This window comes from Bacteroides caecigallinarum, assembly GCF_021531075.1.
Classification (GTDB): Bacteria; Bacteroidota; Bacteroidia; order Bacteroidales; family Bacteroidaceae; genus Phocaeicola; species Phocaeicola caecigallinarum_B.
Map to the genome: position 1 here is coordinate 1 of NZ_JADYTJ010000013.1, position 57671 is coordinate 57671.

47 protein-coding genes, 3 tRNA genes and 2 pseudogenes (1 of these 52 running past the window's edge) are annotated in these 57671 nt (G+C 39.9%); 32 read left to right on the top strand and 20 right to left on the bottom strand.

From position 1 onward, the window contains the following. Positions 1-132: 132 nt before the first annotated feature. The 11 genes and pseudogenes from I6E11_RS05355 (at position 133) to I6E11_RS05405 (ending at position 7605) form a co-directional block, all read left to right on the top strand. Positions 133-699, top strand: a complete 567-nt coding sequence (locus I6E11_RS05355) for a Crp/Fnr family transcriptional regulator (RefSeq protein ID WP_235336835.1) — start codon at positions 133-135, stop codon at positions 697-699. Between the two features lie 9 nt (positions 700-708). Then, a complete protein-coding gene (locus tag I6E11_RS05360) occupies positions 709-1272 on the top strand; it encodes a Crp/Fnr family transcriptional regulator (protein WP_235336836.1) in 564 nt (187 codons plus the stop codon). Between the two features lie 384 nt (positions 1273-1656). Then, complete coding sequence (locus tag I6E11_RS05365; RefSeq protein WP_235336901.1) at positions 1657-2094, top strand: DUF2867 domain-containing protein; 438 nt, start codon at positions 1657-1659, stop codon at positions 2092-2094. A gap of 40 nt (positions 2095-2134) precedes the next feature. Further along, a complete protein-coding gene (locus tag I6E11_RS05370; protein ID WP_235336837.1) occupies positions 2135-2896 on the top strand; it encodes a class I SAM-dependent methyltransferase in 762 nt (253 codons plus the stop codon). A 79-nt stretch (positions 2897-2975) separates the two neighbouring features. Then, the gene (locus tag I6E11_RS05375) at positions 2976-3389 is read left to right on the top strand and encodes a hypothetical protein (protein WP_235336838.1); all 414 of its coding nucleotides are present in this window, start codon (positions 2976-2978) and stop codon (positions 3387-3389) included. After that, entirely contained in the window at positions 3371-3805 is a 435-nt protein-coding gene (locus I6E11_RS05380) for a GNAT family N-acetyltransferase (protein WP_235336840.1), read from the top strand. Before I6E11_RS05375 ends, I6E11_RS05380 begins: the two co-directional genes overlap by 19 nt. A gap of 181 nt (positions 3806-3986) precedes the next feature. Further along, positions 3987-4388, top strand: a pseudogene (locus tag I6E11_RS05385) (outer membrane beta-barrel protein); the annotation flags it as partial. 311 nt (positions 4389-4699) lie between these two features. Then, positions 4700-5629, top strand: a complete 930-nt coding sequence (locus tag I6E11_RS05390) for a tRNA modification radical SAM protein MnmL/YtqA (RefSeq protein WP_235336841.1) — start codon at positions 4700-4702, stop codon at positions 5627-5629. Between the two features lie 20 nt (positions 5630-5649). After that, on the top strand, positions 5650-6840 hold the full coding sequence (locus I6E11_RS05395; protein WP_235336842.1) for an FprA family A-type flavoprotein: 1191 nt from the start codon (positions 5650-5652) through the stop codon (positions 6838-6840). A 121-nt stretch (positions 6841-6961) separates the two neighbouring features. Beyond that, positions 6962-7318, top strand: a pseudogene (locus tag I6E11_RS05400) (type II toxin-antitoxin system RelE/ParE family toxin). Then, positions 7315-7605: a helix-turn-helix domain-containing protein gene (locus I6E11_RS05405; protein WP_235336845.1), complete on the top strand. Its 291-nt coding sequence runs from the start codon at positions 7315-7317 to the stop codon at positions 7603-7605. The pseudogene I6E11_RS05400 and the gene I6E11_RS05405 overlap by 4 nt, the downstream one beginning before the upstream one ends. 72 nt (positions 7606-7677) lie before the next feature. Here the strand turns inward: I6E11_RS05405 and I6E11_RS05410 are convergent, their stop codons facing one another. From I6E11_RS05410 to I6E11_RS05425, 4 genes are read right to left on the bottom strand one after another with little or no spacing between them, the layout of a single operon-like run. Next, positions 7678-8451 carry a prephenate dehydrogenase gene (locus I6E11_RS05410; RefSeq protein WP_235336846.1) on the bottom strand — a complete coding sequence of 258 codons (774 nt, stop codon included), beginning with the start codon at positions 8449-8451 and terminating at the stop codon, positions 7678-7680. A 13-nt stretch (positions 8452-8464) separates the two neighbouring features. Further along, positions 8465-9532 (bottom strand): bifunctional 3-deoxy-7-phosphoheptulonate synthase/chorismate mutase type II, encoded by a 1068-nt coding sequence (locus I6E11_RS05415; RefSeq protein WP_235336848.1) that lies wholly within the window; start codon positions 9530-9532, stop codon positions 8465-8467. A 37-nt stretch (positions 9533-9569) separates the two neighbouring features. Further along, positions 9570-10754, bottom strand: a complete 1185-nt coding sequence (locus I6E11_RS05420) for a pyridoxal phosphate-dependent aminotransferase (RefSeq protein ID WP_235336851.1) — start codon at positions 10752-10754, stop codon at positions 9570-9572. Then, positions 10729-11571: a prephenate dehydratase gene (locus I6E11_RS05425; protein ID WP_235336853.1), complete on the bottom strand. Its 843-nt coding sequence runs from the start codon at positions 11569-11571 to the stop codon at positions 10729-10731. Before I6E11_RS05425 ends, I6E11_RS05420 begins: the two co-directional genes overlap by 26 nt. A 325-nt stretch (positions 11572-11896) precedes the next feature. Between I6E11_RS05425 and I6E11_RS05430 the strand changes: the two genes are divergently transcribed. Beyond that, positions 11897-13066, top strand: a complete 1170-nt coding sequence (locus I6E11_RS05430; protein WP_235336855.1) for a MalY/PatB family protein — start codon at positions 11897-11899, stop codon at positions 13064-13066. Positions 13067-13199: 133 nt separating this feature from the next. Here the strand turns inward: I6E11_RS05430 and I6E11_RS05435 are convergent, their stop codons facing one another. The 6 genes from I6E11_RS05435 to feoB all read right to left on the bottom strand — a co-directional run bounded on the left by I6E11_RS05435 (position 13200) and on the right by feoB (position 17454). Beyond that, complete coding sequence (locus tag I6E11_RS05435; RefSeq protein ID WP_235336856.1) at positions 13200-14153, bottom strand: tetratricopeptide repeat protein; 954 nt, start codon at positions 14151-14153, stop codon at positions 13200-13202. Positions 14154-14251: 98 nt separating this feature from the next. After that, positions 14252-14324 (bottom strand) — tRNA-Lys (locus tag I6E11_RS05440). Between the two features lie 15 nt (positions 14325-14339). Further along, a tRNA-Cys gene (locus tag I6E11_RS05445) sits at positions 14340-14411 on the bottom strand. Between the two features lie 26 nt (positions 14412-14437). After that, positions 14438-14512: transfer RNA gene (locus tag I6E11_RS05450), tRNA-Cys, on the bottom strand. 308 nt (positions 14513-14820) lie between these two features. Beyond that, positions 14821-14973 carry a FeoB-associated Cys-rich membrane protein gene (locus I6E11_RS15320; protein WP_394800106.1) on the bottom strand — a complete coding sequence of 51 codons (153 nt, stop codon included), beginning with the start codon at positions 14971-14973 and terminating at the stop codon, positions 14821-14823. Then, positions 14974-17454, bottom strand: a complete 2481-nt coding sequence (gene feoB / locus I6E11_RS05455; RefSeq protein ID WP_235336858.1) for a ferrous iron transport protein B — start codon at positions 17452-17454, stop codon at positions 14974-14976. A 175-nt stretch (positions 17455-17629) separates the two neighbouring features. Here feoB and tilS point away from each other — a divergent pair, with 175 nt between their 5' ends. The 6 genes from tilS (at position 17630) to I6E11_RS05485 (ending at position 26474) form a co-directional block, all read left to right on the top strand. Continuing rightward, positions 17630-18913: a tRNA lysidine(34) synthetase TilS gene (tilS, locus tag I6E11_RS05460; RefSeq protein ID WP_235336860.1), complete on the top strand. Its 1284-nt coding sequence runs from the start codon at positions 17630-17632 to the stop codon at positions 18911-18913. Between the two features lie 204 nt (positions 18914-19117). Then, on the top strand, positions 19118-19294 hold the full coding sequence (locus I6E11_RS05465; protein ID WP_235336862.1) for a BF3379 family histone-like protein: 177 nt from the start codon (positions 19118-19120) through the stop codon (positions 19292-19294). A gap of 96 nt (positions 19295-19390) precedes the next feature. Then, complete coding sequence (locus I6E11_RS05470) at positions 19391-23830, top strand: DUF5112 domain-containing protein (RefSeq protein WP_235336864.1); 4440 nt, start codon at positions 19391-19393, stop codon at positions 23828-23830. 35 nt (positions 23831-23865) lie between these two features. Next, on the top strand, positions 23866-24594 hold the full coding sequence (locus tag I6E11_RS05475) for a DUF5932 domain-containing protein (protein WP_235336867.1): 729 nt from the start codon (positions 23866-23868) through the stop codon (positions 24592-24594). Next, positions 24584-25288, top strand: a complete 705-nt coding sequence (locus tag I6E11_RS05480) for an AbgT family transporter (protein WP_235336869.1) — start codon at positions 24584-24586, stop codon at positions 25286-25288. Before I6E11_RS05475 ends, I6E11_RS05480 begins: the two co-directional genes overlap by 11 nt. A 91-nt stretch (positions 25289-25379) precedes the next feature. Beyond that, positions 25380-26474, top strand: a complete 1095-nt coding sequence (locus I6E11_RS05485; RefSeq protein ID WP_235336870.1) for a TlpA disulfide reductase family protein — start codon at positions 25380-25382, stop codon at positions 26472-26474. A gap of 62 nt (positions 26475-26536) precedes the next feature. Here the strand turns inward: I6E11_RS05485 and I6E11_RS05490 are convergent, their stop codons facing one another. Both I6E11_RS05490 and I6E11_RS05495 read right to left on the bottom strand, forming a co-directional pair. Next, positions 26537-26938 (bottom strand): DUF1573 domain-containing protein, encoded by a 402-nt coding sequence (locus I6E11_RS05490; RefSeq protein WP_235336871.1) that lies wholly within the window; start codon positions 26936-26938, stop codon positions 26537-26539. Positions 26939-27041: 103 nt separating this feature from the next. Then, the gene (locus I6E11_RS05495) at positions 27042-29258 is read right to left on the bottom strand and encodes a RelA/SpoT family protein (RefSeq protein WP_235336905.1); all 2217 of its coding nucleotides are present in this window, start codon (positions 29256-29258) and stop codon (positions 27042-27044) included. A gap of 129 nt (positions 29259-29387) precedes the next feature. Here I6E11_RS05495 and I6E11_RS05500 point away from each other — a divergent pair, with 129 nt between their 5' ends. After that, positions 29388-30908 (top strand): DUF4301 family protein, encoded by a 1521-nt coding sequence (locus I6E11_RS05500; RefSeq protein ID WP_235336872.1) that lies wholly within the window; start codon positions 29388-29390, stop codon positions 30906-30908. Positions 30909-30978: 70 nt separating this feature from the next. On the opposite strand, the gene I6E11_RS05505 is transcribed toward I6E11_RS05500, so the two are convergent. After that, complete coding sequence (locus I6E11_RS05505) at positions 30979-31479, bottom strand: GNAT family N-acetyltransferase (RefSeq protein WP_235336873.1); 501 nt, start codon at positions 31477-31479, stop codon at positions 30979-30981. Between the two features lie 170 nt (positions 31480-31649). Between I6E11_RS05505 and I6E11_RS05510 the strand changes: the two genes are divergently transcribed. From I6E11_RS05510 to purT, 3 genes are all read left to right on the top strand, one after another. Next, entirely contained in the window at positions 31650-31997 is a 348-nt protein-coding gene (locus I6E11_RS05510; protein WP_235336907.1) for a PadR family transcriptional regulator, read from the top strand. Next, a complete protein-coding gene (locus tag I6E11_RS05515; RefSeq protein WP_235336874.1) occupies positions 31994-33067 on the top strand; it encodes a PspC domain-containing protein in 1074 nt (357 codons plus the stop codon). Before I6E11_RS05510 ends, I6E11_RS05515 begins: the two co-directional genes overlap by 4 nt. Positions 33068-33133: 66 nt before the next feature. After that, positions 33134-34303, top strand: a complete 1170-nt coding sequence (gene purT / locus I6E11_RS05520) for a formate-dependent phosphoribosylglycinamide formyltransferase (protein WP_235336875.1) — start codon at positions 33134-33136, stop codon at positions 34301-34303. Between the two features lie 172 nt (positions 34304-34475). On the opposite strand, the gene ccsA is transcribed toward purT, so the two are convergent. The 4 genes from ccsA to I6E11_RS05540 all read right to left on the bottom strand — a co-directional run bounded on the left by ccsA (position 34476) and on the right by I6E11_RS05540 (position 41087). Beyond that, a complete protein-coding gene (ccsA, locus tag I6E11_RS05525) occupies positions 34476-36665 on the bottom strand; it encodes a cytochrome c biogenesis protein CcsA (protein WP_235336876.1) in 2190 nt (729 codons plus the stop codon). A gap of 104 nt (positions 36666-36769) precedes the next feature. Then, positions 36770-38446 carry a di-heme oxidoredictase family protein gene (locus tag I6E11_RS05530; protein ID WP_235336877.1) on the bottom strand — a complete coding sequence of 559 codons (1677 nt, stop codon included), beginning with the start codon at positions 38444-38446 and terminating at the stop codon, positions 36770-36772. Positions 38447-38561: 115 nt separating this feature from the next. Beyond that, on the bottom strand, positions 38562-39752 hold the full coding sequence (locus I6E11_RS05535) for an imelysin family protein (RefSeq protein ID WP_235336880.1): 1191 nt from the start codon (positions 39750-39752) through the stop codon (positions 38562-38564). Positions 39753-39794: 42 nt separating this feature from the next. Continuing rightward, positions 39795-41087, bottom strand: coding sequence for a hypothetical protein (locus I6E11_RS05540; protein WP_235336881.1), 1293 nt, complete (start codon positions 41085-41087; stop codon positions 39795-39797). A gap of 200 nt (positions 41088-41287) precedes the next feature. Between I6E11_RS05540 and I6E11_RS05545 the strand changes: the two genes are divergently transcribed. Next, complete coding sequence (locus tag I6E11_RS05545) at positions 41288-41872, top strand: HdeD family acid-resistance protein (RefSeq protein ID WP_235336882.1); 585 nt, start codon at positions 41288-41290, stop codon at positions 41870-41872. A gap of 42 nt (positions 41873-41914) precedes the next feature. On the opposite strand, the gene I6E11_RS05550 is transcribed toward I6E11_RS05545, so the two are convergent. The 3 genes from I6E11_RS05550 to zupT all read right to left on the bottom strand — a co-directional run bounded on the left by I6E11_RS05550 (position 41915) and on the right by zupT (position 44553). After that, positions 41915-42766, bottom strand: a complete 852-nt coding sequence (locus tag I6E11_RS05550; RefSeq protein WP_235336883.1) for a helix-turn-helix domain-containing protein — start codon at positions 42764-42766, stop codon at positions 41915-41917. 207 nt (positions 42767-42973) lie between these two features. Next, complete coding sequence (locus I6E11_RS05555; protein ID WP_235336884.1) at positions 42974-43657, bottom strand: MIP family channel protein; 684 nt, start codon at positions 43655-43657, stop codon at positions 42974-42976. 107 nt (positions 43658-43764) lie between these two features. Further along, positions 43765-44553: a zinc transporter ZupT gene (gene zupT, locus I6E11_RS05560; RefSeq protein WP_235336885.1), complete on the bottom strand. Its 789-nt coding sequence runs from the start codon at positions 44551-44553 to the stop codon at positions 43765-43767. A 197-nt stretch (positions 44554-44750) separates the two neighbouring features. Here zupT and I6E11_RS05565 point away from each other — a divergent pair, with 197 nt between their 5' ends. The 9 genes from I6E11_RS05565 to I6E11_RS05605 form a co-directional block, all read left to right on the top strand. Continuing rightward, on the top strand, positions 44751-45473 hold the full coding sequence (locus I6E11_RS05565; protein WP_235336886.1) for a DNA alkylation repair protein: 723 nt from the start codon (positions 44751-44753) through the stop codon (positions 45471-45473). A gap of 31 nt (positions 45474-45504) precedes the next feature. Continuing rightward, positions 45505-46143, top strand: coding sequence for a nitroreductase (locus I6E11_RS05570; protein WP_235336887.1), 639 nt, complete (start codon positions 45505-45507; stop codon positions 46141-46143). 172 nt (positions 46144-46315) lie between these two features. Beyond that, complete coding sequence (locus I6E11_RS05575) at positions 46316-49357, top strand: chondroitinase family polysaccharide lyase (protein WP_262911674.1); 3042 nt, start codon at positions 46316-46318, stop codon at positions 49355-49357. A gap of 256 nt (positions 49358-49613) precedes the next feature. Next, positions 49614-50846, top strand: a complete 1233-nt coding sequence (locus I6E11_RS05580) for a DUF3575 domain-containing protein (RefSeq protein ID WP_235336890.1) — start codon at positions 49614-49616, stop codon at positions 50844-50846. A 6-nt stretch (positions 50847-50852) separates the two neighbouring features. Next, positions 50853-51965, top strand: coding sequence for a DUF5119 domain-containing protein (locus I6E11_RS05585; protein WP_235336892.1), 1113 nt, complete (start codon positions 50853-50855; stop codon positions 51963-51965). A 35-nt stretch (positions 51966-52000) separates the two neighbouring features. Beyond that, positions 52001-53113, top strand: coding sequence for a fimbrillin family protein (locus I6E11_RS05590; protein WP_235336893.1), 1113 nt, complete (start codon positions 52001-52003; stop codon positions 53111-53113). Between the two features lie 84 nt (positions 53114-53197). After that, entirely contained in the window at positions 53198-54205 is a 1008-nt protein-coding gene (locus I6E11_RS05595) for a fimbrillin family protein (RefSeq protein ID WP_235336894.1), read from the top strand. Further along, positions 54205-55233, top strand: coding sequence for a fimbrillin family protein (locus I6E11_RS05600; RefSeq protein ID WP_235336895.1), 1029 nt, complete (start codon positions 54205-54207; stop codon positions 55231-55233). Before I6E11_RS05595 ends, I6E11_RS05600 begins: the two co-directional genes overlap by 1 nt. Positions 55234-55237: 4 nt before the next feature. Continuing rightward, positions 55238-57671, top strand: the 5' portion of a protein-coding gene (locus I6E11_RS05605) for a fimbrillin family protein (protein WP_235336896.1). It continues 1124 nt past the right edge of the window; 2434 of the gene's 3558 nt are visible here — the first part of the coding sequence; its start codon is at positions 55238-55240; the stop codon falls past the right edge of the window.

Consider the following 57671-nt stretch of genomic DNA (forward strand, 5'->3'; position numbering starts at 1 on the left):
GTATAGATAATCTTAGTAATAGAACAAATATATCTCAACATCTCATATCTCCCATTAATTGTCTGCTATGTTTATTGAATTATAATATCTAACTTTGCGCATAATTGTTATATTGATAATTACATTGTAGAAATGGGCAATTTTAATTCTTTTATAGACAAATTAGACATGGACTTCTGGCATGAGATTTGTGCTAAGAACGGTAAACTGTGTCATTATAAAAAAGGAGAATTCTTTGTGCAACAGGGGGATGTTATACGATATATGGGAATCGTGAAAGAAGGATATTTTAAATATGTCGTAACAGATTCAAAGGGTAACGAACATATAACCGGTTTGGCGTTGCCAGGGGAATTTGCCGGTGACTATTTAAGTACCATTTACAAAACACCTTGTATGACCAGTCTTGTCGCTGCAACAAATGTGGAGGTTCTGGCATGTAATTGTGAAGTACTCAATATAGTATTCAATGAGAACAGAGAGCTTCATCAGCAACTCTCAGATTTACTGTTCCATGACGTTTATAAACGATATTTAGATATGCACCGTTTATCACCCAAGGAACGCTATATCGCTTTATTGAAAAGATGTCCTGATATTCTTCAAAGCATATCAATTAAAGAAATTGCCTCTTTTCTGAATGTTACACCAACCTATCTCAGCCGTATCCGCAAGGAAATTACTTTTGAGAACAAATGATTTTATCAGATGAACGAGTTCAATACATACCTCAATAACTTAGACTATTCTTTAATTAAAGATTTATGTGAAAGGAAAGGAAAAGTGTGTACTTATCGTAAAGGAGATTTTTTTATCCGTCAGCATGAAAAAAAGCGTTTTGCGGGATGGGTGGAAGATGGTACCTTTCAATATACTCATATTGACGAAGAGGGAGAAGAACATATCGTAGGGTATTCGTTTACAAATGAATATGTATGTGACTATTCCTCATTCATGAAAGGTAGCTTGTCCTTGGTAAGCATTCAAGCAATAACTGATTGCTCCGTTTATGAAATATCACACCATGATATGATTGAATATTGGGAGACAAACATGGAAACCCAACGATTCGGAAGATGCGTAGCTGAAAACCTGTATGAAATGGTATATGAACGACTGCTCGATTCGTATTGCAGTCCTGAAATACGATACAAAAGACTGATGGAGCGTTGTCCTAATCTAAAAGAAGCAGTACCTTTGAAAAACATTGCTTCATTCTTGGGGGTGACTCCTGAAACAGTCAGTCATATACGCCGAAAATTGAGGAAGTAACCGTATTTTTTAACATTTAGAGAAAAAGGTCTTGAAATATTTCAAGGCCTTTTTTATTTATTATCACGTACTTTGCATTTAAAATCAAAGTTTCAATAGGAATATAATCAGGAATCTTCTATTATGGCCATACTTGTAAAAGTGAAAATATGTCGCTTCCTACATTATCATTGACAGAGTTTATGAGAAAAAGCAATGTCAATTTTATGCAATTGGAATATGATTCTGCTTACAACTCTCAAAGTAGTTTGAGAATTGTGTCGCTCAGGACATGTATATTTGCAAAATAGCTATCATGTAATGGTCTTAGATAAAAGCATAAAGTGTGAAATAAGCAGAAGTGATATAGAAAGTATAGAGAATAATCTGTTGAAATATGGATTTATGAGAGACGATAAGAGTTACAATTATACGGATAAGTTTAGTGATACAATCCATACTGCAAAATTTATAAATGCTGCAGAGTTATCTGAATTGTTCTTTTCCGTTCCCAGGTGGATAACTGTATTAATGATAATACGTAATATCATTATGAAACCTTTCGGTCTGAAAAAAGGAAGATGTTTATCGGATTTAGTGCATATAGAGTCCGAGAACCTGGCAACAGTAAGTAAAAATGACAAGCATCTTGATTTGGAAATAGCCTTTATAACCGAGCGTATGGAATGTGATAGTCAACGTATATCTGTAAGTACAAAAGTCAGATTACATAATCGTTTTGGAAAATGTTATTTTGCCATAATTAAACCGTTCCATAATTTAATTTGCAAGACGCTCTTGCAACGAGCAAAAAACAACATTGAAAAATCTGTTTGCAGATAAGCATTATAATGCACTTGCAATCAATAAAGAAATAAAGGATATGAATATAGATTATAAAGTCGGAGATTTTATCTATGATGCAGATATTTATGATGGGTTTAATAAATTTCTTTCCGATTTAGAGTTTTACAAAAAATGGTTACCAAAAAATAAAGAGGCCAAAATACTTGAACTTTGCTGTGGAACGGGAAGACTTACGATTCCAATAGCAAAGGATGGCTATGACATTAAGGGCGTTGATTATACTTCATCCATGCTTGAACGGGCAAAGGAAAAAGCACTTCAAGCCAGATTAAAAATAGATTTCATTGAAGCGGATATAAGAGAATTAAACTTGGGAGAGAAATTCGATCTTATTTTTATTCCGTTCAATTCTATTCATCATCTGTATAAAAATGAAGATTTGTTTGAGGCATTGAACACTGTTAAAAAACACCTGAAAGATAACGGTTTGTTTTTATTGGACTGTTTCAATCCCAATATCCAATATATTGTTGAAAACGAACGGAAACAACATGTTATGGCTGAATATACGACTAATGATGGAAGACGCGTATTGATAAAACAAAGTATGCATTATGAAAGTGCATCTCAAATCAATCGTATAAAATGGCAGTATTTTATTGACGGTACATTTCATTCAGTACAGAACATGGACATGAGGCTATTCTTTCCACAAGAGTTAAATTCATATCTTCATCAAGCGGGATTTAGTGTTGTCCATAAATTCGGTGATTTTGCAGAGTGTGAATTTAATGATAATTCTGATAAGCAAATATACATTTTAAAACTCACTAGCTAATTTATGTAATCAGCTTTTAAGCCTGATTATTGTAAGTTTTTTTTAAGTAGTTATGTTACAAATAATTAGAATTTAGATTATGAAACGATTAATGATTTTATGTATCGGACTTTTGTTTTTCATCCCTATTCAATTGAATGCAAGAAAATATTTTTGTGAGATTAAAGGTACTAACAAGACTTTATCGGCAGGTCTGAAGATTGTTTTTGATTTTGGTGAAAGTTCTGTATATTCTATATGGAACGGTTTGAAAAGTCAGCAGAAAATGGTAGATGAGGATGGTAAGGAAATAGATTTTAATAGTATGGTGGATGCTGCGAACTATATGTCTGAAAAAGGATGGAATTTTCAGCAGGCATATACTTCATTCTATAAAGGGAATGTAATACATCATTGGATTTTCTATAAAGAAGCGGATTCTCAGGAAGAGGCAGGAAAAGGAATTATAACAAAAGAAACTTATAAACAGAAGCAATGGAGTGGAAGAAATTAAAGAAGTTGGCAACAACAGAATATAACAACGCTGCAAATCTCTCATTTCAGGTTTGCATGGAGTGTAATGATTTTACCCAAGAAGGATTTGAAACTTTCAAAAGTTTTGTATACGATATTTCGCTAATGGCTGAACTTGATATATATGGAGCTTTTGACAATGATAGACTAATAGGTATTATTGGAATCAAGAGAGAAAAGCAACATATATCACTTTTTTTTGTACATAGGCAATACCATCGGAAAGGGATAGGAAGCTCTCTTTTTAACTATATGATGGAAGACTGCAAATTTACCAGAATATCAGTCAATTCTTCAACGTATGCTGTCCCATTCTATCAATCATTAGGATTTAAGGTTGTTGGTGATAAAGAATGTAATAGAGGGATATTAAGTATTCCAATGGTTAAATATTGATGACTTGATAATCATTGCATGCATTGTCTGGCAAATGATATGTAACAGGTCTTTAAATCAGCCATAATATATAATTCAAGAATATTCTGACTGTTTCGTAAGTTTTTTATTATTCGGTGATTTAATAATAGGTATTATTAGAATTAACAGGAAGGAGCAATATATATAGTTTCTTGTATCCAAGAAATGTGACAGTTTCTTTGATGTACCTTTTGACCGTAAGAAATGGATGTTTGTCGGCACACTTGACAATACTTTCAAAATAGGCAAAAAACTTTCGTTTGAGTTGACAGGTAACATACAGACACCTTTCATATAGGGAACATTGGATCTTGCAAGTGCATTCAATCTTACAGTCGGAATGAAATGGAATTTTGCCAAAGACAAATATTCGCTTACTGCACGTTGCAGTGATATTTTTAATTGCAGTATGCCAGATATGAAAGTCCGTTTCAAAGGGAAGTATTTGGATATGAACACAGGATTCTATACGCGTACAGTATCTTTGAACTTTACATACCGTTTCGGTGGATATAAAAAACAGGAAGTGAAAGTGGTAGATACATCACGATTTAGAAGATAACACACTTAAAAATAGGTTGTATAATGAGATTATCATTAATAGTATCTAATTATATTAATCATTAGGATTCAAGGCTGTATATAATATAAAGTATAATAAGTGTTTCTATGAGTGAAGACTACTGTTGCTGTTTTTCTGTATAGGTTATATGGCTGTAAAATGCGAGTTATGAATTCTATCTTTAGTGAAATATAAATTGATGATTACTTTTTTGTATGTTATAACCCTTTTAATGACTTATAAAAATCTGTTTTTTCATTTATTGTCGTTTCGGCAGAAAAATATTATCTTTGTATCGTATTTTTAGTCAGATGGATAATAAAATAAGATATAATGATTTTGGATGTTTTCTGGCGAAACACTTTCCGTTTAAAGTTCAGAAAATTTCAGTCAACGCAGGCTTTACATGTCCTAACCGTGATGGCAGCAAGGGATATGGAGGATGTACTTATTGTAACAACCAGACATTCAATCCGGAGTATTGCCGGACAGAAAAGTCTGTGAGACAGCAACTTGAAGAGGGAAAGGAGTTTTTCTCAAGAAAGTATCCCGAAATGAAATATCTTGCATATTTCCAGGCTTATACAAATACTTATGCAGAACTGGAGAGTCTGAAGGCCATGTATGAGGAGGCGCTTTCTGTTGATGGAGTAGTGGGGCTGGTTATAGGTACTCGTCCGGACTGTATGCCCGATTCTCTTCTTGATTATTTGAAGGAACTGAATGAAAGGACTTTCCTCTTGGTGGAGTATGGTATTGAGAGTACAAACGACGCTACACTGAAACGCATAAACCGCGGACATGATTTTGCATGTACTGCTGATGCTGTGAGGCGTACCGTTTCAAGAGGTATAATGACAGGAGGACACGTTATATTGGGACTACCCGGCGAGGATAATGACATGATTATACGTCAGGCTGAAGATATATCGTCGTTGCCGCTCACTACGCTGAAGATGCATCAGTTGCAGTTGATAAAGGGAACAAGAATGGCGCACGAGTACGATGAATGCCCTAAGGATTTTCATTTGTATACGGCCGACGAGTATATCGATCTTGTATTAGACTATATAGAGCACTTGCGTCCCGACCTGGTATTGGAAAGGTTTATTTCGCAGTCGCCTCGCGATTTGCTTATTGCCCCCGATTGGGGACTGAAGAATCATGAATTCACTGCGAAGCTGAAGAAGAGGATGGTAGAGAGGGATTCATATCAAGGAAAAAAAATAATCAATATATAAATAACAAATTCATAATAAAGATGGAAATTAAAGGTAAAGTACATTACGTAGGTGTGAACGACCGCACCAAAGCATTGTTCGAAAATCTTTGGCCGTTGCCATACGGCGTGTCATACAACTCTTATCTGATAGCGGATGATGAGATGGTGGCATTGGTGGATACAGTGGATGTTGCATTCTTCGAAGTATATCTGAAGAAAATCCGTAGCATTATAGGCGACCGTAAAATCAATTATCTTATTATAAACCACATGGAACCTGACCACTCAGGCTCTATCGCTCTAATCAAACAGTATTATCCTGAAATCGTTCTTGTAGGAAACAAGAAGACTTTCGAAATGGTGGAAGGATATTATGGTGTAACTGGCGACCGTTATGTAGTTAATGATGGTGACTTCCTGAAACTTGGTTATCACAATCTCCGTTTCTATCTGGTTCCTATGGTTCACTGGCCAGAAACAATGGTTACATACGATGAGACTGACGGAATCCTGTTTGCTGGAGATGCTTTCGGATGCTTCGGAGCTTTGAACGGTGGATGCATTGACAAGAATATCAATACAGATATTTATTGGAACGAAATGCGCCGTTACTATGCTAACATCGTAGGTAAGTTTGGTAACCCTGTACAGAAAGCTTTACAGAAACTTGGCGGATTGAAAATCAATACTATCTGTTCTACCCACGGACCTGTTTGGGAAGAAAAGATTCCTCAGGTTGTAGATATGTACGATAAGATGAGTCGCTACGAAGCTGAAGAAGGTGTTGTGATAGCATACGGAACTATGTACGGCAATACAGAGGAACTGGCAGAGGTTATAGCTGAAGAGTTGAGCCGTCAGGGTATCAAGAACATTATCATGCACAATGTTTCTCACACTCATCATTCATATATCCTGGCTGACGTATTCAAGTACAAAGGTCTTATCGTGGGATGTACTACATACAACATGAACCTTTATCCTGAAATGGAATCACTGTTGAGCAAAATCGCTGCCCGCGAAGTGAAAAACCGTGTGATGGGTTACTTCGGTTCATATACTTGGGCAAGTGCTGCAGTGAAGAAGATTGGCGAATACACAGAAAAGCTGAAGTTTGAAGTCGTAGGCAACCCTGTAGAAATGAAACAGGCAATGAAGCAAGACAACTATGCTCAGGCAAAAGAACTTGCAAAGGCTATGGCTGACCGTTTGAAAGCTGACAGAAAGTAATCAGACTTTATAGATATAATAAGAAACAGATTGTTCCGTATACGGAATAGTCTGTTTTTTTATGCTATAATTATTTTGCCATTTTCTTGCATAAATGTCATTTATAAGTTACCTTTGTGCTATGGACAAGATAAGGCAAGTCATCACGTATAAATCGTATTTTGAAGATTTCTTTAAGGAATAACCTTTAAAGGTCAGGACAAAGATAATCAAGATACTTGATATCATTGAACAGATAGAAAGAATACCTTCTACTTATCTTAAATATATTGAAGGTACTGACGGGCTGTTCGAAATACGTGTGCAGTTAGGTAACAATATCTTTAGGATATTTTGTTTCTTTGATGGTTCTAAGCTGGTAGTATTATTAAGTGGCTTCCAGAAAAAAACTCAAAAGACTCCTAAGGGAGAAATAGAAAAGGCTGTACGTCTTATGTCCGAATATTATATTGAAAAAGAAAAGGAGGCAGGAAAATGAATACAACATCACTTGATCAGATTAAAGAGCGTTATTATGGAGAAAAAGGAACTCCTGAACGTGATAATCTGGAAAGAGAACTTGAAGCTTTGCGTATAGGGATAAAAATTCGGGAAGCAAGAGAGAAAATGAAATTAACCCAGTCTGAATTGGCGGATCGTATTGATAGAAAACGGTCTTTTATATCAAAAGTTGAGAATGACGGTGGAAATATCACTCTTAAAACTCTTTATGATATAGTAGAGAAAGGGTTGGGCGGTAAATTGAAAATAGAAGTCCAGATATAACATTAGTGTTATTATAAAATGAAATACAGGCTATTACGAGAGTGTAAACTAACGTAACAGCCTGTGTCTTTATTATTTTATATTGTTTCGAATCTTGCTAAGATAGGCATGCATGCCTTCAGCATCTTTACGGCTTATGATGTCTAGAAGCTCGTTCAGTTCTGTTCGTATTCCTTCCACCTGTTTAGGAGTTCGTGGATTGAAAAGAATTTCCTGAAGCAGATAATCATCTTCGTTTAATACACCTTTTGCTATTGCCATATGACGTTTGAATGTTGTTCCGGGTGCATCCTGGTGTTTCATTACTGCCGCAAACACGAATGTCGAAACAAATGGTATTGACAGCGAATAGGCTACTGTGTCATCGTGCTCGTCGAAAGTGTATTCAAAGATGTTTAGTCCGAGTCTCTGATAGAGATCCTTGAAAAATACTTTACCTAGGCAGTCGCCTTCCTTTATTATTATGGCATTCTCGGAACTCAGCTGGTCTAGGTTGGCGAATGTGGGACCGAACATAGGGTGGGTTGATACATATCTGAATCCACAGTTTACGTAGAAATCCTGAAGCCCTGTCTTTACTGATGCGATATCACTGATTATACAGTCTTGCGGTATTACAGGTAGCACTTGGCGGAATGCCTCGAGTGTATATTTCACTGTAGCTGCATTTATTACAAGTTCTGGTCTGAACTCTTTTATTTCATCCAATGATGTAAAACGCTGGCAGTTGTACACGAAACGTAGGTTTTGTGGTTTCACATCGTAAACTGCAACTTCGTGGTCAAAACTTAATACATCTGTAAAGAAGGAGCCCATTTTTCCTGCTCCCAATATCAATATACGCATTTTTTTGAGTTTTTTACTTGTTTATTATTTCCATCTGCTGACGTACGCTTTCTTCGTGTATAGCCTCGAATACGTGTTTAACAAATTCAGAATCCATACCGCATAATGAGCCTTGTGCTCCTCGTTTGTCCAGGATTTCATTGTAACGTCCTGTCTGGAGGATAGTCATATTATGTTCTTTCTTGAATGTTCCTATTTCGCGGCACACACGCATACGTTTTGCCATAATCTCCATAAGTTCGTTGTCGCAGTCGTCAATCTGGCGTCTCAACTCATTCAGGTTTTCTGTTGTCTGGTGTTCTTTACGGATAACCAGCAGATTCAGTATGTAGTCAAGTACGTCTGGAGTAACCTGCTGCGATGCATCGCTCCATGCACAGTCCGGATTGCAGTGTGACTCTACTATAAGTCCGTCGAAACCAAGGTCCATAGCCTGCTGACAAAGAGATGCGATGAGTTCACGCTTACCACCGATATGGCTTGGATCGCACAGGATAGGAAGATTAGGGATACGTCTTCTCAGTTCGATAGGAATATGCCATTGTGGAAGATTGCGGTAGATTTTCTTGTCGTATGATGAGAAACCGCGATGAATAGCTCCGAGTCTTTTTATTCCGGCGTTGTTTATTCTTTCCATTGCACCAATCCATAACTCTAGATCAGGGTTTACCGGATTCTTTACATATACAGGAACGTCAACTCCCTTAAGGGCATCTGCAATTTCCTGTACTGCAAAAGGATTGGCTGTGGTACGAGCTCCAATCCAAAGTATGTCGATGCCAGCTTTAAGACATTCGTAAACATGTTTTGCTGTTGCAACTTCGGTTGAAACATACATACCTGTTTCCTTCTTAACTTCCTTGAGCCAAGCCAAACCTTCTACTCCTATACCTTCGAAACCTCCCGGTTTAGTACGTGGTTTCCATATTCCGGCGCGGAAAATCTTTATGCCATTGCCAGCCAGTTGTTTGGCCGTGCTCATTACTTGTTCTTCTGTCTCTGCACTGCAAGGTCCTGCAATTATCATAGGTCGTTCTTCTGATACGCCTTCCAGTCTGATAGGTTCTAATTCGAGTGCCATAGTTGTAATCTTTTAGTAGTTATTTGTATTTTTCCAGTTATTTCATATTCTTTATTCTCTCAAGTGCTTCTGCCAGTTTCTCTTCTTTGGCACAAAGCGAAATACGGATATATCTCTTTCCGTTGCTTCCGAAGATGAATCCCGGAGTGATGAAAACCCTTGCCTGATGGAGAACTTTTTCTGTCAGTTCCTCTACATCAGTGTATGTTTCAGGTATCTTACCCCAGAGGAACATACCTACTTGATTCTTGTCGAAAGTACATCCCAACTCGTTCATTATGGCTTCTGCCAGTTTACGGCGACGACTGTAAACATTGAAGTTGGCTTCTTCGTGCCATTCTGCACTGTTGTTGTATGCCTGTGCTGCTGCCAGCTGTAATGGGCGGAAAGTTCCTGAGTCGATATTGCTCTTTATTTTCAGAATCCACTGTACGAAAGTGGCGTTTGTTGCCAGCATTCCTACACGCCAGCCCGGCATATTGTGGCTCTTACTCATAGAGTTGAACTCTATACAGCATTCTTTTGCTCCCGGAACATTGAGTATGCTTATCGGTTTCTTGTTGAGGATGAAGCTGTATGGATTGTCGTTCACTACCACGATGTTGTGACGGCGTGCGAAATCAACTATTTTTTCGTACAGCTCCATTGTAGCGTTGGCTCCGGTCGGCATGTTGGGATAGTTGGTCCACATGATTTTCACACCGGTGAGGTCCATCTTTTCAAGTTCTTCAAAATCAGGCTGCCAGTTGTTGTCCTCACGAAGGTTGTAGTTGATAATTTCACTTCCCAGAATCTTGTTAAGTGAAGTGTAAGTAGGGTAGCCGGGGTTTGGAACCAGAACCTTGTCGCCCGGATTAACCAAAGCAAGTGTTACGTGAAGGATACCTTCCTTTGAGCCGATAAGGGGCTGTATTTCTGTGGCAGGGTCAAGGTCTACATTGTACCATCTTTTATACCAGTCTGCCATAGCCTTTCTTAGTTCAGGTATTCCCACAGTGGGTTGGTAGCCGTGAGCATCAGGCTTTTTTGCATTCTCACAAAGAACATTGATTGTTTCTTCTGACGGTGGCATGTCCGGACTGCCTATACCTAGGCTTATCACGTTTTTACCTTCGGCATTCATCTTTGCCACTTCCTTCAGCTTTCTGCTGAAGTAGTATTCGCTTACGTTTGCCAGTCTGTCGGCCGGCTGTATATTATATTGTAGATTCTCCTTCTGCATATTCTCCTAAAATTTTAAGTGCTTTTGTAAGTGGTGTAACAGCATCTATAGATTGTTTGTATTTCAGATAGTCATTAAACATTACGTCTACGTAGAACATATATTCCCATTCGCGTCCGATAATAGGAAGTGACTGTATTTTTGTGAGGTTTATCTTATAGAATGAGAAAATTGACAATACTTGTGAAAGGCTTCCTTCGCTGTGGGGAAGTGAGAATACTATGTTTGCCTTGTTCACTTTTGAGCGGTCTTTCAGTTCGTCTGCCAACCAAGGGTTGCTGATAACGAGGAATCGTGTAAAGTTGTGTTTGTTTGTTTCTATTCCTTCTTCCAGGATTTTCATGTCGTAAAGTCCTGCTGCATATTTGGAACAGATAGCTGCATGTCCTCTCAGATTGTTTTTTCTGATGTTTTCGGCACTTCCTGCTGTATCTTCAGTTTCTACTACTTTCATTTCAGGATGATTGTGCAGAAAGTCGCGACATTGTGCCAAAGCTACCGGGTGTGAGTTCACTTCTGTCAGGTCCTCCCAGTTGTCTTCCGGCAGACACATGATGCTGTGGCTTATTCTGAGTTTGTGTTCGCCTATGATTGTTGCTCCGCTTTCACGAAGTAACTCGTAGTTGTGTAGCAAACTTCCTGCTATTGTGTTTTCTATTGCAAGCACGCCTATCACGTCGCTGTCTTTTTTCATTTGTGCAAAAACTTCTTCGAATGTGTTGCAACAAATAAGCTCTATCTCTTCATCCTTGAAAAACTTGTGGGCAGCTATGTCGTGATAAGAGCCCTTTACTCCTTGAATTGCTATCTTTCTCATTTTTTTATGTAATGTTAAAAAAAATCCCGCCTCATGTTGAAGCGGGATTTCGTTATTTTATTTTGTATTGATTTCTTTTCGTATTATGCACATACGACTTCCCGCTTCACTTCATTGCTAAAGTAAAAGTAAAAAAAGAAAAAGAAGAAGTATGTAGCAAATGTCTTCATAAATACTTTTTGTTATTGTTTACGGTGCAAATGTAATACTTTTCTTGAAAAAACAAGAATAGGATTAAAAAAATCTTCAAAATTTTTAATTTTCAAGCATTATTATCTTATTTTGCGATGCTGGTTTAATATTAGTAATACATATAAAAATCATTATGAAGTATAATTTTGATGAATTAATTGACAGGAAAGATACAAATGCTGTCAAGATAGACGAAATGAAAGATATATGGGGGAGAGATGATCTGATCCCGATGTGGGTGGCTGATATGGATTTTGCTACCCCGGATTTTGTGGTTGATGCTGTGAAGAAACGTTGCGAACATCCTGTGTTTGGCTATACCGTAAAATCAGACAGCTATTATAATTCTATAGTAAATTGGGTGAAAGCACGTTACGGAATGGAGATTGAGAAAAAACATATTAATTACGTTCCAGGGATAGTGGCAGGACTGGGTATGGCATTGAACTGTTTTACATCTCCGGGTGATAAGGTTGTTATCATGCCTCCGGTGTATCATCCGTTTGCATGGCTTACTACCAGAAATAACAGACAACTTGTGGAATGTCCTATGATATTCGAGAATGGAGAATACAGAATGAATCTTGAACTCCTTAGAAACATAAAGAAAGGTGTACGCGTGCTTATTCTCTGTAATCCTCACAATCCGGGTGGGGTAGTATGGAAGAGGGAAGAACTGGAAGAGCTGGCAGAAATCTGTGCAGAGGATAATATATTGGTATTCTCTGATGAGATACATGCTGACCTTACACTCGCACCGTATAGACATCTGCCTTTTGCTATGGTATCCGAAAAAGCGAAAAACAATTCCGTCACCTTCATGGCACCAAGCAAGGCTTTCAATATGCCTGGTGTGGCAGCATCGCACACTATTATATATAATGATGCATTGCGTGGAAAGTTTGAAACTTATCTTGAAGCTGGCGAGTTGAATGCGGGACATGTGTTTGCTTTCCCGGCTGTAGAAGCTGCGTATTCAAATGGAACGGAATGGCTGGACCAGTGTCTGGAATATATTCAGGGAAATATTGATTATGTAGATTCTTTCCTTAAGAACAATACTCCAAAGATAAAGGTTATACGTCCTATGGCATCGTATCTGATATGGCTGGATTGCCGTGAATTGGGATTGAATCATGACGAACTAAACTCTTTCTTTGCAGATAAAGCCGGACTGGCTTTGAATGATGGGGAAATGTTTGGTCGCGAAGGTGCCGGATTTATGAGGATGAATGTTGGAACTCAGCGCTTTGTAGTTGAACGTGCTATGAAACAGCTGGCTGAAGCATATAAAACATCATAATGCAACATCATAGTATATAAAATCCGGAAATGAAAGACTAAATTTTCTTCCATTTCCGGATTTTCTTGTTATTATATTTTATTGTTTATTATCTGTTTAGTGAACGTTCAGTAAACAGTCTATAAACAGATTTTTAATATATACCTACTTTGTTTTCCTGACCGAAGTTGTTGTAATTTCCGCTTATCATATTTTCACTTTCAGGATTCAGCTCTATGGCTTTCTTCAGGTCTTCTACTGAACCATCTTTATCTCCTTTCAGCAATTTGGCACGTCCTCTTTCCTGATATAGTTTTGCATTTTCTGGAGATAGCTCAAGTGCTTCGTCGTATACGGCAATAGCCTGGTCGAATTCTTTGTTTTCCAGCAAAGCAGTACCTTTTACTAGATACGCCTTTTCATTGAAAGGATTAAGCGAGAGCACCTTGTCAAGGTATGATATACCTTCCTCTATATTTCCTGTTGCTGCACAGATTTCACCTTTCAGAACCAGTGCATCTTCATCGTCGCTGTCTTTTGATAAGATAGTGTCAAGGTCTTCTGTAGCTTCCTTTGCCTGTCGCATATCCCACAGAACCTCAGCTCTTAGCTGATAGGCTTCTTTGAATTCTTCGTCTATGGCAATAGCTTTTGTAAGCATTACTATAGCCTGAATGTAATTCTTTGTTCCTTTTTCTGCCTTTGCTGCCAGATAGAATGCTGCCTTGTTCTTTTCATCCAGCGCTATTGCCTTTTCGCAGGCTTCTTTCATAGCCGGGTAATCTTCCTGCATGAAACAGACACCTGCCAGTGAAAGAAGAATTTTGGCGTTGTCAGGTGCTATTTCAGTAAGTCTGTGATACACTTTTCTTGCTTCGTCGGTTTTACCTGTCTGAAGGTAAGATGCGGCAAGGAGTTCCATTGTTTCCACATCTTCTTTTAGTGCTGTTGCTTCTTCAAAGCATTTGATGGCATATGGCAATTGTCGGATATTGCGTGCTCTGATGCCATCGTATTTTAGAATTTCAAAGTTTTTCTTTTCCTGTTTCTCCTGTTCGCTACCTTCGTTTTTCTTGTTTCCGCCGAACAGGGATGATAATAGACCCATAATTAATAAATTTATTTTGTTAGCGACTGCAAAAGTACAAAAATCAATTGATGAATACAAAAAAAGAGAATGCCATGTTTGACATTCTCTTTCCGATGTACACCCTCAGGGATTCGAACCCTGGACCCACTGATTAAGAGTCAGTTGCTCTACCAACTGAGCTAAGAGTGCATTACCTGTTGTTTGAGGTTCCTGGCGGATTCGAACCGCCGTACACGGTTTTGCAGACCGCTGACTAAGCCACTCATCCAAGGAACCGTAGCAATCAATTTTTTTCAGTAAAGTGGAGGTTCCTGGCGGATTCGAACCGCCGTACACGGTTTTGCAGACCGCTGACTAAGCCACTCATCCAAGGAACCGGAAGGCATTTTGATATTGTTCTTCTCAAATGCGATGCAAAGGTACGTCTTTTTTTTAAATATGCAATACTTTGGATGAAAAAAATCTTTTTTTATTCACACCTCTAAATTGTAATATATTGCTTATTGTTGTTGATAGTCTAATTTTAATCTTGTATATCAATACTTTGCATGATTAGTTTTTGAAAAAAGACTGCTCTTTCATTTTGAGAATATATTTGAATCGTGTTTTTAGTGTCTTTATTCGTCTGTAAAATAACTTCTTAAACGGCATTACATATTCTTTATTTATATAAATACAATGCCGGTTATTTCTTTTCACAGTTCTTTTTTAGTGCACATCCGGCACACGAGTCGCATGCCGACTTGCCTTTGCCGGATAATAATCTATATATGCGTAGCCCTACGAAGACTACGCACAAGATTATTATTATTCCTATTATTACTGTCTGTATGTCCATTTATAAGAAAAGTTTTCCGATTTGATATACCAGGAAAGATACTATCCATGCCAGTACGGTGGTATAAGTGGCGGCAAAAATGGCCCATTTCCAGCTTCCTGACTCCTGTTTTATGGCCACTATAGTTGCCACACAAGGGAAGTATATCAGTGTGAACAACATGTATCCGAAGGCTACCAGTGGAGTAATGTTCAGGCGTTCTGCAAGGTTTGCGCTGTCCACTTCCTCATCGCCTGCATACAGCACTCCTAGTGTGCTAACTACCAGCTCTTTGGCACCTACTCCTGATAGGATTCCTATACCCATCTTCCAGTCAAACCCCAGGGGTTCTATTGCAGGTTCTATGGCTTTACCTATTTGGCCGATATATGAATTTTCCTGTTGTTCGGCTTGTGTGGAATATTGCTCATGATTCGGATAGTATCCCAGGAACCATATAATTATGGATGCCACCATTATTATACCTCCCATTTTTTTCAGATACTGTACACCTTTCTCCCATGTGTGTCTTAATACCGATTTTGCAGTAGGCATTCTGTAAGGAGGAAGTTCCATTACGAATGGTGTGTCATCGCCTTTTACAATGAACTTACTCAGCACTCTTGCCATTATAATAGCCAATATGATGCCTATACTATATATACCAAGTAATACAAGGCTGGCATGGCTAGGGAAGAACGCTCCTATCAGAATAAGGTAGATTGGCAGACGTGCACTGCACGACATGAGTGGAGTGATGAGCATTGTTACGAGCCTTGACTTGCGGCTTTCGATTATGCGTGAACCCATTATGGCTGGTACGTTACATCCGAATCCCATTATAAGCGGGATGAATGATTTTCCGTGTAGTCCCATCTTATGCATTATCTTGTCCATGATGAATGCTGCGCGTGCCATATATCCGGAGTCTTCCATGATTGATATGAAGGTGTATAGAATAAGAATATTAGGCAGGAACACTATCACGCCTCCCACGCCTCCTATAATACCGTCTATCACCAGGTCCTTCAGCGGTCCGGCTGGGATGAACGACTCGGCACCCTGTGCTATCATGCCTACCAGCCATTCTATGGCTTGCATAGGGTAGTCTCCTATAACGAATGTTCCTTCGAACATTATGTATAGGAATATAAAGAAAATAGGAAAGCCCCATATTCTGTGAGTAACTATACTGTCCACAATACGGGTAAACATCTCAGTGTTCTGATTGTTGTCAGTATATGTTTCTTTCAGTGCGCCGGAAATGAAACCGTATTTGGCATCAGTGATGGCCTGTTCGCTGTCCTCATTCAATACTGTTTTCAATCTTTCAGCTTCTTTATTTCTTATGTCGATTATGGTGTCGGCATTAGGCATATCGGATATAATGCGGCGCTCTATATCCTTGTCGTTTTCCAGCATTTTGATGGCAAGGAAACGTGTAGAGTATTTATGCCGTATGTTTTCTATCTTGCCTATTTCCTTTTTCACGGCTTCTATACTTCTTTCCAGTTCAGGACCGTGGTTAATATGGATATGGCGTATGAAATTCTTTGGTGTAAAGTCGTTTTCCTCTTCCTTGTGGCTTCCATATTTGTGGTCAGGCACATAAGCATCATGCCATTTACGGTATTCCTGTAGAGCTTCGTTCTGTATCTCTTCTTTCTGTCCCATAAAATCGGCACCTTCGTACAGCCCGATGATAACGTGGAACAGTTCGTCTATGCCTTCACCCGTACGGCTTATTGTAGGCACGGCAGGAACACCAAGCAGTTGGCTCAGTTTCTTGATATCGAGTTTGTTTCCGCTGTTTTGAAGGGCATCGTACATATTCAGTGCGATAACCATTCTTACGTTCATGTCTATCAGTTGTGTTGTAAGGTAAAGATTACGTTCTATATTTCCCGAATCTACAACATTGATTATCACATCAGGCGTTTCTTCTATGATATGTTTCCTTACGTACAGTTCTTCGGGACTGTAGGCAGACAGTGAGTATGTACCCGGAAGGTCTATTAGTCTGAAATGATACCCCTGGAAGTCGAAGAAGCCTTCCTTAGCATCTACTGTAACACCACTATAATTTCCCACATGCTCGTGCGAACCTGATGCGATATTGAAAAGTGATGTTTTTCCACAGTTTGGATTTCCTACCAAAGCAACGTTTATAGTGCGTCTTTTTCCCTGTGCTAGCTCTCTCATCTGTTCTTCTGTTACAGGGATGTTTTCCGATATAGGGTCATATAATGATGTGGCAGAACTAGTCTTTCTTGCTTCTTCCTCACTGATTATCTCTATCATTTCCGCTTCCTGACGGCGTAATGATATTTCATATCCCATTATCTTATATTTGATAGGGTCCTTGAGAGGAGCGTTTAGTATCACTTCTACGGTTTTCCCTTTTATAAATCCCATTTCGATTATTCTGCGGCGGAAACCTCCGTGTCCCAATACTTTTACTATTACTCCTTTTTCTCCTGTTTTGAGTTCCGATAGTTTCATGATTTCATATTTTTCGGCAAAGATAGATGATAGTGGCTTTTTATGCAAGCTATTTAGATTGTTTTTAAATAATAAATTGAATTATCTGTTTCTGATATACAGAAATTATTTTCTTATTATGATAAAATATATTTCTTTTTATACGTTGTCCATCCAAAAAGACTACATTTGCATTATGATAAAACAAAGGATAGAAAGATTTATAAACGATAAGGAGCTGTTTGATATTAACGATAAGTTGGTTGTGGCTCTTAGTGGCGGTGCCGATTCGGTGGCATTGCTTAGAATTTTACTTTCTCTGGGATACGATTGTGTGGCGGCGCATTGTAATTTTCATTTGCGTGGTGATGAATCGGATAGGGATGAGGCGTTTGTAAGGGATTTGTGTACCAGAGTTTCCGTCCCTCTCGAGGTTGTTCATTTCCAGACTGTCGACTATGCAAAAAGTAATGGACTGTCAATAGAGATGGCAGCACGTGAGTTAAGATACAGTTGGTTTGATAATATCAGGCAAAAGCATGGGGCAGCGTATATAGCAGTGGCTCACCATAAGGATGACAGTGTGGAGACATTTCTGCTGAACCTTTCGCGTGGAACCGGAATAAACGGTCTGAAGGGTATAATGCCTAAGAATGGATTTATAGTTCGACCTTTATTGGAAATAGACAGGGATGATATTCTAGACTATTTGAGTGGTATAGGTCAGAGTTATGTTACAGACAGTACCAATCTGGAAAATGTATATACAAGAAATAAAATAAGGCTTGATATCATACCATTATTCAAACAAATAAACCCTTCATTTTGTGATTCGGTGTCTGAAACAGCTTCCCGTCTGGCTGATGTCGCTGCCATATATAAGTCGGCTATTTTGTCATCTATGGAACGTGTAATGATATCCTCGCATTCTTTATCTATAGAGAAATTATTGAATGAAGTGGCCCCCCAAGCTATACTGTTTGAATGGCTTTCACCCTTTGGCTTCAATGCTTCGCAAATAAAAGATATAGAGAGAAGTCTTAAATCTACATCCGGTAAAATGTTTTATTCAAATAATTGGACATTACTACGCGACAGAGACTGCTTGTTTCTGAAGGAAAAAGTTGCGGATGAAAGTACCTACAAGCTAAATGTAAGGACTTTTAATGTCGATCCGGATTTCATAGTTCCAAAATGTAGAGAGAAAGCTTATCTGGATGCCGGCAAGCTGCGTGGAGAACTGAATTTGCGTAAATGGCAATCGGGCGATAAGTTTGTTCCCTATGGTATGAAAGGTTTCAAAAAAGTGAGAGACTATTTGCGTGACAGGAAGTTCTCTCTGTTTGAAAAAGAAAATGTTATGGTAGTAACCTCTGGTTCTGAAATAGTGTGGTTGGTCAATGAAAGGACTGATAATAGATTTTGTGTAGATGCTGAAACTAAGATTGTTATAGAAGTTTCAGTTCTGTCGGAATCATGAAGGAAATAGGGGTATTCCTATCGTTTTCCCAAAACGGAAACATATTAATAGATAATAAGATATAAGAATATAAGGATTTGGTTAAAAGATGTAAAATAGAATAACATCATTGATGTAATTCCAAGTTTTTATATTTACTTTGGGAATACTAAGCGGTTTTTAATAAACGGTTTTGGTAATTGAAAAATTAAAAAATTATAATTTATGAACGAATTAATTGAAAAGATTAAGGAATTAAGTGAGACTTTAATTTCTGAGGCTACTCAGCAGGCCGAAAAAGGAAACAAAGCTGCCGGAACAAGAGCACGTAAAGTTTCTTTGGAATTGGAAAAAGCGTTGAAAGAATTTAGAAAAGTTTCTTTGGAAGAATCTAAGAAATAATGTTGAAGCAACGTTTTGTTTAGTGGGGTTGTATTACTTCGGTTTATTATGGAGTGATACAACCTTTTTATTTAATTTTAGATGGAGGCTAGTTTGATGAAGATAATCTTTGGCATATTCCTTTCGTTTTTCGTTTTTCTTTCTTTTTCTGCATGTCATAGGCAGAACGCTCAGGATACACTTGTGTCTAAGATTGATTCGTTGAACACCTTGTCATATAATTTTCGTTATAAGAATCTGGCACTTTCTTCCAGATTGGCTGAAGAAGCATATTCCTTGTTGGATGGTAGTAATGCTGACAATGCACGGACTTTGAATAATATGGGTTTCTGTGCTTTTATGGAGATGAACTTTGATGAATCTATGAGACTGTTCAACAGAGTGATCAATACATCGGACAATGAGATAGAATGTCTGATTGCAGATGTTGGACTTATGAAAATTTGTCAGCGTATATCATCAAACAAAGAATTTTATGATTATCGGAACAGAGCGCAGAGGCGCATAAAACGTATAAAACAGGATAGAATAGTGGAAACTGATTCTGTTTTTTCTGCAAGATTTAATTATGCCTTGTCTGAATTCCATATTACATCAGGAATATATTTCTATTACTTACAGCAAGAGAAAGAATCGCTGGCCGAGATAGATGCAATAGATGTAGATAAGATCGAATCTGATACATCTCAAATGCTATATTATATGTATATGAGAGGCTCAGGAGGAATGTATTCTGCACCTACTCCTGAAGATGCGGTGATAGGAGAATTTGGCTATCTGATAGAATGTTTCAGACTGTCGAATGAACGTGGATATCTTTATTTCGAAGCTAATGCTTTACAGGCAATGGCTGAGATATTGAATTTTAAATCGAATAGGGAATTGATATTTGGCAGACGCAAAGGATGGATTGATTTCATAAATGAAGATGGTTGTCCTATGGACAGTTTGCCCCTGAATATAGCAAAAAGAGCATTAACCTTGTTTAAGGAGTATGGAGACTGGTATCAAATTTCCGGAGCATACAGAACAATGGCTACATACTATAATTACATAGGTGTTCCGGAACGTGCTTTGCCTTTGCTTGATACAGCATTGCAATATGTAAATAAGCATCATGAAAAGTATTATGCTTGCAATGATACTGTAGACAGACTGAAGACATATAGGGATGATTTTCCGTATTCGCTTGAACTGAAATGGATAAACAATGATGGGATAAAGACTGTACCTGAATGGATTGCAAGATTAAGGGAACAGCTCAGCCGGACCTATTCGGCTATGGGGATGAAATTGCAATCGGATTATAATAGAAATATATATCTTGATATTCTTGACTACACTCGTCAGGATAAGGAATTGGAGAGCAGATATGCTGCATTGGACAGAGAATCGTATCTGCTGAATATTCTTCTTATGATGGTTGTACTCGGCTTTTTTGTTCTTGCCGTAGTTCTTATTTTGCTTAACAAATTCTGGCGTGTACGTAATAATCTATATATAGACAAGCTGAATAGGGTTCTTCTGGTTTGTAGGAATATCACGGCTGCTGTACCTGTAGAAGCTTCCGGACCGGACGAAGTGGTAGAACAGGTAGAGAAAGCCGTACGTCTTGACGTCCTTAGTCTGACAGCTGCCGATGATTTATGGATTGAATTAAAGTCTTCGTGTAATGAATGTGATAAACCTGAATGGACTCGTGAGGATAAAACGCCTGTATTAGACTTGATTGCTCCTGGTAAGGGGGAGTCAATAGGGCAATTGTGGCTTAAAAAAGATGGAAAGTTGCGACGTGATGAAATGTCGATGATGCGACTCATTACTCCGTATATGGCATGGACTCTTGAGAATGGACTTAATCTTATGATGCTTGCTGATGCCAGAATCCGTTTGGAACAGGAAGAATACATACATCGCATACATATAGCAGAGAATAAACGTCAGAATGAAATAAAGAAAGCTTGTGTAGCTATAGTGAATGGTATAGTGCCATACATAGACAGAGTGATAAATGAAGTTGCCAAGCTGAGGAATGCATCATTTGCACAGAATGTTGATGTGAGAAATGCAAAGTTGCAGTATATCGATGAATTATTGTCGAAAATTAATGATTACAATGATATATTGGCCGTATGGATAAAGATGAAACAAGGGGATATAAATTTGAATATAGAGAATTTTTCCCTTGATAGTCTGTTCGAAGTAATATCAAAGGGGAAACATTCGTTTGAAGTAAAAAGACAACAACTGAATATTGAATACAGTGACTTGTTAGTGAAGGCAGATAAAGCTCTTACTTTATTTATGATAAACACGCTGGCCGATAACGCACGTAAATATACCCCAGATGGTGGAACTATAACACTTTCTGCCGTAGAAAACGAAAGATATGTGGAGATCTCAGTAGAAGATAATGGTCCGGGGTTGTCAGATGTCGATGTAGAGCACATCTTGAATGAAAAGGTGTATGATTCAGGCAAAATAGGTACGGATGCAGCTGTTGATAAGAATGAGCTTAGCAGGCAGAAAGGACATGGTTTCGGGCTCATGAACTGTAAAGGTATAATAGAAAAATACAGAAAGACAAGTCCTTTGTTTGATGTATGCAAGTTTGGTATTGAAAGTACACCAGGCAGAGGTAGTCGTTTCTATTTCCGTCTTCCTAAAGGAGTTAGGAGAATATTGTCGGTAATTGCTTTGGTTATATCTTTCTCTCAGATGTCCGTAATTAATTCTCATGCGCAAGATATTGCTACCGACACATCCATAGTGACGAATGACGGATATGTAGTGACCGGGTATGATAGTCTTCTTGCTATTGCCAATATGTATGCTAATATGGTGTACGATTGTAATGTCAGAGCAGATTATGATAATGCATTGGTTTTGGCAGACAGTGCATTTCTATATTTGAACCGCCATTATATTAAATATTCCGGTAAGAAGATTCCTCTGCTTGATACTGACAGTAAAGACGAGGCTCCTGAACTGGTGTGGCTTAATGATAAGTTTGATACAGACTATTATATAATACTTGATATAAGGAATGAAGTGGCTGTGGCAAGTCTTGCAGTGAAGAATTTTTCAAAATATTATTATAATAATAAAGCTTATACTACATTGTACAAACAGATAAGCGAAGATAAATCCTTGGAACAGTATTGCCACAATATGCAGAAATCGGCCAACAATAAAATGGTGGCTATAATGCTTTTTATGGTTATGATAATAGTGGGACTGGTGGCATATTATATGATATATCTAAGACGAATGCTTCATTACAGGTATAATATGGAGCAGGTTCTAACAATAAATCAGACTGTATTTTCTGCATCTGTATCGAATGATACTCCTGAAAAAACATCAGAAATCTGTTCAAGGACAGTGAACTCTATTTTCCGTGATATTAATGAACTTATTACTATTGATAATCTTGTGATAGGTATTTATGATGAAGTGGAAAAGAAACTGGTTTTGTCGTGGTTTGCTGAATGTGATGATGATGTCTTGTTGGAAAATCTTAATAAATCATATAATCGTAGGTGTATTATGTACGATGAAGAAAAAAAATGGATAATTTTACCATTACGTGTATATGCACCAAACGAAGTTAAATATATCGGAGTAATAGGGTTATGTTCAGATGAAAAATCTGTGCGTGATGAAGATAAAATATTGCTTGAACTTGTAAGCGAATATCTTGGAGTTGCTTTGTATCATACAATAGTACAAGTAGAGAGACGCTTTCAGGATATTGAACTTGCCAAGGACGATGCTTCGAGGGCTGAGCACGAGGAAAATACGCTGCATGTACAGAATCTGGTTCTTGACAATTGTCTTTCCACTATCAAGCATGAAACAATATATTATCCCGGACGTTTAAGGAAACTGGTTGAACAAATAAGAAATAGTTATTCCTCAGGTATAAATGAAACAGGAATGGAAAAGAGTCTTCGCGATATGGATGAACTTGTGAACTATTACAAGGAAGTCTTTACAATTCTGTCGTCCAATGCATCGCGTATGCTCGAAGGAGTTACATTCAGACGATCGCTGCTAAATGTCTCCGATTTAGTTTCCTATACGGATAAATATTATAAAAAAGCGATAAAACGAATGCAAGTGTTTCCGGATTTCGCTGTTGATGTCAAGGAAGAATATGTAGTGATTGGTGATGAAATTCTACTTCGTTTTTTATTGGAGAATCTTATCGATGAGGCTCTGAGATATAATGTAGCCGGTGATATAATATTATCAGTAAGCTGTTATGACGGGTTTGCAAGATTCGATTTTACGGACAGACGTCGTAATTTTACGCAAGGAGAATTGAATCTTCTGTTTTACCCTGATAATGCTAAGGTAAATATGTCAGATAGTGGAGATATATTGTCGGGTGCTGAGTATCTTATATGCAAGCAGATAATAAGAGATCATGATGAATTCGGCGGGCGTAGAGGATGCCGTATAAATGCAACTCCTGCCAGCGATGGGTGTGGCTTTAGTGTATGGTTTACCGTTCCGCTGAAAAACAAATGAAAATAAATTGTTGATAAACATAACGTAAAGAGATATTGAACATGGAGAAGTTTAAAGTAATAATAGTAGAGGACGTAAAACTGGAATTGAAAGGTACGGAAGAAATATTCCGTCATGAAATACCTAACGCAGAGGTTATAGGTACAGCCATGACTGAAGCTGAATTTTGGACATTGATGGAGACAAAATCTCCGGATATGGTACTTCTTGATTTAGGACTTGGAGGCTCTACTACTATTGGTATTGAAATATGTTCCCGTCTGCATAAAGAGAGACCAGAGATAAAGGTTCTAATTTTCACGGGAGAGGTTCTGAATGAGAAATTATGGGTAGATGCTTTAAATGCCGGTGCGGATGGAATAATACTAAAAACAGGAGAATTGCTTACAGCCATTGATGTTCAAGCCGTAATGGAAGGAAAAAAACTGGTATTCAATTATCCTATATTGGAGAAGATTGTGGCACGTTTCAAACAGAGTGTAGCAGTTGAACAAAAACGTCAGGAGGCAATAATAGATTATGATATTGACGAATACGACGAACGTCTGTTGCGTCATCTTGCACTAGGATATACCAAAGAGATGATAACCAATCTAAAGGCAATACCTTTTGGAGTGAAGTCTATAGAGAAGAGACAAAATGAGTTGATTAACAGATTGTTCCGTTCTGATGAAAGGACTGGGGTAAATGCTTGTAGACTTGTGACTCGTGCATTCGAACTGCGAATACTGGATATAGATAATCTTGAACCTGATGAGGAATAGAAATGTAATACATCCGGCTACGTTGTTTTTCTGTCTGTGGTGGCTTGTGGCAGTGCTGTCATGGATAGGTAACGTATACGCATGGGAAGGTATAAAGAATATAATAAGCACAGAGGCTCTGAGGTGGTTTTTAAGATATACAGAAGAAAACCTTATGTCATCGCCTGCGCTTTACTTTTTTATAATCTCTTTTATGTCTGCCGGTTTGTTTATGCATTCAGGATTGGGCAATGTGTTATGGCGTATCGTGAAACGGGAAAGAAAACTTTCCGGAAAGGAAAAGAAATCTTTGGTGGGGGCATCTATCGTTTCTATTTTATGTTTTACGGTATATGCATTATTGGCTTGGGGACCTTGGAACATAGTTCGTGGAGTGACGGGCAGATATGTAGATTCACCTTTGCATGATGGTGCGTTCTGTATATTGTCAATAGCTATAAGTCTTACATCAGTGGTTTATGGATATTCTGCTGACCGTTACCGAAGTGATGTTGATATTGTTAATGGTATGTCGTATCTGTTTTATCGTTTCCCATCATATATCGTATCATTGTTTTTTGTCATTCAATTTGTTGCTGCCTTCAAGTATAGTGGCTTGCCTGTTTGTATGGGAATAACTCATGAAGTATTGGATTGGATTTATTGGACTTGCTGTATAATACCTTTTATTTGGGAATTATATAATCGGAAGTGATTTAAATATAATTAAAATGCTTCCCTTATAACTGTCTGTTAGATTTAAATGATATAATTTTGCAATCAATAATTTAAAGTTAAAAACAATAATGAAAAAAGGATTACTATTTGCCGCAGCTGGTGTTATGGCATTGGCTGCATGTCAGGAGAAAGGTGGTTTTACCATCGATGGTACTATTGCCGGAGCAAAAGACGGTGACTATGTTTACATGCGTTATTATGATGGGAGAGAAGCTTTCACTTTGGATTCAGCCATTGTGAAGAACGGTAAGTTTGAGTTCAAGGGAATGCCGGATTCGATTTTTGCTCCAAAATATTTAACATATGGAGACGGAACGAATAATCTGATGGCTATGGTATTTATAGAAGAAGGTAATATAAATGCTGATTTGGGTAATAATAAAATAACAGGTACACCTGCAAATGATATATTTACAGTCTATAATGATAAGTATACTTCATTTGATAGGCAATTGGGAAATATTCAGAAAATATATAGTACAGATTCAACACTTACAGACATTCAGAGAGATTCATTGGTAGAGGCTTATGACAAGATTATGTCTGAATGCATGGATTTTGTATATGCCCAGACAGAAGCAAATATCAATAATGCTGTAGGTGCTTATCTGTTACAGTCTAACGGATTTTCGTTCGATGTTGAACAGACTGGTGCTTTGCTAGAAAAACTCCCTCAGAAATATCTTGCATCTTCTTCAATGACTCGTCTGAAAGAATACATTGACAATGCTATGAAGACTGTTGTAGGAAAGAAATATATTGATTTTTCGATGAATACACCAGAAGGAAAGACTGTAAAACTTTCAGATTTCGTTAGCAAGAACAAGTATACTCTTATTGACTTCTGGGCTAGTTGGTGCGGACCATGCCGTCAGGAAATGCCTAATGTAGTAGCTGCATACAAGCAGTTTAAGAATAAAGGTTTCGGTATAGTTGGTGTTTCTCTTGATAAGGATGCTGACAAGTGGAAACAGGCTATCAAGGATTTGAACATTACATGGCCTCAGATGTCAGACCTTAAGGCTTGGCAGTGCGAGGGTGCTGCTTTGTATGGAGTACGTGCTATTCCAGCCACTGTACTTGTCGATCAGGAAGGAAATATCATAGCAAGAGATTTACGTGGTGATGAGATTGCTGCAAAACTTGGAGAACTTTTAAAATAATTCTTGTAAGACATATAAACAAAAAACGAAGAGGCTTTTTCAACCTCTTCGTTTTTTTTATATTATTGTGCATCTGCTGCAGCCGGCATCATATCGCCCTTAACAATAAGACGTGTTATTTCGGATTTACCGTTTGTTCTTAGTGTGATTGTTTTCTGAAATCTTCCCGGAAATTTGCCTGCTCCGTTGTAAGTAACAATTATTTCGCCGCTTTCTCCCGGTTTTATTGGTTCTTTCGGATACTGTGGTACTGTACATCCACATGTAGCTATTGCCTGATGAATAACCAAAGGACCATCGCCTACATTAGTGAATTTGAATGTACATGTCACTTTAGGACTGTTTTCAGAGAAACTTCCGAAATCGTGCGTAGTTTTCTCAAACTTTATTTCTGCTGTACCGGCGGCCATTACCATTATTATACCCATAAAGAGCATTAATGTGGTAAGAATAAACTTCTTCATATACTTCTATTTTATATTAATCGTTGCGAATATAGTTTATAATCTAATTTGTGAATGTTTTTAATCACTTTAATTAACAGAACCAGGTTCCTGAATGTTCAATTTAACCTCGGTTTACCTGTTTTACTCCCTTTACTGTTCTTAGTTTCTTTATCAGAGCCTCCAGTTTGGATATATCGTCCACCATTACTGTAAGCATTCCGGAAAATAGCCCATCGTGCGAGTCTACACTTATTGATCTCAGAAGTATATTGTTTTCCTTGTTGATGATGGAGGTGATGTTTGTCACAATTCCTATATCATCATGACCTACTATACGCAGCGTGATAGGATACTGTTTGCCTTGGCTCTTTCCGGCCCATTTTGCGCGTACTATACGGTAAGGGAAACGTGCCTTCATTTCCGGAGCATTAGGACAGTCGCAGCGGTGAATCTTGATACCACCGGATATCGTAACAAAACCGAATACATCATCACCATATATAGGATTACAGCATTTTGCAAGATTAAAGTCTATTCCTTTCAGATTCTGGTCTATCACTAGCACATCGTCTTTAAAATAGTCCTTGGTGTCTGCTGTCTGCTGCAGGTTATATCCTTCAGCACTTCTGTAGATAACTTCTTCCCGCTGTTCCGTTTCGCGTTTTTGCATTTCCTGATACTTATCAATAATAGTGTTTATATCACTACTTTCGTCGGAAATGCTCTTGTAGAAATCTGTTACACTCTTGAATCCCATCTTCTTGATGAGTCTCATCAATATTGATTCGTCGTATTCAATCTTTTTGTTCTTGAATTTGCGTTCCAGAGTTTCCTTGGCGAATTGAGTCTGTCGTGCGGCAATCTCTTTCAGTGCCTGACGTATTTTTGTCTTGGCTTTTGATGTTGTGACAAAATTCAGCCAGTCCTGTTTCGGAACCTGAGTGTTGGATGTCATAATCTCAACCTGATCCCCACTATTCAGAATCTGTTTCAGTTGGACATTCTTTCCGTTCACTTTAGCACCGATACATTTGCTACCTAGGTTCGTATGGATAGTGAATGCAAAATCTAGTACAGTTGCCCCTTGTGGAAGTTTGTATAAATCTCCTTTCGGAGTAAATACGAATACCTCATCCTTGTACAGGTCAAGCTTGAACTGATCCATTGCTTCTATATCGCTGTCTGCATTCTCCAGAGTCTCGCGTATAGAGTTAAGCCATTCGTCAAGTCCTGTCTCACCTTTTATACCTTTATATCTCCAGTGTGCAGCCAGACCTTTTTCGGCTATCTCGTCCATTCTTTCAGTACGTATCTGTACTTCTACCCATTTACCTTCGGGCCCCATGACCGTGATATGGAGTGATTCATATCCGTTACTTTTAGGTACAGACAGCCAGTCGCGCAGACGTTTTGGGTTAGGCAGATACATATCCGTTACTATCGAATAAGCCTGCCAGCACTCCTGTTTCTCTTTTTCCAGTTCGGAATCCAGTATTATTCTAATGGCAAATAGGTCGTAAACACCTTCAAAAGGACAACCTTGTTTTTTCATTTTCTGATAAATGGAGTGTATGGACTTGGTTCTGCCTTTCATATGGAATTTCAGTCCGGCATCCTCCAGTTTCTTTTTGATAGGCTCGATAAAGGCATCGATATATCTGTCGCGTGCCTGTTTTGTGGCGTTCAGCTTATCTTTGATATGATAATAGATGTCATGCTGTGTATATTTCAGCGAAAGGTCCTCAAGTTCAGACTTAAGTTTATATAAACCTAATTTGTGTGCCAGTGGAGCATAAAGGTATGCAGCCTCATTTGATACCATGATTCTGGCTTCTTCATTCTCCGAGTCCTTTATCTGTCGCATCAGATTTACTCTGTCTGCAATGATAATGAGAATAACTCTCATATCTTCTGCAAACGAGAGCAGAAGATTTCTGAAGTTTTCCGATTCAATGGTTGGGCTCTTGGCATAAAGCTCATTGATTTTTACAAGCCCTTTGATTATTCCTGCAACGTCTTCTCCGTATTCATTTTTTACTTCATCTAGTGTGCAAAGATTATATTTCACAGATTCATGCAGCATTATACCTAGAATGGAGGCACGTCGCATACCTATTTCTTCGGCTACAATGACGGCTGTTTGCATATCTTTTATTATTGGGTTCATTCCAAATGCGTTTCTTGGAATTCCTCCGTTCTTCATCACCTTGATAAGATGCGATTTTATCTTTCTGCAGTCGTCTTTTTGTAATGTATCTTTTGATAGCCTTAATAGTTTTTTATATAATGCAAAGAGCAATTCTTTTTCATCACTGTTAAAAAAAGCTGTTTCTTCCATGACTTTATCCTTTTTCTTGAGTGTAAAGGTAGTTTTTTTCTTCATTATATTCGTTATATTTCGTCCTTTTTTATAATTTTGAGCAGATTTCTATACTATTGAACGAATTCATTACTTAATTTATACATTATGTTAACACAACAAGACAAAGAATTATTGGCTAAGAAAGGTATCTCTGAACAACAGATTGCCGAACAGTTAGCTTGTTTCGAAAAAGGTTTCCCTTTTCTAAAATTATTTGCTGCTGCATCAGTAGAAAACCGCGGTATTATGCTTGCTGACGAAAATGCCCAGAAAACTTATCTGGCAGCCTGGGATGCATATAAGGAAAGTGACAAGAAAATAGTCAAGTTTGTACCTGCATCTGGAGCTGCAAGCCGTATGTTCAAGAATATGTTCGAATTCCTTGGCGCGGATTATGATGTTCCTACAACTGATTTCGAAAAGAAATTCTTTAACAATATCAAGAACTTTGCTTTTTATGCCGACCTTGATACTGCGTGCGTAAAGAATAATTCTAAAGGTATTGATGCTCTGATTTCAGAGGGAAATTACAAGGCTGTAGTAGCTAACCTTCTTGAATCTGCAGGTTTGAACTATGGAGCACTACCTAAAGGTCTCCTTAAATTCCATAAATATGAGGATGGTGTACGTACTCCATTGGAAGAACACTTGGTTGAAGGAGCGTTATATGCTGCCGGAAAGAGTGGGGAAGTGAATGTTCATTTCACTGTATCTACAGAACATCGCGAACTTTTTGCGAAACTTGTAGACGAGAAAGTTGCCCAGTATGCTGCTAAATACGGAATAAAATATAATATCAGTTTTTCGGAACAGAAACCTAGCACAGATACAGTTGCAGCCGATATGGAAAACAAGCCTTTCCGCGACAATGGTAAATTGTTGTTCCGTCCGGGTGGTCATGGTGCTTTGATAGAAAACCTCAATGATCTTGATGCTGATATAGTATTTATCAAGAACATTGACAATGTTGTTCCAGACAGACTTAAGGGTGATACTGTTACTTATAAGAAGTTGCTTGCCGGAGTTCTGGTTACACTTCAGAAACAGGCTTTCGAATATCTTCAGCTCCTTGATAGTGGTCATTACCGCCATGATGAATTGGAAAATATCATCCGTTTTGTTCAGCAGCAGCTTCACTGCCGCAAGGATGATATAAAGGATATGGAGGATGCCGATTTGGTTATTTATCTGCGTAAGAAACTTAACCGTCCTATGCGTGTTTGCGGTATGGTGAAGAATGTTGGCGAACCTGGTGGTGGTCCTTTCCTTGCTTATAATCCTGATGGAACTATTTCATTGCAGATTCTTGAAAGCTCACAGATTGATATGAACGACCCTGAAAAGAAAGCTATGTTCGAAAAGGGTACGCACTTTAATCCTGTTGACTTGGTTTGTGCAGTCCGCGATTATAAGGGAAATAAGTTTAACCTTGTGAACTATGTTGATAAGGCTACAGGATTTATATCATATAAATCAAAAGGTGGCAAGGAACTTAAGGCACTTGAGCTTCCTGGATTGTGGAATGGTTCTATGAGCGACTGGAGCACTATCTTCGTTGAAGTACCTTTGAGTACTTTCAATCCGGTCAAGACTGTCAACGACTTGTTGAGAGAACAGCATCAGTAATCTTTTTTACTGACTCTATGATATAAAAATGCATGCAGAGTGGTTTTCCCCACAGTCTGCATGCATTTTTTTATTCAATATCTATCGCCATTATATAATCATTCATATAATATCCGCCGCCTATATCGAAATCGCCTTCAGAAACCTTTTTCATTCCCATATGCTGATAGAATCCCAAAGCCGGATTATTACGGTTTACGTTCAACTCCATCCTGCACGGTTTGCCGTTTATTTCTTTTACAGCTTCCTTGGCTTTGCAGAACAGCTGTTTTCCGATATGTTCCTTTTGGAATTCAGGCAGGACATATATTTTCTGCAGATGAAACAGGTCTTCGCCTTCCTTCTGTATTGACACATATCCGGCAGGCTTGTTGCCCGAGTATGCCAGATAGTAAATATGTCCTTCTTCCGTCATCTGTTTCAGAAGATTGTCAGGCGAATACATCCACTCCATCATGTAGTCTATCTGTTCTTTGGTCAGGATATCCTTGTAAGTAGCAGGAAATGCTATCCATGCCAACTCGTTTATCAGTTTAATATCCTCAGTTGTAGCTTTTCTAATATTAGTCATATACTCTTGTTTTTAGTTGTACTCTTGCAAAAATACGTTTTTATCGGGCTGGTTGTAACCCGACTTTAGTTAATTGTATTAAAAATACTAAAATATCAGGTACTTTGCAATACAAGGTAATCTGATTATACATATATTTGTGCCATACAAACAAAGTAATAAGAATAATCATGAATGTTGATAATGTAAAGTCTCAAATGCGAAAGGGGATGCTTGAGTATTGCATACTCTTGTTGCTGCACAGAGAGCCGTCCTATGCTTCGGATATAATTCAGAAGTTGAAAGGCGCAAAACTGATAGTTGTTGAGGGGACCCTTTATCCATTACTTACCAGATTGAAGAATGATGGACTTTTGGCTTACGAATGGGTAGAGTCAACTCAAGGGCCTCCACGTAAATATTATAAACTGACTTCTGATGGAGAAGGGGTGTTGTCCGAACTGGAAGCAGCATGGGACGAACTCTCCAATACGGTAAATCATTTAAGGAACGAACTTTTAACAATTGAATCAAAATGAAAAAGACATTGACAGTTAATTTGGGTGGTACTGTTTATCACATAGATGAAGATGCATACGTTTTATTGGATAATTATCTGAACAATCTGAAATACCACTTCCGTAGTGAGGCTGATGCCGATGAGATAGTAAAGGACATGGAAAACCGTATAGCTGAGTTGTTTTCCGAATATATCTCTCGTGGTCAGCAAGTAATTACCATAGAGAATGTGGAAGAAGTGATAGCGCGTATGGGTAAACCGGAGGAAATAAATGCAGAAGAAGAGTTAAACAACAATGCGGATAATTCTGGCAGTGCTACTAACGGTGATGAAATTCCGAAACGCCGTTTGTTCAGAAATCCGAACGACAAGATTCTTGGTGGTGTACTGTCAGGTCTTGCTGCATATTTCGGATGGGATGTAGCATGGACACGCATCGCAGTTTTGATATGTGGTATATTCCTTCATGGATTTATATTGGCATATATCATAGCGTGGATTATAATACCAGTGGCCCGTACTGCTACAGAAAAACTTCAGATGAAAGGGGAGCCTGTGAATATGGAGAATATAGGTAAGACTGTGACAGACGGTTTTGAGAAGATGAATGACTATGTCCACTCCGACAAACCACGTTCGTTTGTAGAAAAATTGGGAAATATCTTTTTTTCGGTACTTGGCTTCATTGTAAAGCTGGCATTTGTCATATTGGCTATATGCTGTGCTCCTGTCGTGATGGTAGGTCTGATTGTACTTTTTGCTTTGCTGATGGCTGCCACCGGAGTATTGGTTAGTGTTCCGGCATTCTTCTATGAGGCATTGCCTTACATCAACTGGGATATGGTTGGAACATCTGCTGGACTTGCTGTCACAATGGTCGTTTGCGGATTATTGCTGATAGGAATACCTGTGGTTGGCCTTATCCATTTTGTACTTCATATTACTGGAAAAAAGGAACCTATGTCCACCTCAATGAAAATACTTATGATTTTGCTGTGGATAGTTGCGGCTTCTGTAAGTATAGTATTGGTTTCACAGGCACCGTTCATAATTCACCCGACTCATCTTCTGTTCCACAGAATATTGTAATTCATAAGTATAATATATTAGGAAAAATGTTATCTTTGCAGACATATAGACAAAACTCTTATAATTATGACTAAAAAAATACTTTTGCTTGGCTCCGGAGAATTGGGTAAGGAGTTTGTAATTGCTGCCAAAAGATTGGGACAGTACGTAATTGCATGTGATTCTTATGCCGGTGCACCCGCAATGCAGGTTGCCGACGCGTGTGAGGTGTTTAGTATGCTCGATGGCGATGCACTCGACAAGGTTGTGGCAAAATATCGTCCGGATATTATTGTTCCTGAAATTGAGGCTATTCGTACAGAACGTCTTTTCCATCTGGAGAAAGAAGGTATTCAGGTTGTTCCAAGTGCAAGAGCCGTGAATTTTACAATGAACCGTAAAGAGATACGTGACCTCGCGGCAAAAGAACTGGGACTTAAGACAGCCAAATATTTCTATGCCAAATCATACGAAGAACTTAAGGAAGCAGCCGAAAAGATTGGTTATCCATGTGTTATCAAACCATTGATGTCATCTTCAGGAAAAGGACAGTCTGTAGCCAAAGGTCCTGAGGACTTGCAGTATTCATGGGACTACGGATGTAGCGGAAGCCGTGGCGACATCAAGGAACTCATTGTAGAAGAGTTTATCAAATTCGACAGCGAGATAACACTTCTTACAGTTACTCAGAAGAATGGTCCTACATTGTTCTGTCCTCCTATAGGACATGTACAGAAGGGGGGCGACTATCGCGAAAGTTTCCAGCCTGCACGTATCGCTCCTGAACACTTGGCTGAGGCTCAGCAGATGGCTGCAAAGGTAACCGAAGCACTTACAGGTTACGGACTTTGGGGAGTAGAGTTCTTCTTGAGCCATGACAATGGTGTATATTTCTCAGAACTTTCTCCACGTCCTCATGACACTGGTATGGTGACATTGGCAAATACACAGAACCTTAACGAATTTGAACTTCATCTGTATGCTATTCTGGGATTGCCAATTCCTGGAATTACTCAGGAACACATCGGCGCAAGTGCTGTTATCCTTTCACCAATAGCCAGCAAGGATGCACCTCGCTATAAAGGTTTGGAGAATGTATGTTCACAGCCTGACACATACTTGCGTATATTCGGAAAGCCATATACAAAACTCAACCGTCGTATGGGCGTCGTAGTTTGCTATGACAAGGTAGGCGGTGACCTTGATGCACTACGTGACAAATGTAAGTCACTTGCAGATAAGGTTGAGGTATATTGATACGTCTGAACAGCTAATAAACGGAATTTAAATGCGTGCTAAACGCTGAGTGAACGTTGGATGAACGCCCGCTGAACACCGGATGAACTCGGTGTACGGCGGGCGTTATTGTTTTAGGTAACGTTTAGAAATCGTTTAGCTTCTGTTCAGTAACCGTTTACTGCCCGTTCACTCATGCATAACTGTGCATACCTCCAAGTATAAAGTTCACACCGAAATAGGTTATCAGCACTGCTGTGAATGCCAGTATGCAGAAACGGTGAAAGAACATCGGATTTTTGAAAGAGTGGATAGATTCAGTATGCAGGGCAGCCGAGTAAATCAGCATGGTGATGAGTGCCCATACCTCTTTAGGGTCCCAACCCCAATATCTTCCCCACGATACGTTAGCCCAAATTGCTCCTATGAAGATTCCGAACACCAACAGGAAAACGGCTGGATAGAGAATTATCCTGCTGCTGTTTTCCAGACTGCTGATGTCACTGCTTCTGTTTCCGCTCCTATGAAGAATTTCGGCTGAAATACCGTTCAGCATCATTATTGCAAACAGGGAATACGAAATCATGATAGACATAACATGTATGCTCAGAAGCGGTGACGACAGTACAGGCATCAGTGGAGTAATGGCCGGATTACTGTCGCCCATCATAGCTACCAACAGTGCAAGCCCTGAAATCATGTATCCCACTGATACAGAATTATTAATCCGTCTGCGGAAGATGATGCTGAACGAAATCGATACCACAGACATAATCAGCATGGTTTCAAAGCCGTTTGAAACAGGTATGTGTCCGCTTATTATCCATCGCAGCGCAATAATACCTGTCGCATAAGCGAGGGTAGGGAATAGCAATAAATAAAGGCAACTGTTTATACCGTTATTCTTTCTAGCCTTTATTATATTGTAAATCTGAAATATATAGCCGAAAAGTCCAACCGTTAGGCAGAACATTGCAAGTAACTTAAGGTTTGCAAACGAATTGTAAATTCTCTCTGCCTTGAATTTCAGAACCGAGGGTAATGATTTTCCTGCTTCCTTCTCCTGAAAACTTATTATTTTGTCTATGAGTTTTTCCGTCTCTTTAAAATCCTTCATTGCCACCTTCTCGGCTACATAGTTCATACTGTATCTTATGAAAAGCCATTTCTCGCGTTCAATGCTCGGTGGAAGATTGTCTGGGATGGAATACCATGTAAATGTCTCTCTTTCTTTATCGAACACAGGGTATATCTTCAGAAGATTTCCCGTACATAAGGAGCTTATCAGACTGAATTTCTCTGCAGCTTCTTCCAGCTCACGTATGTGAGTCCTGTCTTTCTCTGTCTTAAGCTGCTCGTCTATTTTAAATCCGTCAGTTCCTATAAAATCCGTTAGTCTGGCATATTTGCCTTCTATTCCTAAAATATTCTGCACATATTTACTTTTTATACGTATAAAAGGTACCTCTTTCCAGTAGTCGTAGTAGAAAAAACATCCTGTAAGCACTTGTTCTGCCGACAATCCTTCGTAGCTTTTCTCTCCATATATTTTCTTGGTGAAATCTATAGCGAGAGTCTGTGTCGGAGCAATACGTCCATTGTGATTTACACGTATATTTCCAAAAGCTTCTGCTGTGCCGGCTGGTAGTACAGGTGGCAATTTACTTTCGGCAAATGATGACATAAATGGTATAAGCAGTAACATCCCTGTAGTAGAAATTCTCTTCATAAAAGCTGATTTCTTCTCAAAGAAAAACAGAATCATTGAAAGAAATAGAATTATATATCCGCTGTAAGTTACTGCAATCCCAATCGGGTCGTGGCTTACGTATAGTGTGCTACCTTTCCCGTCGGCATCATATCCCGACTGATAGAAACGATAACCTCTGTGTTTTAGTATACGGTTCATCGAAACTTTCCCTTCCGTGTCCGTACCATCGTGTATGGTTATTGTACTCACATAATCCATTGGTGTGGTAGTACCGGAATAGTATTCGGTACGGAAGTCTTCAAGCGATATGCTGAAAGGGAGTTTATGTTCCATTTCATCTGCCGTTTTGAAACACTGTATGGGATTCTCGTTCATTCTGAGATGTATGCTACCTTGTAGTCCGAAGATGTGTGTTATGAAGGCACCTGACAGGATAATGATGAAGGAGGCATGCATACAGAAAGTGATTATCCGTTTGTGTAATTTTCGTTTAAGGGTATAGATGATTCCTGCAACAGCAGCTATGGACCATAAAACTATGAACAGGGGATTGGAATAGAAATATTTGCCGACAAATGATGTACCATATGTCTTTTCCACTATTGTGGCTGTCATCATGATTATTATCAGCAGTGAGATGGTTATGATGGTAATGTTTTTGGCGATTTTCATCGACTGGCTTGTCATATAAAAAGTGTATCTGTTTGGAAAGACTGTCCTCCAGTTTCTTACCAGAGGACAGTCTTGTAAATTAAAATTCTGAATTTGTTTATTGGTTAGATAGAGTCGATAAACTTTACTATCGCATCCCTGTCTTCTTTCGATAACTCTCTGAATTTCTTGACAGTATAGTAAGCGTCACTCTTCTCGTTTCCATGCCACATGATGGCTTCTATTACGTTTCGTGCACGGTTGTCATGAAGCCTGTCGGCTGTAGGCGAGCCTGTACATCTCTGGTGAAGTCCTCTTCCCCAAAGCGGAGTGGTTCGGCACCATCCAGTACGGATATCGTTCACCATGTATAGCTTGTGCTGAATCATGTCCGAATAAGGCCATATCTTCTGGTTAGGATACTTTGGCAGACGGCTGTCGCCCTTGCTGAAAACGCCGTTCGGGTCGTAGAAATTGTCGTCGCCTGTAGTCCATGACGGTTTGTGGCAGTATGTGCAACCAATCTGTTCGAAGAGTTCCTTGCCTTTCAGTACATCCGGGTCGTCTACATTCCTTGCTGCCGGAACAGCAAGGCCTCTGTGCCATACCATGAAATCAACGTAATCCTCGTCGCTCATTTCTACGTCAAGTTCTTTCGAGGTGAGATATTCATTAATTGCTTTTTCGATGTCTGCTGCATTATTGCTTGCCGGATGCCATGTCGGATGGTTGTTATTCGGATCTACCTTTTCTATATATTCCTTATATCCGGCCTGTACTTCCGGGTCTTTGGCAGAATATTCTGCATATGTTCCTGCCGCATCCAGATAGTGATATCTTCTGTTCGTTCTTGTCACGTTTGTGATATTCCACAGGGCGTTTGTTCCAGCTGCATCCTGCAGAGGTCCGCGGCTAAGGGCGTATGTGAACTTGAACGGATGTTCTTCCTTCACTGTTCCTGGCAGAACATCTGTCTCTTTTGAATTGCTATATTGTTTCACCCATTCTCCGTTCTTGAAAAATGCAGGATTTATTCCGTTAGGCAACACTCCGTCTGTTTCCTGTTTTGCATATTCGGCTTTCAAGTCTTCGTCTGAGATAGCGTCAAGAAGTCCTGTTCCATATATGCCGATTGTAGACTCTATCCTTACGGCATAATCTTCCGGTAGGGTATATCCCTGATTATATACGTATATTGCTTCTTTAGGAATTGTAACTTCAGGATATTGCAGTTCATACTTTTCGCCGTCAGGGAATGTGTTGTTCCACTGGTCTGTATGGTTCTTCCATTCCACTGTTATCTTGCTTTCGTCCAGTGGAGCCTTAAACGGTTCTACGGCATGTGTCTGCGGCATACCTGCAAGCCAGCTGACATAAGCATCAGTCTGTGGGTTATATACCACGAGCAGACATCCGTTTCCAATATCGTTTGTATCGAATTTTCCTGCGGGAAGCCTTTTACCGTGACCGTAGCCCGGATGGCAGTGGATGCACGAAGTACGGATATACACAGGACCAAGTCCGCTTCTCACTCCTTCCTGATTGCTCATGAAAGGTTTCTCAAACAGAGCCTCACCGTTTTTGAACTGGCTGTCCATTCCTGCCTGTTCCACAGCCGGAGTTGGCTGTTCGAGAGCGTTAGAGGTAGCGAGGAAAGATGTACCAAGCTGACCGCCGGTGTAGTACCATTCCGGCAAGTCGCCGTTCTGCTGATTGCCTTTGTCAGGCAAGTCGTTTGTATTGTCATTACATGCAGTAAGTCCTGCAAGTAATGCTGTACCTAATAAATAAAGTTTCTTCATAAGTTAGTTATTTTATATTTAAAGGATGTTTAATACACTTTTATGTTTTACAAACAGTATATGGTGTATAACACTAAGGTTATACACCTCACACTGTAACTGTAAATATTTATTATTAATTTTCTGTCAGGATTTTTGATGCTTCGCTTAGTAAATCGGATACTTTTGTTACTGCGTTTATGGCATCCTTGGTAGCTTGTCCTGTAGCATATTTTGCAAATGGTTCAGGAATCTTTCCTATAGCAGTTATGGCTGCAGTAATGGCATCCTTAAGCTCTTTGTCCTTTTCTGCATTGACTGATGCAATGAAATCACTTACAGACTTGTCACCGTCTTTGCTTCCCTGATATGCATTCTGGATACTTCTGATATTGTCGGCAAAATCAACAATAGAGTTGAGGCTGTATGGCGATTCTATATAGTTTTTGTCCTCTTTGCTACTTCCGTTAGCAGGACGTCCCATCTTCTGTTCTGCCACTTCGTCCGCTATATCTATACATCCCTGCAGTATTTCCTGTGCGGCATCTGTATAATTGACGTATTTACTACCTCCCTGTCCGGCATTTAGCATACTTTCGCCATAGTTGAAGGTTGGTTCAAGTTCATTTTCTGTAAGTATATCTTGCTTTTCTTTAGATACATTGTCCATGCCTGCCCATGATGCTTCAAGGCGTACACACTGGAAACAAAGGTCTTCAGCTACAGCTGCCATGTAAATCATCTGGTTTTTGTTCAATGAGTTTACGTCTCTTGCCGACGACTTGTCGCCTGACGCGTTGAGTTGGAAGAGCATATACTCAATGGCATGGAAACCAAGTAGTCCATATCCCAGGTTTGCACTTACATAAGCACCTCCGCCTTCACCGATGGCGTTCATCATACCCTGGTTGTTAAGTAACTGTTCAAGAGCATCCTTATCAAGAGGCCATGAGTCGATATGTGGGTCGATATTATAATCTGCTGCAGCACCGAAAAGGAATGCTTCGCTCAACTCCCAGTATTTTCTTGATTCCTTCCAGTAGTTGCCTGCTTCTGTGATTTTTTGCTGAGCTCCTTCCTTGTCGCTTTCGAATTTTTCTTTCGCTTCATTGCATGCATTCATCAGTTTGATAGCCGCATCCGCCATACTCTTGTAGGTAGGTATCACGGTGTTGTTCACGTAAGGAGTAACGGCATCCTTCAGAGTCTGTTCCTTTGCAGACAAGTCGCCTGTGTTTTCGCCATTGTTGTCATCGCACGATGTAACCGATGTTGCCATGATAGCACTCATTGCTATAAAGGCAGAAGTCTTTAAAATACTTTTCATTTTGATTTTGAATTAAAGTTATACATGTTTGTTTTTTTGTGGTTATCTTGTGAAAAATCCTGCGTAGGCTATGCCAAGCGATACGGCAGGCTCGTTGTTGTACATGCTTTTCAGAAGTCCTATGGAATATTCCCCCTTGATGACAATCTGTTTCATAGGGAAATAGTTGATACCTGCTGCTACACGGTTTCTGCCGCAGTATTCGTATTTCAGTCCGCTTGTTTTGTGCATCGAGTCATAGTAATCGTATCTTCCGAAGATGTAGAATTTCTGGTTCTTTGCCCTTGTCTTTTCAAACTGTGAAAAGAGGTCGTATCCGGCTTCTATTCCTGCTGCTATTGCATCCGAAGCTACAGCCTGTTTGGGGGAAGGGGAGTTGCTGCTCATTCCCATGTTATATTCGCTTATCAGCTGTGCGTCGGACAGGTGGCCGTAGTCGAAGTTTCCTCTTACTATCCAGTTATGACCGTTATATCCGAAGTCGAATGCACCTATAGCCACTGTACCTTTCACGTTCTTGAACTTCTCCTTCTTGCTTCTGCTCAGAGTGTTGCTGAATGAGTTTCCTATATATCCGCTTACAGAAAGCCGCAGTCCTTTTATAGAGTAATTGTCCACTCTGAAAGCACCTGCCATGGCATTTGCAATCTTAAATTCGTATGGGCTTCCGGCTCCACCCTGAATCCAGTTCATGCGGTTGAAACGGTCGGAATCAAGCCCCGGCAGTAACATGGCTTCGTATCTCCATTTTCCTGCCTGTCCCCAAAGGCTGATTCCTGTTTCGTGCCAAGTACAAGGCATAATAGTGTTTTCGCCTTCCGGACGGTAAACGCCGAAAAACTCAGTTGGCATATGATGCTGGTTTGTCCCTCCCACAGGTACTATGATATGTCCCATCTTGATATTGAACTCCTTGCAGAAAGATTTCTGAATCCAGAACTGTTCGAGTGCCACCTCGCCTCCGCGTTCTATTTCGCTCTCGTATTCGCCGGCTTCTTCCTCTTCTATTTCTACGGCGCTTTCAGTTCCTCCGTGCTCGAACTCGATTTCACTACCCAACGACCATCCTTTGCCAAAGTCATATCCCACATAGAAAACAACGTGTGGAAGGTCAAATCTGCCGTGACTTTCTCCGGTATAGTTTTTCGCATCGGTGTATCTGAGATAGTTGTCACTGAAGAAGTTTCTGCTGTAGGCTGCCTCGCCATATCCTCCGAAGGTAAGTCTGCTTTCTTTCTTTTCCTCTTTCTTGTTTTCAGCACTGTTGTCGGCAAATGCGGCATTGAGTGTAATGGCCGAGAAAACGGCCGTAAATAAGATTTTTCCAGTTGCCATGATTTTATGTCTGTTTTATAGTTTTTAAGTCATGGCAAAGGTATAGGCTTTTCTATGTTACATCAATACCTATAAATTGGTAAAATTATACTTAAAAATACCTATAAGTAGGTATTGTAAGTAATCAAAATGCCAATAATTTTGTTATTTATGCGATAAATACTTAAATTCGTATTGATAATAAAAACAAATTTTTGGTTATGAGGAATTTTAATTACTATGCATTGAGCAGTATATGTGCTCTGATAATAGGTATACTGTTGGTGGTATGGCCCGGGGAAGCGGTAAGGTATCTTGTGATAACAATAGGAGTTCTTTTCCTGTTGCCCGGTCTTATCGGAGTTTTTGGCTATCTGGCAACAGCAAAGCGTAGGGAAGAGGCTGGTATCAGGCCTGTTTTTCCTGTGGCAGCTGTGGGTAGTGCCTTGTTGGGTTTCTGGCTTATGATAATGCCGGATTTCTTTATCAAAACACTGATGTATGTACTCGGAGTGCTTTTGGTATTGGCTGGTCTGTCGCAACTGTTCAACTTCATTTCGGTACGAAACTTCACCAGGGTGCCTTTCCTGATGTATGTCATTCCGGTATTGGTGTTATTGGCAGGTATAATCGTCCTGGCTAATCCGTTCCAGGCTGCAACTCTTCCTTTTACTATTCTTGGAGTTTCAGCCATAGTCTATTCTCTAACAGATTTGATCAGGCTTATCCGTTTCAGGAAGAAAGTAATGAAAGAAGAAGGGAATATAGTTGATATAACTCCTATTGAAGAAATCAAGGATAAATAAAAAACGAAATGCAATGTTGTTGGGACATTGCATTTCGTTTTTTTATAGTTCAGTGTTTCTGTACTGTTTAGGCGACAAGCCTGTGTATCTTTTGAAATATTTTCCAAAGAACGATATGTCCGTGAAGTTCAGTGAGTAGGCTATCTCCTGAATAGTCATCTCTGTAGATTTCAGTTTCGCCTTTGCATCATTTATAATGAATGATGATATGATATCAGTAAGAGTCTTGCCGGTTATTTTCTTTATGGTAGTGCTGAGATGCTGTGGCGACAGATGCATCTTCTCAGCATAAAAACTGACGTTTCTTTCAGTGTGATAGTTCATTACAACAGTCCTAACCAGTTCTTTCACTATTTCCTGGTTTCTGTTGTATTGCTGGTTTACGCTCTTGCCGTTCTTAATGAGGTTACCAAGTCCCAGTATCAACTGTGTGAAAGTAAGTGCGGCCTGTTCCTGTGTCACTATATTGTTCGATATACTTTTAGCCTTGATTATTATTCTTATGTAGTTGTATATAAGTTCGCTTCCCTTCTTGTCAAGCTGCATTACCGGTTTTTCAAATATAAACGGAGTATATTCTATCGATTTGGAGAATAAAGATGAACTTCTTACCAGTTCTGTAGCAAATCCCACAAAAATGAATTTACAGTCATCACTTTGTTCCAATACCTGGAAGTAAAGATCCGGAAGCAGTATCAGTAACGTACCCTTCTTCATTGTGTATTGCGTGAGGTGTACTGTTATCGTACATGTTCCCTGGAAACATAACAGAAACATATATCCCGGAACTTTTGATGGAGTCTTGAATAAATGTTTTACATTACCTGTAACGTCTATTCCGGCCATCAAATCTATGTTTTGAGGTATATAATTCAGTTTTTCTATATGTGTCATATTTTATGTTTGTTTCTACGCCTAGCAAAATTACTTCATTATACATTAAATCCAAAAAAAAGACTTGTTTTTCTTCATTTTTGACTATTTATTATTTTTGTAAACACATAAAGATTATATATCTCAGTTGTTAAAAAAATAGAATCCCTTGTATTGAAATTATCTGAACAGTTTCAATACAAGGGATATGTCTGATAAACAGCCAGGTTATCGCTTACCTCCGCCGATGAACTTCCAGACCAGTGAACTGAATGCTGCTCCCACTAATGGTGCTACAATGAACAGCCACAACTGACTCAGAGCCTGTCCTCCTTCCATTATTGCAGGTCCGATACTTCTTGCCGGGTTGACGGAAGTTCCTGTAATTGGAATACAGACTATGTGTATCAGTGCCAAAGTCAGTCCGATAGCGAGTCCTGCCATATTGCCTGCACCTTTCTTTTCATCAGTAGAGCCCAATACCACAAGTACAAAAATGAAGGTAAACACAGCTTCGGCTATGAACGCCTGTGCTGTTTCTCCGTTGTCGAAAGTGTTTGCCCCTGTCATTGTCGGACCTGCATGCCCGCCTGTACTTACCAGTATCGACAGTATCATTGCTCCTATTATGGCTCCAACTATCTGGAACACAATATACATGAATGCATCCTTTGTATCTATCCTGCCACTAATCCACGCTCCGAAGGTTATGGCAGGATTTATGTGACATCCGGATATGTTACCGATACAATATGCCATGGCTATAACGGAAAGTCCGAAAGCCAATGCTACACCAATAGTTCCTGTTCCTGCACCGACGGTTTCTGCTGCACCGCCTGCAAATACTGCACTACCGCATCCCAGCAATACCAGGATCATTGTGCCTAATAGTTCTGCAATGTACTTTCTCATGATTAAAAGGATTTATAGGTTTTATTCGTTTATAAATGTACTTCTTTTTATTGAGAAAACGAAACTAACAGACTATTTTAACAGTATTGCATTGTGAAATTTTGATTTTATATTATAAGCAGACTCACAGCCATTATTGCCATTCCCAATATTACACCGCTGATTCCCCAGTGGTGGTGACCGTACTTCTCTGTGCTGGGCAGAAGTTCGTCGAATGATATATACACCATTATTCCGGAAACAAGTGCCAGCAGTAGTGCGTTGATTGACGGAGTCCAGAATGGTATAAGGAAAAGTATTCCTATCAGTGCACCTATAGGTTCGGCCATTCCCGACATAAATGAGTACCAGAATGCTTTTCTGCGGCTGCCGGTGGAGTGGTAGATAGGTACCGACACCGCTACACCTTCAGGTATGTTATGTATGGCTATGGCAAATACTATAGGTATTGCTATTTCCAGGTCCGTGAGTGCCGATGTAAACGTGGCAAGTCCTTCAGGAAAGTTATGTATCCCAATGGCTAGTGCCATCATGACTCCTGTACGTTTAAGTTTCTTGTCATTACCCTGGAATGTGTGAATTTCGTGTGGATTTTCATCTTCGGGAACCAGGAAGTCTATAAGTGCTATCAGTCCTATACCTATGAAAAAAGCCAGCAGCATATAGGCTGAAGCTTCTTTTTCGCCGTATATTCCGCTTAGCAGATGAACAGACTCGGGCATAAGTTCCATGAAGGATACGTAAATCATTACTCCTGCCGACAATCCCAGTGATGCAGACAGGAAACGGGTGTCTGTCTTTTTCGACAGCAATGCTATGAGGCTTCCTATGCCGGTAGATAGTCCGGCTATCAGTGTCAGCGCGAAGGCTAACAGCATGTCGTTGTTTGTTATCATATTTATCCGGTGTTTAATTTAGGGCAAAGATAATAACCTTAGGCATTAAAAAAAAATGTGCTGTCATTTTATATAAAACGACAAAGCGTTTTACCCAAAACGTCCTGTCGTTTTTTTTGAGGCGTATCAACGATGCAAATTTCGGATATTATTTATATATTTGCTCATCGGCAAAATATTTGATAAGTTGAAGCGATATGGTTACTGATAATATATTCCTTTTACAAGGCAAACCGGTGAGGGAACATCTTCTTGCACTCTCTGTAAATTCGAACAAGGCATTTGCGGAGAAACTTAATCCTGGGGTAGATAATGTGCTGGGCTTGCGTCTGCCTGATATGAGAAAACTGGCTGTGCAAATTGCCAAATCCGACTGGAAGGCATATCTGGCCACAGCTCCATCGTTCTATATGGAAGAAAGGATGCTGCAGGGCCTGGTATTGGGATATGTGAAACCGGATGACGATATCGAATCATATCTGTCATATGTCACCCGCTTTGTAAAGATAATAAACAGTTGGTCCGTATGCGATTCGTTCAAGTTTGCAGGAACCGGGAAATATTTCTCTGTCCATTCCGACAGGATATGGGAGTATCTTAAACCATTTATACTTTCCGATAAGGAATACGAGATACGTTTCGGAGTGGTAATGACAATGAAGTATTTTATAGATGAAAGTCATATTGACGAACTGTTCGGATTTTACGACAATATCACTCATGATGCCTATTATGTGAAGATGGCAGTGGCATGGGCCATATCTTTTTGCTTTGTAGCTTATCCGGAAAAGACGATGGAATATCTGATGCGTGCGAAACTGGATGATTTTACTTATAATAAGGCTATTCAGAAAGCCATAGAGTCATATCGTGTAGACGAAGCGATGAAAGTAAAGTTGCGCAGCATGAGGCGTAAATGAAATATTTTTAAACATTATAGTAATTACCAACATGAAAACAATTTCAAGATTATTTTTAATTGCCGGACTTGTGTCTTTGTCGGCATGTGCTCCGTCGCAGAAGGATGCTGGAGCGCAAAGTGCTTCTAATTCGGAAAACCAGGTTATAGAAACTATCATGACGCGCAGGAGTATACGCAAGTACAAGCAGCAGCCGGTGGAAATGGAGAAGTTGCAGCAAATTCTGAATTGCGGCATAAATGCGCCTAACGGTCAGAACAAACAGTCGTGGGAGATTCGTGTCGTGACAGAGGACTATATCTCTGATCTGGACTCACTGAACAGAAGCCTTGCCATTGCTAAAGGCGCCGACGAATCCAAGATTCGCCATGCATCATACGGTGCACCGGTGATGGTTTTCATTGCCAACGACCCAACGTACGATTTTTCGCAGGTGGATTGTGGCCTGCTGGGTGCCAATATGATACTCACTGCCGAATCGTTAGGGCTTGGTTCATGCTGTCTGGGAGGAATAGCCAGAACAATGAAACAACCGGAAGCGGAAGCATTGCTCAAACGTCTTGACTTGCCGGAGAATTATAATCTGCTTTATGCCATTTCTTTCGGATATCCGGATGAATCGCCGGCTGCCAAACCACGCAAAGCTGAAAAAATCAAATTTATAGATTGATATTTGTGGAACAATAAAAAATATACTGACACACGGACAATTATACGTCTGTGTGTTTTTTATTCAATATATTTTGTATCTTTGCCTTATAAAATAAAAATATTTATTCTAATCGTATATATTCATGAAAGAAATCATTAATCTTAAATTAAAGGCAAAGTTAGGTTTGGCTATGGCTTCGTTCATGGCAATGGGTGCATCTGCCCAGGTAGTCAAACATGAAAGGTTGCTTTCGTTCGAGGATGGTTCTGTACCATCATACATTACTACCGACAAAGGAACTCTAGGTATCAATGACGAACACTACAAGGATGGACTGAACTGTATGCAGTGGTCTTTCGAACCCGGTGCGGTGCTGTCTGTAAAAAAAGACTTGAAGTTCGAAAAGCTTGATCCTTCGGGAAAAGACCTGTATCTGTCGGCTTTCATAGTCTGGGTGTATAACGAGAAGGCACAGGACAAGAAAATCCGTTTCGAGTTCCTGAAGGATGGCAAGGAGTGTACATCTTTCCCGTTCGGCATCAACTTCACAGGATGGCGTGCCGCATGGGTGTGTTATGAAAGAGATATGGAAGGTACTCCCGAAGAGGGGATGAACGAAATCAGGGTGCAGGCTCCGGATGTGGAAGGTACTTTATATTTCGATCATGTGATAACGGCAAGCAAGGTTGACCCTCGACAGCAGACAGCCGATGTACAGGTGCCGTTCGTAAATAAAGGCACAAAAAGTCATTGGTTGCTCATCTATCCGCATTCATTGTGGAAACCTGATATAGAACTTACTGACCTGACAGAAAAAAACAGGCAGGATATGCAACTGATGGAGAAAAGATTCCGTGACATGCTTTACACTCCGTCCGAACTCACTCCGAAAGAAGTTAATGCCATAAAAAAGGCATTTGCCAAATATAATATAGTATATAAGAACGGCAAGGTGAGTGGTATGCCTATTTTCATGGTACGCCAGGCCGAGGCATACGAACGTATGATTGAAGGCTGGAATAAGGATATGTTCACCAAACTGGGCATGGAGATGAACAATTATTTCAATCTGATGAAGCGTGTGGCTGTGGCATACAACAATGCCGTGAAGGAAGACGACAAGAAAGAACTGGAATATATCTTCAATGCCATGTACGACCATATCACAGACCAGGGTGTGGCCTACGGAAGCTGTTGGGGAAACATTCATCATTACGGCTACAGTATGCGAGGACTTTATCCGGCATATTTCCTTATGAAGGACGTACTCAGAAAGAGAGGAAAACTGCAGGAAGCAGAGAACACACTCCGTTGGTATTCCATTGCAAACGAGGTTTATCCTAAACCAACCGGAAACGGTATCGATATAGATACTTTCAACACACAGACTCAGGGACGCATAGCCAGCATATTGATAATGGAAGACACTCCGGAGAAACTTCAGTATCTGCGCTCGTTCTCCAGATGGATAGACTACGGATGTCGTCCGGCACCGGGACTGATGGGCTCGTTCAAGTCGGATGGGGCTTGTTTCCACCATTGCAACAACTATCCTGCATATGCAGTGGGAGGCCTTGACGGTGCCACAAACATGATTTATCTGTTTAGCGGTACGGATCTCAGACTATCGGAAGAGGCACACAGCACAGTGAAGAAGGTTCTGCTCACCATGCGCTTCTATTGCAACACACGCCAGTGGTCATTGTCGATGTCAGGCCGACACCCTAACGGAAAGGGACAGCTGATACCTGTACAGTATGCCATGATGGCTATTGCCGGAACACCGGACGGACAGAAAAGCATAGACCCCGATATGGCTTCGGCATACCTCAGACTGATGTCGCTCAGCGGGTCGGTAGATAAGGATGCGCCTGATTATCTGCCACGTACTTCGAATGCGCTTGAACTGAAACTTAAGAAGCTGTTCGAAGACAGCGGTTACAAACCGGAACCCGAACCACAGGGAAATCTTGCTCTTGGATATGGATGCGTCAGTGTACAGCGCCGCGACAACTGGGCAGCTGTGGTCAGAGGTCATTCCAGATACCTTTGGGCAGCCGAGCATTATCTTGATGCCAATTTCTACGGACGCTATCTGGCGCATGGCAGTATGCAGATACTTACAGGCAAGCCGGGACAACTCGTTACTTTCGCCACTTCAGGCTGGCAGGAGAATGGTTTCGACTGGAACCGTTTCCCCGGAGCTACATCAGTGCATCTTCCGTTCGATAAGCTTCGTGCTGTAGTATTGAACGTCGATACTTATTCAGGAATGGAAGAAATGCTTTATTCAGATGAGGCTTTTGCAGGCGGACTGTCGCAGGCCGGAACTAATGGTAACTTCGGTATGAAACTGCACGAACATGACAAGTACAACGGCTCGCACAGGGCAAGGAAATCATATCATTTCTTCGATGGCACAATAGTGTGTCTCGGGTCGGATATAGAGAACGATGTGAAGGAGTATGAAACAGAAACAACCGTGTTCCAGCTTGCTGCCGTAACTCCTGAAATGAAAGAATACTGGCAGGACTATACTCCGGACGGCAAGGTGTTTATCGACCCTAACGGAGTGGGGTATTATCTTTCGAAGGAAACAGCTGCGGAAGCAAAGTTCGAAAAGAATTTCCCACAGACAACGGTGGGTGAACGTAAAACCAATCCTACCACAGGCGACTGGGTGTCGTTGGTTGTAGCACACGGAAAGGCTCCAAAGGCTAAAGGATATGAATATGCCGTACTTCCACGCACAGACATTGAGGCTTTGGGTAAGTTTGCAAAGAAACCGGATTACAAGGTGCTCCAGCGTGACAGAAACGCACATATAGTAAGGACTGCCGATGGCAAATTCACGTCGTACGTATTGTTCGAAACTCCTAAGTCTGAACTGCCAAAAGGACTTGTTCTTAAAACAGATACGTCGTGCCTTGTAATGGTTAAGGATAATAAGGATAAAGTGTTGCTGACAGTGGCACAGCCCGACCTGGCTTTGTATCGTGGCGCCAGCGACGAGGCTTTCGATGAAAATGGAAAGAGAAAGGAGCGCAGTATATATTCCCGTCCGTGGAAGTTTGACGAGAGTCTGGAGATACCGGTAACGGTTACTTTAAAAGGCAGGTGGAATGTAAAGGAAACTCCTTTCTGCAAAGTGCTTTCTTCCGACAAGAAACAGACGGTGCTGAAGTTTATCTGTAAGGATGCGGCAAGCTATGATGTGGAACTGGAGAAATAAATAATACTGATAGCAGAAAATCATAGAAAAAATGTCTTATGCGATATATTGTCGTGTAAGGCATTTTTTTTTATTGATTTTACTAATATTAAAAACATATGGTTAATATAAAGTAATAATAGTTTCTATATTTTTAATATCTTTAAAAACGGGGGGGGGGGTAAAATTAATCTATTATCTTTGCATGCTAGAGTTTACTAGAGGGATATAAATTGATTTTCATGTTTTTGTACCTTGTTTTGTAATAGTGTTTTATATGAACGTTTCAAGTTACAAATATAGATATAAAATTCGACGTCTCATCGTATTGATGAATATTTCTTTTATCACAGCCTTGCTGTTTGCACAGCAAGTGGAGGAACGTCGTTTCTCAAAAGAATATGTCATTCTGTACAAAATAGAGAAATCCAATATCGACACAACATTCTATGACAATAAAGCTGAGCTGCACAGATTGGACAGTGACATTAAGAAAATCCTGTCTCTGAAAGATGTTTCCCTGGACTCGTTGGTGGTTATATCTTCCGCTTCGCCCGATGGAGACAGCTTGTATAACTTCAGGTTGTCCGAAAGACGCGGACAGAGCATAGACCGTTTTATTTCAACCCAAAATCCTGACTTTGATAAGAATATACTGTTCAAGTTTCCCGTGGGCGAAAACTGGGAAGCTTTCAGGGATATTGCCCTTACAGACGTGCAGATGCCTATGCGCAATGAGCTTATAGAGATTATAGATAATGGCAGCATGACGGTAGCTGCCAAGGAAAAGTGGCTCAGAAATAACAGGACCCTCTACAGATATGTCATGCGTAACCACATCCATAAATTAAGGTCGGCATATGTTCATCTTAATTATACGTGCAGGTATATGGCTTTTCCTTCCCTCAGCGAGGGCGGTCTTGCAGTGGATATGGACAGGCCGCAGCATATATATGTTCCGCAGCCGGAAACACCGGAGCGCAAGTTCAGCTTGCCTCCTTTCGGCATAAAGACAAATACACTGTATGACGTGGCTCTTGTGCCTAACATAGGTGTGGAATTTTTCTTCAACCGCCGGTGGTCTGTATCTGCCAACTGGATGTATGCATGGTGGGAGAGCGACAAACGCAGTTGGTACTGGCGTGTGTATGGAGGCGAATTGGAAGGAAGATGGTGGTTCGGCAAGAACGGATATGGCGACAATTTCACAGGACATCACCTCGGACTTTATGCACAGGCAGGTACGTTCGATTTCGAGGCCGGTGGCAGAGGACAGATGGTGGACAAGTGGAGCTTCGGAGGCGGTGTGTCGTACGGATATTCACTGCCGTTGACCAAACGTCTGAACATGGATTTCTCTATCGGACTGGGATATTTCAGGGCCGATTTCAAGGAGTATCTCCCTATAGGCGGGCATTACGTATGGCAGCAGACTACGCGCAGAAACTGGATAGGACCTACAAAGGCAGAGGTCAGTCTGGTGTGGATAATTGGTGGTAATAAAAGATAGTGGCTTATGAAAGGAAAAGTATTCATATTGTTTGTCTTTCTTATGGCTATGGTTTCCAGCTCGTGCAAGCATAAGGAATTGTGTATGGACCATAATCATAACGCCAATGTCATGCTAGAAGTGAACTGGTATCTTAAGTGGAATCTTCAGTATTATATAGACTGGGAGACACAGTGGAACCCGGAATGGAAGATTGACTGGAGCAAGATTGTTCCGCCGGAGCCTGAGGGTGTGCGACTTGTAGCCCAGAAACACGACGATAAGTACAAGCAGACGTACAACCTTCCGCCGGGAGGAGGACCATTGGAACTGCAGCCGGGTGCCTACAGTGTATTGCTTTACAATAACGATACGGAATATATCATATTTGAGGATGCGGAACTGTCGTCGGCGCTTACCGCCACCACAAGGTCGAGAACCAGAAGCCCTTATTCCGAGAACAGGCCGGATGAGGTGACGGTGAACCAGCCGGACTTCCTCTTTTCAAGTTATGACGACGATTTCGTGATAGACGAAAAAGAATACGATGCCACTACCGGCGATGTGATACGTATTGTGGTGGATGTCCCTATGTATCCCGTGGTACTGACATATATAGTAAGGTATGAATTCAGTTCGGGAAAGGAATTTGTGGTGGAAGCGCGTGGAGCTCTTTCGGGCATGGCAGGAACGGTGAACCTCAGTACCCGCCGGACGCTGGACGATATGGTGACGGTGCTTTATGAAGAAGCCGAGGTGAGCGACTACGGGGTAGAGGCAGTGATACGTTCGTTCGGACTTTGTAATTTCGACCCTGTGTCTACCGATGAATATCCCAACGGACATTTCTACTCGCCGGACGAGATAGATTCGCGAACAGGTATCTCGCGTCAGGACAGGCCCCGTGTAGATGAAGAGACGCGAAATATACTTACTTTGGAACTTGCGCTGAGAAGCGGAAAAGTTAAGACAATAGAAACAGACGTTACGGATCAGATTCTGAAACAGCCGAGAGGTGGAGTGCTGATAGTGAAAGACATTGAAGTGACGCCGGAAGAAGGGGAAGGCGACAATGACAGTGGCTTCGATGTAGATGTAAATGACTGGGGCGACCATGAAAGTATAGATATACCAATGTGATATAAATTTATAAGAATGTTTAATTTTAAATAGTTATGAAAAAGAATGTTTTTTGGCTGGCAGCAATGGCTGCAGCAGTTTCACTGACAGGATGTTCGGTGGACGAAGTAGTGGAAAAAGCGGAAGTTCGCAACATCGGCTTTGATGCGTTTGCGAATAAGAGTTCGAGAGCGACAGTGAATGCTAAAACTTTTGGGCATACAAGTTTTGGTGTGTGGGGAAGATACGACGAGGGTGGCAGTAGTTATGTAAATGTTTTTAATAATAAAGAAGTTAAATGGAGTAATACTGGAAATTTAGATGATGCTAATGGAGCTTGGGAGTATTCTCCACTTGTCCCTTGGGTTGCTGACAAAGATTATACCTTTGCCGCTGTAGCTCCATACAATGCTGCTTTTAGCTATGACTATACTAATGGTTATACTCTTGGAGAAATAACATTGGATGCAACATACTCAGAGGGTAAATATACTAATCAGGTTGATTATTTGACAGCAACAGTTAAAAGTAGTGTTCAATCAACTATTAGTGGTGGAAAGGTTGGGTTCACATTCAACCATATAGTGTCTAATATTATCTTTAACTTTCAGCCTAAAATAGCAAATACAGGAGGTGAAACTACTGCGTGGACTTCACCTGTGCAAATAATTATAAAGAATATTACTTTATCTAATGTTCTTACTAATAAGAAATATACAAATAATACTTGGAGTGCAGCGGACAGTCCTAATACTTCTGGCTCATTTGTTACAACTTTAAGTTCTGATAACATAACCACCTATGAACCTGCAGGTCCTACAGGTACTCCTACTCAAGTTTTAACACCACTTGAAAATAAATTCTCATGGTTCGTAGTTCCGCAAACTGAAGAACAGGCACCAAACAGGAAACTTACCCTTACATTCGATATCAAGACTAAAGATGCTAGTGGAGCTTATAATGTAGTAGCAAAAACAGGTGCAACAGCTTCTGTTGATATAGATACAGATTGGGATGCTAATACCCAATATACTTACACAGTATATATCGGTACAGATGTTTTAGGTCAGGATGCGTTTATCACGTTCGATGTAACTAGTGTTGCAGGTTGGGGTAATAGTTCACCTGTAGAAGATGATATCAATGTTACACCAAGTACAGGAGACTAATACTTTTTATACTCCTATTATACTCCCTTACCGGCTCTTCCCCAGCCGGTAAGGGTAATACCCATATTACATAACGACCCAGGTATGAAGCAATTATCAATATACATATCAATATTGTCAGCTATAATGGCAACCTCATGCTCCAAACACGAAGTGCAGGAGCAGAAAGGCATACCTATGTCATTTTACGCCGAAGACAGTACAGAAAAAACACGAGCACTACTCAATACCGAAGGAGTAAACCAAAACGACAATGTACTTACGGTGTACGACCTTTATACCACATCTTCAAACGATAAAATCCTGTATATGGATGACACACCGGTGAGATACACAGATGGAAATTGGACATACTCTCCACTGAAATACTGGACAGAAACAGGTACACACTCATTCATGGCATATCTGAGCGAAAGCGGAAACACAACACTAAATACAACAAATTATCCCAAAGTGACATACGATGAAAATTTAGAAACGCTAAATATATCACCATGGGAAATAACCTTGGATAACCAGTTTGATTTCCTCTATGCCTATCATTCACGCAGTATGAACGAGGCTGAGCCACATCGTCCTGTGGAGTTCAGTCTTAATCATCTTCTCTGTGCCGTACAGTTCAATGTGGTGAACCTCATGCCAACAGTAACAATTCAAAATCCAACTTTTACCCTTAATGGTATATATCAGAAAGGTAGCGTATCAATTACAAAAGGTGTGCCGGTTATTAATTTAACAAAAACAGATACTGAAAAAAGTAATTTTTCATCATATGATTCAAAGGTACTTGAGTATAATGTTCCGCACAATGTCTTTTCAGGAATTAGTAATGTAGGTCCTGAGGGCTATGTATTGTTATGGCCTCACACTGAGGAACAATTTAAAAACAATATCAGCGTTTTTATTTCGTATTATAGTAGCGCTGTTTTGGATTATGTGTATAAAACAATTAATTTGTCTGATGATGCCGCAACAAACAACTGGCGCGCCGGAAACAGGTATATATATAATTTCTATATCCAGGACAACCGTATCTCATTCGAGGTAAAGGTAGTTCCTTGGGTAGTGGACGATGTAATAATTGAAGAATAATGAGAAAGTATTTGTATTACATATGGTTGTTTTCTGCAACACTTCTGGTAGCGTCGTGCAGCAAGCAGGAAGTCTCTCCGGATAATGGAGAGAAGATTGCATTTTATGTCAAGTCGCAGCAGGCAGTCACTGCATCGTCAAGGGCGTTGATAGAAGATACAAAGTATTTATTAAATAATGGTAAGAAGCTGCCATTGTATGTTACAGATGAAGTCGGTGGTGTTTTTAGTAATACGGAAGTTGAATATGTTGCCAACGGAGTGTGGCGCTCAGAGACGGAGTGGCAGGAAGGAAAACAGTATACATTTTATGCCTATATAGCATCACCTAAAGCAAGTTCTGCAGGGTCGCAGGGAGTATATGTCTCCAATAAAGGTTATACGGTATATATGCAACAACCTAAATCTTATTCTGATGATCCGGGTGTATGGTCTGATTATCTAATGTCGTATCGTGTAAGTGCAAACGGTTCGAACAAGGGACTTGTGAAACTGGACATGGAAAGAGTAACAGCATGTGTGGAGTTATATATGGCAAAAAGTGAAAGTATGGGAGAAGTGACAGTTAAATCCATATCATTTAATGACGTAAAGACATATGCAAAACTGGGATTGACGAAACATGCTGTACCAGGTGATTCGGAAGGATTGTATGGAATGAAGAATACATGGACTGTAGAGCCTGATGACAATTCTGTTACCGACTATACAAGAAACACAGTATCGTCTTTATTAAATTATGCTGATAACAGGTTTGACGAAAATTTCCTGCAGATGAAATTGCTCGTTATTCCTCAGTCTTTGATAGATGGTCCTACATTAACTATAGATTATGAAGTAAATGAGAATGGTAATTGGGTTACATATCAGAGCGAGTTTAAACTTTCTGATTATTCTATAGGTTCGTGGGATAGAGGACACAAAATAAGATATTATATAGGTATTGATACCAGTATTAAACTGGAAGGTGTGGTAGAACCTTGGAAATCGATGGATTATATAGAATCAACATTGTTGCCAAAAAATTAAGCTTATGAGAAATTCGTTATATTTATACATGGTATTGTTGGCTGTATGTGTGTATGGCTTGGTTGGATGTGTGCCTGAAGATGAATTCTCTTTAAATGGCATGCGTATAAATATTGGTGCAAAAGTCACTTCGGCTGTATTATCCAGGACAGAAGCAAATTTTGTGGATTATAATACAAATACAGATTTACCAATAACCATGATAAGATGGGATCAAAGTAATGTAGATAATACTGTATCTGCAGCAACGGAGCTGGGAGCCAAAATGGGGAGTCCTGCTTCGGACGGTACATGGTTGAGGAAAATTGAATTTTCTTCTTCTCAGTTTTATAAGAACAAACAGGATTATGTGGGTTTTGCAGGATGGTATCCGGCTGCGGATGCAGAAGGAAACGGTTGGGTTAAAAGTGATGGAAAGGTAATAGCATCTGATAATACCATGACATACAATTTGGATGGAACAACAGATGTGATGATTAGTGATTTCTCTAAAGGTAATTTTCAGGAAGGGATACCGGCGTTGACTTTCAAACATGCACTATGCATGTATAATATATATGCATATGCAGTTGATGGGGATTGCGTAAAAGAGTGGGGAAAGCTTAGCCAGGTTACTTTGTCAAATCTTCATAAACAGCTTAAGATAACTCTCCCGGAAAGCTTTACTGATACGTGGGAGCCTGCATTTACTTATCATACCCCTGTGGGTGAGGACGGACAGACAGAATATAAACATTATGGACTTATGGATGGAGTACCGGCAATGGAATTGCCTGTAGGTATGCAGAATGCTATACATGTGGGTACTCTTTTGCAAGGAGTTCCTGCAGGTTTTGGTGATAAGATTCAGGATGGTGTGCTGTATATTGAATCGGAAACAGAAGGACAAAATGAGTCGGTAACTGTGGCAATAGTACGTGACTTTACTCCGGGACATGCATATAATATTTATCTGAAATTTTCTACAAAAGGAATCATTAATGCAGAAGTTTCCGGAACTGACTGGGTTTATGATGAAAATAAGGATTATGAAGTGTCACAGGACTATGGATTGCTTACGGACTTGTCCAGATACGGAACTGCCAACTGCTATATAGTTTCGTCTGCCAATCGTGGATATTGCTTTGACGCTACGGTTAAAGGTAATGGAGTGAATACACTTACAAAGAGAGACGGAACCACTATCGTTTTGCCAGACAGGGATACACGTCTGGATATAGACTCTGTGGCAATATTGAGAAGTGATGCCATGATGGAGTTGGTAGGTGGAACAATGCAACCTATAGAAGACTATGAAGACAGAATAACAACTCCAATCTTGAAACTGCTTTCTAACAAACTGACAGATGGGAAGGTGGTTTTCAGCGTTCCGGGAATAGAGAACGAACCGGATAATTCAAGACTTATATATAAAGGAAATGTGAAGATTGGAGCATTCAAAAATGGCGAGATAGTGTGGAGCTGGCATATATGGATAACGGATAAACCACAAAATCAAGGTTACTCTAACGGATATGTGGCTTTGGACAGAAATCTTGGTGCCGTAACTACAGATTACAATACTTTCAGAGAGAAGAGCTCATTATGGGCTGGTCTGTATTATCAGTGGGGTAGGAAAGATCCTATTTTCAGGCCTACAGTGGATGAACGTCCTGAATGGAGTAATTTTTGGCCTAAGGATGTGACACGTATGGCTGTATCTGTGGATTTTGCACATAAGCATCCTACTACATATTTTTATAGTACAACTTATTCAAACTGGACTACTGATACTGAATATAGTGACAACTTTTGGGGATATACTTCTGTAAGGGATGATGTCAAGAAAACAATTTACGACCCATGTCCACCGGGATATAGAGTACCAGGAAATGCTATCTGGGAAAACTATAATAAAGAAATGAAAAAAACAAAAGTTACAAACAGTAGCGGTAAATTTGCGGGGTATGAGTTTAGTATTTATGATAGAATAAAAATTTATTATCCTAACACAGTATGTCTGGCAGAAGGCGAATTACAGGTCAGTGATGAGAAATCAGCTACTGAGTTGAACGATTTTGTGTATATGTACAGTGCTACTCCATATGACGCTGCATTATATGGGGAAACAGACCCAAAGTATGAAGGACTTGCTTATCATTTCAGATATAATGATAAATTAGGTCAGGATTATTCTTCGGTATTGGTGGCAGATCCGGATAGATATCACGTAAAACGTTCGGCTGCATATCCGGTGAGATGTGTGTACGAAAGTTCGTCTCCTACGGTGACAGACTTGAGTGAAGTGCAGACTGCAAACTCATATATGGTAACCAAAAGCGGATTTTATAAGTTCCGTGCGACAACACGAGGAAATGGTGTGACAGGACTGCATGTTGTACAGAGTGATGGGTCTTCTTTGTATCACGCTTTTGATGATGGAATGGGTGCAGGAATAT

Excerpts from the sequence above, each read along its gene's own strand:
- I6E11_RS05415 (WP_235336848.1), bottom strand. The coding sequence starts at position 9,532 with ATGGCACTCGAATTAGAACCTATCAGACTGGAAGGCGTATCAGAAGAA.
- feoB (WP_235336858.1), bottom strand. The coding sequence starts at position 17,454 with ATGAAACTATCGGAACTCAAAACAGGAGAAAAAGGAGTAATAGTAAAA.
- I6E11_RS05600 (WP_235336895.1), top strand. The coding sequence starts at position 54,205 with ATGAGAAAGTATTTGTATTACATATGGTTGTTTTCTGCAACACTTCTG.
- I6E11_RS15320 (WP_394800106.1), bottom strand. The coding sequence starts at position 14,973 with ATGGACATACAGACAGTAATAATAGGAATAATAATAATCTTGTGCGTA.
- I6E11_RS05500 (WP_235336872.1), top strand. The coding sequence starts at position 29,388 with ATGTTAACACAACAAGACAAAGAATTATTGGCTAAGAAAGGTATCTCT.
- zupT (WP_235336885.1), bottom strand. The coding sequence starts at position 44,553 with ATGATAACAAACAACGACATGCTGTTAGCCTTCGCGCTGACACTGATA.
- I6E11_RS05510 (WP_235336907.1), top strand. The coding sequence starts at position 31,650 with ATGAATGTTGATAATGTAAAGTCTCAAATGCGAAAGGGGATGCTTGAG.
- ccsA (WP_235336876.1), bottom strand. The coding sequence starts at position 36,665 with ATGAAAATCGCCAAAAACATTACCATCATAACCATCTCACTGCTGATA.
- I6E11_RS05530 (WP_235336877.1), bottom strand. The coding sequence starts at position 38,446 with ATGAAGAAACTTTATTTATTAGGTACAGCATTACTTGCAGGACTTACT.
- I6E11_RS05545 (WP_235336882.1), top strand. The coding sequence starts at position 41,288 with ATGAGGAATTTTAATTACTATGCATTGAGCAGTATATGTGCTCTGATA.
- I6E11_RS05590 (WP_235336893.1), top strand. The coding sequence starts at position 52,001 with ATGAAAAAGAATGTTTTTTGGCTGGCAGCAATGGCTGCAGCAGTTTCA.
- purT (WP_235336875.1), top strand. The coding sequence starts at position 33,134 with ATGACTAAAAAAATACTTTTGCTTGGCTCCGGAGAATTGGGTAAGGAG.
- I6E11_RS05430 (WP_235336855.1), top strand. The coding sequence starts at position 11,897 with ATGAAGTATAATTTTGATGAATTAATTGACAGGAAAGATACAAATGCT.
- I6E11_RS05585 (WP_235336892.1), top strand. The coding sequence starts at position 50,853 with ATGAAAGGAAAAGTATTCATATTGTTTGTCTTTCTTATGGCTATGGTT.
- I6E11_RS05485 (WP_235336870.1), top strand. The coding sequence starts at position 25,380 with ATGAAAAAAGGATTACTATTTGCCGCAGCTGGTGTTATGGCATTGGCT.
- I6E11_RS05490 (WP_235336871.1), bottom strand. The coding sequence starts at position 26,938 with ATGAAGAAGTTTATTCTTACCACATTAATGCTCTTTATGGGTATAATA.
- I6E11_RS05570 (WP_235336887.1), top strand. The coding sequence starts at position 45,505 with ATGAAAACAATTTCAAGATTATTTTTAATTGCCGGACTTGTGTCTTTG.
- I6E11_RS05370 (WP_235336837.1), top strand. The coding sequence starts at position 2,135 with ATGAATATAGATTATAAAGTCGGAGATTTTATCTATGATGCAGATATT.
- I6E11_RS05580 (WP_235336890.1), top strand. The coding sequence starts at position 49,614 with ATGAACGTTTCAAGTTACAAATATAGATATAAAATTCGACGTCTCATC.
- I6E11_RS05465 (WP_235336862.1), top strand. The coding sequence starts at position 19,118 with ATGAACGAATTAATTGAAAAGATTAAGGAATTAAGTGAGACTTTAATT.
- I6E11_RS05380 (WP_235336840.1), top strand. The coding sequence starts at position 3,371 with ATGGAGTGGAAGAAATTAAAGAAGTTGGCAACAACAGAATATAACAAC.
- I6E11_RS05575 (WP_262911674.1), top strand. The coding sequence starts at position 46,316 with ATGGCTTCGTTCATGGCAATGGGTGCATCTGCCCAGGTAGTCAAACAT.
- I6E11_RS05355 (WP_235336835.1), top strand. The coding sequence starts at position 133 with ATGGGCAATTTTAATTCTTTTATAGACAAATTAGACATGGACTTCTGG.
- I6E11_RS05405 (WP_235336845.1), top strand. The coding sequence starts at position 7,315 with ATGAATACAACATCACTTGATCAGATTAAAGAGCGTTATTATGGAGAA.
- I6E11_RS05505 (WP_235336873.1), bottom strand. The coding sequence starts at position 31,479 with ATGACTAATATTAGAAAAGCTACAACTGAGGATATTAAACTGATAAAC.
- I6E11_RS05365 (WP_235336901.1), top strand. The coding sequence starts at position 1,657 with ATGAGAGACGATAAGAGTTACAATTATACGGATAAGTTTAGTGATACA.
- I6E11_RS05495 (WP_235336905.1), bottom strand. The coding sequence starts at position 29,258 with ATGGAAGAAACAGCTTTTTTTAACAGTGATGAAAAAGAATTGCTCTTT.
- I6E11_RS05375 (WP_235336838.1), top strand. The coding sequence starts at position 2,976 with ATGAAACGATTAATGATTTTATGTATCGGACTTTTGTTTTTCATCCCT.
- I6E11_RS05555 (WP_235336884.1), bottom strand. The coding sequence starts at position 43,657 with ATGAGAAAGTACATTGCAGAACTATTAGGCACAATGATCCTGGTATTG.
- I6E11_RS05435 (WP_235336856.1), bottom strand. The coding sequence starts at position 14,153 with ATGGGTCTATTATCATCCCTGTTCGGCGGAAACAAGAAAAACGAAGGT.
- I6E11_RS05550 (WP_235336883.1), bottom strand. The coding sequence starts at position 42,766 with ATGACACATATAGAAAAACTGAATTATATACCTCAAAACATAGATTTG.
- I6E11_RS05535 (WP_235336880.1), bottom strand. The coding sequence starts at position 39,752 with ATGAAAAGTATTTTAAAGACTTCTGCCTTTATAGCAATGAGTGCTATC.
- I6E11_RS05480 (WP_235336869.1), top strand. The coding sequence starts at position 24,584 with ATGAGGAATAGAAATGTAATACATCCGGCTACGTTGTTTTTCTGTCTG.
- I6E11_RS05390 (WP_235336841.1), top strand. The coding sequence starts at position 4,700 with ATGGATAATAAAATAAGATATAATGATTTTGGATGTTTTCTGGCGAAA.
- I6E11_RS05515 (WP_235336874.1), top strand. The coding sequence starts at position 31,994 with ATGAAAAAGACATTGACAGTTAATTTGGGTGGTACTGTTTATCACATA.
- tilS (WP_235336860.1), top strand. The coding sequence starts at position 17,630 with ATGATAAAACAAAGGATAGAAAGATTTATAAACGATAAGGAGCTGTTT.
- I6E11_RS05565 (WP_235336886.1), top strand. The coding sequence starts at position 44,751 with ATGGTTACTGATAATATATTCCTTTTACAAGGCAAACCGGTGAGGGAA.
- I6E11_RS05395 (WP_235336842.1), top strand. The coding sequence starts at position 5,650 with ATGGAAATTAAAGGTAAAGTACATTACGTAGGTGTGAACGACCGCACC.
- I6E11_RS05410 (WP_235336846.1), bottom strand. The coding sequence starts at position 8,451 with ATGCGTATATTGATATTGGGAGCAGGAAAAATGGGCTCCTTCTTTACA.
- I6E11_RS05470 (WP_235336864.1), top strand. The coding sequence starts at position 19,391 with ATGAAGATAATCTTTGGCATATTCCTTTCGTTTTTCGTTTTTCTTTCT.
- I6E11_RS05540 (WP_235336881.1), bottom strand. The coding sequence starts at position 41,087 with ATGGCAACTGGAAAAATCTTATTTACGGCCGTTTTCTCGGCCATTACA.
- I6E11_RS05360 (WP_235336836.1), top strand. The coding sequence starts at position 709 with ATGAACGAGTTCAATACATACCTCAATAACTTAGACTATTCTTTAATT.
- I6E11_RS05420 (WP_235336851.1), bottom strand. The coding sequence starts at position 10,754 with ATGCAGAAGGAGAATCTACAATATAATATACAGCCGGCCGACAGACTG.
- I6E11_RS05595 (WP_235336894.1), top strand. The coding sequence starts at position 53,198 with ATGAAGCAATTATCAATATACATATCAATATTGTCAGCTATAATGGCA.
- I6E11_RS05425 (WP_235336853.1), bottom strand. The coding sequence starts at position 11,571 with ATGAGAAAGATAGCAATTCAAGGAGTAAAGGGCTCTTATCACGACATA.